This is a genomic window from Bacillus sp. RHFS10 (assembly GCF_016757475.1).
Taxonomy (GTDB): Bacteria; Bacillota; Bacilli; order Bacillales; family Bacillaceae; genus Bacillus; species Bacillus subtilis_G.
The window spans coordinates 1-56136 of the sequence record NZ_JAESPO010000003.1; the positions used below are offsets into that span (position 1 = coordinate 1).

The window sequence follows — 56136 nt, forward strand, 5'->3', positions numbered from 1 at the left end:
CGCCGCCAGCGTTCGTCCTGAGCCAGGATCAAACTCTCCATGAAGTAATGGAGCGCAGATTAAGTTCGTCACATCCTGTGACAACATCTGCATGACCTGCATCGTGCAGGCCCCTGACTACGCACATTGCTGTACGATTTATAAAAAATGAATTAACAGGTACGTTTTGTCTTGTTTAGTTTTCAAAGATCATTCTCACTTCTTGTTGAAGCGACTTTATTAATATAACATTTCGACTTTCTTTTGTCAAATGTTTTTTATTTTATTTCTCCGCCGCTGTGAGCTTGTTTTTTCAGAAGCGCATCAGCGACGTTTAATAATATACCATGGTCAAGAATCAGAGTCAACACCTTTTTTAAAAGAATATCCTCGGTGATAGACAGCCTGTCCTTTCGTTTCTATCTGGCAGACGTTAATAAGTCCCTTGTCAGTCAGGTAATCCAGTATAACGCCAAGGTCTTGGGTAAAGTGCTTTAAGTCAGGATGCTGAAGAAGCTCACCGAATTGCCAAATGTCTCTTTCTTTCATCACCTCGAAAAGATGTGCCGAACCGATTTCAGATTTAGAATGGATGAGGAAATCATTTGCTAAGAATAATAATTCGAGTCTTTTTTCCAAGCTCTCGTGACTTTCAATCAGCTCGGAATATAATTTGTATACTTGAGGCTCCATCTGGCGCACTTGGCTCCATACCGTGGTTTCCGGATGGAATCCTCTGTCGATTACTTCTATACGCGCTAAATGATGCAGCGCATGAACAACCGCGTTGTAGGCATCTAAAAATTGATTGGCTTCAAAAAAAGCTTTTCCTTCAACATATCTTCTGATTAATTTGCCGTATTCAAGTCCGATCTTCAGTTTGCGTTCGGCAAACGGAAATGTATTCAGCCTGTCAATCAGCTCGGCAATGTATTCATTGCGGTCAAACATGACTTTGCCATTTACAATCCAATCTATGATTCTTCTATTTGTCCCGAGCAAAATCCATTCTTGAATCTGAGAATCTGTTACCACATGCAAAGAAGCTGTTTTTTGATCAAATTCATAATGCTTTATAAAAACAGGCTCGTCAGCCTCCTTTACAATCACAAGCAAAGCGGCATCAAAGTTATCTGTTAAGGAAGATGTTTTGTTTCTTCTCTCGATCATAATGACAGCCAATGTGTTGGGATGACTTGCTCTTTCTTGGTAAATTGGACGGAGAAGATTATCCATCACTATTCCTCCAATACAAATGTTCAATTTTTTTATTTTCTATTTGATTCAATTCTATGGTTAAAACGAAATTCCTTTATTCTAAACACATTGAACTATTATAAACAATTTCACAGTAAGTCTCCATATGTAAATTCCAGTTCAACCGAAAACATGAAGAAAATCCCATTGGGTTTATGCTATAGTTAAAGTCAGAGGGGGATGGACATGGCGAAATACTCCAGCAAAATTAATAAAATCAGAACATTTGCGTTAAGTTTGGTTTTCGTTGGGTTTGTCATTATGTACATCGGGATCTTTTTCAAGGAGTCCGTTTTGCTTTCTAGTTTGTTTATGATACTAGGGCTTTTATCCATCGGGCTCAGCACGGTTGTTTACTTTTGGATCGGTATGCTTTCGACCAAAGCGGTCCGCGTCATATGTCCGGGCTGTGAAAAAGAGACAAAGGTTTTGGGAAGAGTAGATATGTGCATGCATTGCAGAGAGCCGCTGACTTTAGATAGGGGCTTAGAAGGAAAAGAATTTGATGAGGCTTATAATAAAAAGAAAATGTCCAAATAAAATAAGCTGACCGTACGAAACGGTCAGCTTATTTTTAATGGTTTTCTTTTTTTGAACACTCTTGGCAGACGCCGTAAATTTCTAAACGGTGGTGACTTACTTTAAAGCCCGTGACATGTGCAGCAAGCTGCTCCACTTCGTCAAGGCCCGGGTAGTGGAAGTCCACAATTTTGCCGCAGTTTTCACAGATCGCGTGATAGTGATCGGATGTGACAAAATCGAATCTGCTGGAAGCATCACCGTATGTGAGCTCTTTTACCAAACCGGATTCCCGGAACACACGCAAATTGTTATATACCGTCGCTACGCTCATGTTAGGAAACTTCCCTTCCAGAGCTTTATATATATCGTCCGCTGTTGGATGAGCCATAGAGTTAACGAGATATTCCAGAATCGCATGACGTTGAGGAGTAATGCGAACTCCGGTTTCCTTCAACGTTTCTAAGGCTTCTTTTAGTTCATGTGCAGCCATCCGTCATGCACCTCTCTTCTAAAAAAAATTCTTACATTGTAATGTTTATAATTAGTGTAACTCTTTTTACGATAATTTGTCAATTGATATCAGGGTGAAAGTAACCAAATCAGTTTACTTTTCCGACATATCCTTGAGTGTCTGAAGCGCTTCGGCTACATGGTCTTTTACTTTTACCTTTCTCCATTCTTTAACGAGCCGACCTTCCTTATCAATCAAAAAAGTAGAGCGCTCAATTCCCATATATTCTTTTCCAAAGTTTTTCTTCAGCTTCCAAACATCAAATGCTTCCGCCAGCTTATGTTCGTCATCAACAAGAAGCAGAAATGGAAGGTTATGCTTCTCTTTAAATTTTCCGTGTTTTTCCTGGCTGTCCGGGCTGACGCCGATAATAACAGCATCAAGTTCAGCGAAGCTTTCATGGCTGTCCCGAAAATCGCATGCTTCAGTTGTGCATCCCGGTGTCATGTCTTTTGGATAAAAGTAAAGCACGATATACTTCCCTTTATAATCCGATAATGTTACTGTTTCCCCATGATCGCCCTTTAACTCAAGATCAGGCGCTTTTTGTCCGATTTCTATAGTCATTGCTTTACCTCCGAATGTTTTTTATTAAGCGTATCCAATTCTTGTCCAGATTACAACCATCGTCCTCTCCATCTTAAGCCCGAATCCGTTGTTCTTATTGGGAAGCATGCTACAATAGAAAGGACGCATGGAGATATAGGAGGTTTTTATTTTTGCATACAAAATCAATTGAACTTCACAACGAGGCATTAACGCACATTGTCGGCGGAGTAAACAGCCCGTCTAGATCATATAAAGCGGTCGGCGGCGGTTCTCCCGTCGCAATGGAGAAAGCAAACGGCGCTTATTTTTGGGATGTTGACGGCAATAAGTACATCGATTATTTAGCGGCGTACGGTCCGATCATCACAGGGCATGCCCACCCGCATATTACAGAAGCGATTAAAAAAGCGGCAGAGAACGGTGTATTATATGGAACACCGACAAAACATGAGGTTACATTTGCAAAAATGCTCAAAGAAGCCATTCCCGCTATGGACAAAGTAAGATTTGTCAATTCAGGAACAGAGGCTGTGATGACAACCATCCGCGTGGCTCGCGCATATACAGGCCGGACAAAAATCATTAAATTTGCAGGCTGTTATCACGGGCATTCGGATCTTGTTCTTGTCGCAGCCGGCTCTGGCCCGTCTACTCTCGGCACGCCAGACTCAGCCGGCGTACCGAAAAGCATCGCAAACGAAGTAATCACAGTTCCATTTAATGATATCGCAAGCTATAAAGCAGCCCTTGATAAATGGGGCAGTGAAATCGCGGCGGTTCTCGTTGAGCCGATTGTCGGCAACTTTGGAATTGTTGAGCCGAAAGAGGGCTTCTTGGAAAAAGTAAATGAATTGACACACGATGCGGGCGCTCTCGTTATTTACGATGAAGTCATTACGGCTTTCCGCTTTATGTATGGCGGCGCGCAGGATCTCTTACAGGTGAAACCGGATTTAACCGCACTCGGAAAAATTATCGGCGGCGGACTTCCAATTGGCGCCTATGGGGGTAAAAAAGAAATTATGGAGCAGGTAGCTCCGCTCGGACCGGCTTATCAGGCTGGAACAATGGCCGGTAATCCCGCTTCCATCCTATCAGGCATCGCTTGTTTGGAAGTGCTCAAAGAGGAAGGCGTGTATGAAAAGCTTGATCATCTTGGCGGTATGCTGGAGGAAGGCATTTTACAGCACGCAGAAACACATGGCATCACGATTACTGTCAACCGGTTAAAGGGTGCACTCACGGTTTATTTCTCTGAGGAGAAAATCGAAAATTACGAGCAGGCTGAACGCAGTGACGGTGAAACATTCGCTACGTTTTTCAAGCTGATGCTGGAACGCGGAATTAATTTAGCACCATCTAAATATGAAGCCTGGTTTATTACAACAGCACACACAGAGCAGGATATTAAAGACACGCTTGCAGCTGTCGAGGATGCTTTTAAACATCTTAAAAACTAGGATCACACCCCTTGGACAGGAGCATAAAGCTCCTGTTTTTTCATTCATTCCCACAGCGTGTAAGATTTTGGTCTTTTTCTTGAAAAAATAGCTTGAATATTTGTATTGATCCCTGTATATTACTTAATTGTTTAGCAAATAAACTGACCGGGAATTTTAAGGATAGCCCATTTGCTTTGTCACATAATTTATTATAGAAAGGAATGCACGCACAAACCAATGAAACTTGGTGCCCGCATTTTCAAAACCGGGATTGCGATTACACTGGCTCTTTATTTGGCTTCGTGGATCGGGCTTCCCGCGCCGATTTTCGCTGGGATTGCAGCGATATTTGCGATTCAGCCGTCGATTTACCGCTCTTTTCTTATTATTATTGATCAGGTTCAGGCCAATATTATCGGAGCTGTTATCGCCACAGTGTTCGGCCTTATTTTTGGACCCAGCCCGATTATGATCGGGTTGACAGCAGTTATTGTCATTACAATTATGCTGAAGCTTAAAATTGAACATACCATTTCAATTGCACTTGTAACAGTTATCGCGATTTTAGAATCCGCCGGTGACGACTTTTTAATGTTCGCGCTGATCAGAACAAGCACAGTCATCTTGGGGGTGCTGTCTTCTTTTATCGTCAACCTTGTGTTTTTGCCTCCTAAGTACGAAACAAAGCTGATTCACAATACCGTTGAAAATACAGAAGAAATTATGAAATGGATCAGGCTGAGCATGCGGCAGTCAACAGAGCATTCGATTTTGAAAGAGGATATTGAAAAGCTGAAAGAAAAAATGATCAAGCTTGATCAGACTTATCTTCTATATAAAGAAGAAAGAAGTTACTTTAAGAAAACGACTTATGTGAAATCAAGAAAGCTTGTCCTGTTCAGACAGGCAATTATTACTGGAAACAGGGCGCTTGATACATTGAAGAAGCTGCATCGTCTTGAAAACGACATCTATCATATGCCGGAAGAGTTTCAAGAAACACTGACTGAAGAACTTGATTACCTGCTTTACTGGCATGAACGGATTTTGATGCGGTTTGTCGGAAAAATCAAGCCGCATGATGACGCAGATGAAGAAGGCATTCAATATAAACAGCTTTTAACAAAGTCATTTTTAAAAAATCAGCAGAACACAGATGATGAGCTAATCGATTACAATATGCTCAGTATTATGGCAAGCGCCGTAGAATATCGTGATCAGCTTGAACATTTAGAAACTCTGATTACAAGTTTTCAAACGTATCATCCGAAAGACTGCGAAATAGAGACAGAAGAGTAACCCGGTTGAACAGCCGGGTTTTTAATATACAAAAAAATCTTATATCCTTCGTTGAAAGGATATAAGATTGATGTTCAACTCAAATTTTGAATGGTAAATAAGTGCTTGTACTGACTGTCATAGTCCATGAGTTCATGATGGTTTCCTGTTTCGGTGATTGTGCCGTTTTCCATAACCACAATCTTATCCGCATGTGTGATGGTTGATAAGCGGTGGGCGACAACAAAGGTTGTTCTGTCCTTTGCCAGTTTATCCATCGCTTCTTGAATGTAATGCTCACTTTCCAGATCAAGAGCTGATGTCGCTTCATCTAAAATGAGGAGCGGCGGATTTTTCAGAAATACCCGCGCGATTGAGATCCGCTGCTTTTGTCCGCCTGACAGCTTCACGCCTCTTTCTCCCACCCGGGTCTCATACCCTTCTGGAAAACTCATAATAAATTCATGGGCATTGGCAGCTTTGGCGGCTTCGATAATCTCTTCCAGCGTGGCATCAGGTTGGCCGATTGCGATGTTTTCCCGAATCGTTTCGCTGAATAAAAAGGTATCCTGAAGCACCATACCAACCTGGTTGCGAAGGCTTCTCGCTTCATAATCGCGAATATCTGACCCGTCAATCAGCAGTCTGCCGCTTGTCACATCATAAAATCTCGGGATTAGGCTGACGAGTGTTGATTTACCTCCTCCGCTCATGCCGACAAGGGCTACGGTTTCTCCTCTATGTACTTTTAAAGAGACATCATGGAGAATGTTTTCTTTTTCCTTTTCATATTGAAAAGAAACGTTTTGAAATTCCACTTCTCCGCGAATCCGACCGGCCTTAATGGCATTTGGCTTGTCAGTGAGTTCATACGGCTCGTCAATAAATTCAAACACCCTGTCCATTGATGCGATTGACTGCGTTAATGTTGTAGAGGAATTAATCAGCCTTCTAACTGGGTTGTACATTCTGTCAATATATCCGACAAACGCGACCATTGTGCCGACTGTCAGCGGCCCATTAATGACAAAATAGCCGGCGCAAGCAATTACGATGAGCGGTGCCAAATCTGTAATGGTATTAACGACTGCAAAGGTTTTGGCATTCCAATTCGTGTGGCTGATGGCTTTATTTAAGAAATGGCTGTTTTTCTCATTAAAATTAGCTTGTTCATGATCTTCTATCGCAAAACTTCTGATGACCGGCATGCCTTGAATGCGCTCGTGCAAATGCCCCTGCACTTGAGCTAGCGCCTGCGAGCGCTCCCTTGTCAGCTTTCTTAAACGGCCGTAAAAATACTTCACTGATATGCCGTATAATGGGAATAATACGATAGAGATCAGCGTTAATTTAATGTCCAGTGTCAGCATGATAGAGATCACAATCAAAATCGTCAGCATATCAAGCCATATATTCATCAGACCTGTGATGACAAAATCCTTTGTTTGTTCCACATCATTGATCACCCGGGAAATGACTTCCCCTGTTCTTGTATTCGCATAAAAACGAAGGCTCAGTTTCTGTATATGGTCAAATAGCTTGGCTCTTATATCGTAGAGCACCTTGCTGGCTGTCCACTGGGCAAAATATTGCCTATAGTATTCAACAGGCGGGCGCAAAATTAAAAATAAGGCGAACATAATCGCCATAATGGTCAACAATGACGTTGTTTTGTCACTTGCTGTGCCGCCTCCTTGAATAATATCGTCAACTACGTACTTCAAAAGCAATGGGAGAGCAAGCGGAATGGAGAATTTTACGATTCCAATTAACACTGTAACGAAAATTTGCTTCTTATAAGGCTTGACGAACTGCATGTAGCGTTTCATAACCCCCACGTTGATTCCCCCTCTCTTTATCATGATGTGTGTGAGCCCATGTGAAAAACCTGTTGTACCCCCCAACAGGTTTTTACATAACCATTATTTTGTATAGCGCAAATACCGTTCATACCACATATCGACAAACTCGGGAGCAAACGGTCCCTGACGCTGGTGAATCCAATGGAGCAGCGTGTTTAGGTAGTCTCTTAAAATACTGTCGATTTCTTTTGGATAATTCATGGCTTTCCGATGATCATCATATTCGTCTTCATCGAGAATATTGTAGGTCATGTCAGGAAAAACCTTAACATCTAAGTCATAATCAATATATTTAATTGCTTCGCCATCGTAGGCAAATGGAGAACTGATATTACAATAGTAATGAACTCCGTCTTCCCTCAGCATCCCGATGACATTAAACCATTGTCTTGCGTGAAAATAACAGATTGCGGGCTCTCTGGTTATCCATGTCCGGCCGTCTGATTCGGTAACCATCGTCCGGTCATTGGCTCCAATGACACACATTTCTGTACTTTTTAAGATTGTCGTCTCATTCCAAATTCTATGAATCAGCCCGTTATGCTTATAGCTGTGAATTTGAATGGTTTCTCCTTCCTTGGGATAGCCCATATTTCTCCCCTACTTTCTATAAAGCCCTACAGTTAGTATGTCCAAATTTTGCTTACCGACAACGTCTTTTACCTATTATAACGTTACAAATTGAAAAATGAAAATAAAAGAGCCATTCCGGCCGGGGAATGGCACATTCCTGCTCTACACAAAGGAAGACGGCTTTTCTGAGCTGCGATATGAACGAATCACCTGCTCTGTCTGTTTTTGAAACATATCCTTTATATCGGCAAGAAGTTTCCGTTTTACCGCAATTTCATTCTGAATACCGCGCAGCCTTGCATCTCTTTCCAAATGCCGGAGTTCTGCTTCAATTTGTTTGCAGCGGTCGAGCTCTGATTGGAGCTCGAGAAGCTTGTCCATCGTTTTCATCTGTTCACTTACCAGCTTTTCAAATTCCGTCATCGGTTCCTCCTTCAGCCTGGTGAAAGTCTAAACGTTTCCTCCTTTCATTATTTCGATCTTATGAAAGCAAACCCTTTGACTCATTATGTAGACCTTGCACAAGTTTTGTCGTTTTACAAACAGAAAAAAGCACTTTCACCCGAAGATGAAGTGCTTTTTTCTGTTTCAGTGATTAGCTGTTTTGTTGTTTGTTTTGTTCAGCAGATTGGTTTTGTTGTCTTACCTGCTGTACGTTTGTTTCGCTAGCGAATTCAGTGCCGAATTGACCTTGTTGGCCAGCAGCTGATTGCTGGTTTTGTTTTCTAACTTGCTGAGCGTTTGTTTCGCTAGCAAATTCAGTGCCGAATTGGCCTTGACCAGCAGCTGATTGTTGGTTTTGTTTTTTGACTTGTTGTGCGTTTGTTTTGCTGAATTTTTGGTTTGCCATTGTTATCACCTCCACGGTCATTAGAATGTGCAGGTGACGGTATGGCTATTCCTCTTTTTTAAAATTTTTAAACGAGCAGCGAGCGTCCGCCATCGATGATAATGGTCTGTCCGCGAATCATGTCAGCCTTAGATGACACTAAAAATTCGACAGTATCAACCATGTCTTTAATCTCAACCATGCGTCCTGCCGGCGTGTTTTGACGCGCATCCTCGAGCAGGTCTTCTCTATTCGGGAAGTGTTTGAGCGCGTCTGTGTCAATCGCTCCGCCCGATACGGCATTGACGATAATTTGTTTTGGAGAAAGCTCAACCGCGAGATAACGGGTTAACGCTTCTAATGCCGCTTTAGATACCCCAACTGTCGTGTAGTTTTCCAGGTAGCGGATAGAACCTAGTGAACTGATGCTGACGATATGCCCGCCTCCGTTCTTTTCCATTAGCTTGGCCGCTTCCTGAGCGCAGAAAAGCAATGCCTTCGCATTAATGTTCATCGTCCAATCCCAGTGTGTTTCTTCTAATTCCATGACAGGTCTCAGGACGCCTGAAGCGGCATTATTAACAAAAACATCAAGTCTGCCGAACGTTTCTTCAATTTGCTGAAACATTTCTTTGATTTTTGCCTGCTGTCCTACGTTTGCTTTTACGACAAGCACTTTGACACCAAGCTTTTCGATTTCTTCCGCTGTTTCCAAAGCGGCTTTTTTGCTGCGTGCATAGTTAATGACGATGTTATAACCGTTCTCAGCGAGCCTGATCGCTACCGCTTTTCCGACACCTCGGCTGCTTCCTGTTACGAGTGCGCATTTATTTTGTTCCATTTTTTCCTCATCTCCTTGTAGCGTATAGTTTTTTTTTTTCCACAAACAATAATGGCAAGAACGTAAAGGGGGATCTTCTGTTATGTATGTCGGACGTGATATGAGCGAATTAAACATGGTTTCCAAAAAAGATTGGAAGAACAGTGAACTCGCCTATTTTCATCATGCCTTTCAGCAAATTATGCCTTATTTAAACGAAGAAGGCCAATCAAAATACCGGGAATTAGCGCAAGAAATTGAAGCGCGAGGCGGGATGAAACGAAATGAAGCGGACTACACCCACGGCACGCGCGTCACTTACGATTAAGAACGTTTACGGAGCAGCCTTGTATTCGGCTGCTTCCACTGCCATCTTCCAGATTTTTTGATGTGACACCGGGAACGCAAATTGTTCAAGCTCTTCTTTCGTTACTTTTTTCAGCTCTGCGGTATCCGACACTTGTTTTACTTTACCGAAAAACACAGAAATATTCCATACCAGGTGGGTGAAAACGTGCTCGACTACACCTTGCAGATCACTGATCTCAGCTTGTATCCCACATTCGTTTTCTAAAAATGCAGTGAGCTGTTCACGCTCGGTTTTGATTCCTTTCTGTGTTTCAAGATTAGGGAATTCCCACAGGTTGGCGAGCAAACCTTTTGACGGGCGTTTGTGTATATACACTTGTCCGTCTTCATCAGTCAGAACGATCGCGGCCATTGATTTGACCCCTGGCTTTTTCTTTTTGCTTTTTACGGGAAGCTCCCGTTCAGTGCCTTCTTCAAATGCTGAGCAATGCTGCTGAACCGGGCATAGCAGGCATGAAGGTGATTTCGGCGTACAGATCAAGGCTCCCAGCTCCATCAGCCCTTGATTAAAATCAGATGGTTTTTCTTTTGAAATAAATGCACGAACTGCATCTTCAAAGATCGTCCTTGTTTTTGGTTTGGCTATGTCATCCCAAATGGAAAGAATTCTGGACATGACACGCATCACATTTCCGTCAACCGCAGGGACGGGTTTATTGTAGGCGATGCTGAGCACAGCTCCCTTTGTATAAGGGCCGACGCCTTTTAAGCCGCCAAAATCTTTCTCGTCTGGAGGAACAATGCCCCCGTATTCCTGTTTCACTTCTTTTACCGCGCTTTGCAGATTTCGGACTCGCGAATAATAGCCGAGCCCCTCCCATGCTTTCAGCACTTTTTCTTCATCAGCATCAGCGAGCGCTTCCACTGTCGGGAATTGTTCCACAAACCGCAGAAAATAAGGAATCACTGTATCTACTCTTGTTTGCTGCAGCATCACTTCAGATACCCACACTTTATATGGATCTTGATCCTCTCTCCACGGCAGAATGCGCTGCTCTCGTTCGAACCATGAGATTAAATCATCGCGAAATTGCTGTATGTCTTTTTGTTTTAATTTGTCTTCAAGTACGTTCATATGTGTTTCTCCCCAGTCTTTCGCGCCCCGCTTTTCTTTAGACTGTTTTTTGTTGTACACTAAGGGCACAGTACGATAATATGTTACATTAAATAGAAGTAAAGAAAAAGCGGAAACATATGAGAACGATTAAATCGGTTGAAAAATTGGGTATATGAAAATGGGGAATATCTTATAAAGTCAATGTGCAGGACAATCCTGCAAGGAGGTCACCTATGGATACGGGCACACATGTCGTCATGGGCATCGCACTTGGCGGTATTGCGACGCTTGACCCTGTTGTCGGATCAGATCCGGCAATGGCTCACGCTGTTATGATCGCAACGCTTGCGGGCTCTCAGGCTCCGGATATTGATACTGTGTTAAAGCTTAAAAATAATGCTGTTTATATAAGAAATCACAGAGGATTTACCCATTCAATTCCCGCTGTTTTGTTTTGGTCTGTGATCATCCCGGTCATTCTGTATTTATTTTATCCGCAGGGCGATTTTCTGCATCTGTGGCTGTGGACGCTGCTGGCAGTCGTTCTGCATGTTTTTGTTGATATTTTTAACGCATACGGAACACAAGCCATACGTCCGTTTTCGAAAAAGTGGGTTGCACTCGGGCTGATTAATACGTTTGATCCTTTTATTTTTATCAGCCATCTGGCGGCTATTGCGATATGGTACGCGGGCGGCAGTCCCGGCATCACGTTTCTCAGCTTATATATCATATTGGCAGGTTATTATATGGTGCGCCTGATCATGCAGCTGAGAATTAAACGGAAGCTTCATGAGATGATTCATGATGAAATCGAAAGCATCATTATTTCTCCGACGATGAAATTCAGGCAATGGCGGATCGCAGTTACGACAGCCCATGCTTTCTATGTGGGAAGAAGCATGGAAGGGCATGTCGTAATTCTGGATACGTTTAATCGGGTGCCTGTTCCTGAAACCGAAGTGATGCATGCCGCAAAGCAGGATGATAACATTGCGGCGTTTCTGTCATTTTCTCCTGTTTACCGATGGGAAGTGGATACGTTTAAAGATCATTATGAGGTGAGATTTATTGACCTGCGTTACCGAAGCAAAGGCCATTATCCGTTTGTGGCCATCGTTCATATCGGCCATGATCTCAAGATTCGCTCATCCTATACGGGATGGATATTCAGCGAAGAAAAGCTCCAGAAAAAATTAAAGCTCGGCTCTATTTAGAGCCGGGCTTTTTTCGTCTTATATATAAAACAGCAAGCAGCAGACTGACGAGAGATATGAGCGCCGATCGTTTAAAGTATGGCGGATAGTAGGCAAGCTCAATGTGATTGTCTCCCTTTTGCGCCTTAAAGCCTATGAAAGCATAGTCCGCTTTTTCGATCGTCTGTGGTTTCCCGTTAATTTTCAGCTCCCAGCCTTTTTCATAAGGGATGGGAAGCATGATGTACTTGTCTTTTGACAGATGATAGGCAAACTTCAGTTTGTTTTTATCCCATTTCAGATTGTCTGCTTCTTCTGTTTTATTTTTCCGCACAGCGCTTTTCAGTATTTGATAATTTTCTTCATATAGCGCTATGTTTCTCAGTTCATATGATCCTTTCGGAAGCTTGATCGAGATATGGCCTGATTTAGGCACTCTGACCGTGATCTCATTTACTCCGGTTTTATAAATCGATTGGTTCGATTTCCTTGTTGTGGCATAATCATTGACTCTTAACGTAAATCCTTTGTCTTTTGCTTTGCTTTTTAAATAAAAGCTGACATAGTAGTCTCCCGGAGAGGATGGCGCCTCTTGCGGGGTTATGATCAGTTCTCCTCCGTTTTCTCCAGACACAGTGAGCAGTCCGTTTTGATACTGGGCATGCTTTGCGGTGATGTCCGACTTGTGAATTAGATTGGCCAGTTTTGGTGCCTGCTCCGTTTTCTCCGCTGGATCTGCTACTACAATTCCTTGCAGCATCGCCTGTTCTTTCGCAAGAGCGGGCAATTTGTCCAGCTCGGTTTCGCTGTATATGGCATCGGCTGTTTTGACAAAAGGAAGCATGTATTGATTTTCATAAACCGCATAATGCTCTGATTCCAAGTGCTTTTTGAAGCCGTACGGGACATTGGCTTCGTTTGTTTTTTCCGTCATGTAATATTTTCCGTAAAGCAGGCTGTATAAATTCGCCCTGTCTCCCAATGACGCATAACGGCTGACGCTTTCCCTCCCCATATCGATGCTCAAATCATTCCAATAAAAGGTCAGCAGATCTTTGTTTAAAATGCTGGAATAGGCGCTGAAGCCATTAAACCCGTAAATGATTGGCGTGTTATTACGGACCCCGTTCATCCAGTCGATTCTCATGAGCGGATCATCGTCTTCCTTCTGTAAACGCTTGATGAGCTCAGAAGATTCTTCCCCTCTGTACTCCTCACCCGTGAGATATGCTCTTGTCACTCTGTCCAGACCGCCGCCTTCTGAGAGTGCGTATTTTTGATAGGTGTTGGCGACGAGCAGCGAGGAAAGAATGACCACACCGTACACAGCTACCGTTGCCTGTTTTTTCGCAATGGCTGAAGTAAACAAGGCAGCGATTGTCAGGAATAATAGTAATAGAATCCATTCATTCGCAGGCTTCCATATATCAATCTTATCCCTTTGGATATGATATAAGTACAAAAGCAGGACAACGGACGCAGCCGGGAGCAGTTCTTTCCATTTCAGTTCCGACAGCTGTGTCAGGCCCGCCGCAGCGGCTCCCGCGATGGTAAAGGCCAGAACATATTCAAACCGGTTTTGCGGGGCGGAAAAGCCGTTAAATGCGCTTGCCGCATACGGGCTGAAATGAAACAGAATAAACAGCAGGCTCAATCCGGCAAAGAGACGAAACACGCGGTTTTTGTAAAAAGAAACAATAAATAAAAACAGCAGAAAGGCAGCCGGCAAAATGATGATCCGGCTTGTAAATAAGATATTATCATCGAAATTAAGCCACTCTATGTTCTGGCTGTACGGAGGGCGCAGGTTGTTTAAATACCCGTATACCACCGGCATAAACGCCGCCGCACTAATACCAAAAGAAATCAGGCCTGAAACGACAAACATTCTGCATTGAATCCATCTTTTCTCTTCATGCTTTTCCAGCCGGATGAGCCATCTGAACAGCACGTAAATTCCGATGAATATCAAGTTTATGTATGCAAAGTAAAAATTGTTGATTAACGTCAGCGAAGACGCAATGATAAACCATGCCGGACGCCGTTCCCTAATGACTTTTTCCGCTCCGAGCACTAACAGCGGAAGCCAGATCATTGTATCGGTAAAAAATTCCCAATACGCTTCGTGTCGGAAATAAATGATTGAGGTACCATATAATACGGCCCCCGTAAACGACGCCGCTCTGTGTATGAGAAGATAGTGAAAAACAGAAGCGGCCGTAAAGATGATCAGGCTCAGTTTAAAAATACTGATAAAAACAGCTGATTCCGCCCAAAAAAGCGTATCCGCTTCTCCGATCAGCTGGACGGCTTGAAGCAGCCAAACGACGGCGGACGCCGCAAGAAAAAGAAAGGAAGCAGAAAAATAATAGCCAAGCTGACTGAACGTACCGCCGCCGAGTCCGAATGAATAATTGTAGAAAAAATTCCCATGTGTATATTGTTCAAATAATATTTTTTTAAATACGATCATTTGCGCAAGCCCGTCACCAGGACCCGTCATATATCTGCCGTCCGTCCATTCTTTCACAAAAAAAGCGTGTGCCAGAACGGAAACCAGCAGACTGGCCGCATAGATCATGACATATTTTCTTTTCATATGAATTCTCCAGTCTTGCTTTTGAGATGGTAAACAGGCAAAAAAAAGCACTGCTCGGTGATTTCAGTGCATTTTTGTCAGGCGCCGCATGCTTTTCAGTTCGTTCGTTTCAGGCATGTCTTTGTTCGGGATATTCGCTTCTTTAATCAAATAATGCGGGCGTTTTTTTGTTTCATAATAGATTCGCCCGATATATTCGCCTATGATTCCGAGGCTTAACAGCTGTACTCCGCCGAGAAATAACACTGCTGAGATAATCGTGAAATATCCGGGCACAGAAATGCCGTTCGTCAAAATTTTAAAAAATGTGGCAATGATATAAATGATGGAAAGCAGTAAGATGAAAATGCCGGTATAAAAGCATATTCTCAACGGCTTATGATTAAATGAAACGATGCCGTCCATTCCGTAGTTAAACAGACTGCTGAACGACCATTTTGATGTGCCGTTTTTTCTTTCAACATTTTCATAAAACACGATTTTCTGATCGAAGCCGATCCAGCAAAACAGACCTTTTGAAAAGCGGTTGCCCTCGCTCAGCTTCAAAAGAGCGTCCACAGCTTGGCGGCTTAACAGCCGAAAGTCTCCGACACCGTCACGCAAATCAACCTCCACCGCTTTATTGATGAACTTGTAATACAGAGATGACAGGAATGAGCGGACAGGGCTGTCGCCTTTTCTGTTCCTTTGGGCAATGACTTGATCATAGCCTTCTTCGTAGCCTTTGATAAACTCCTTCAACAAATAGGTCGGATGTTGCAGGTCTGCGTCCATGACAATTACCGCTTCGCCTTGAACATGCTCAAAGCCCGCCAGAATCGCAGCTTCTTTTCCAAAGTTCCGTGAAAAAGATATGTATTTAACACGGCTGGATACGGCTGTTAAATCTTTGATCTGCTGAAGCGTGTCATCGACACTTCCGTCGTTTATGAAGAAAATTTCGTAGTCATAATGAACGCTCTTGAATTCCTTTTTCAAGGATTCATGAATGAGTTTGACATTATACCCTTCATTGTAAGACGGGATAATAATCGAGATTAAACCTTGTTTCATTAAGGCACCTTCTTTTTATATTCTTTTTAAGCACTGCCTTAGGGGAGTTTTACACAAATCTTCAGTAAGGCTATTCCTTTTTTAAAAGTCGTTTAAACCTGTTTTTTGTTACATTTTATGGTGACATTCATGATTTTTAATGTTATTTTGTCATGTTTAAAACAGACTATGAAAAAAACGCACAGAAAAAGTCTGCCATTACGACAGACAATTGGGAGGCATTCTGACTTATGTTTTTTTAAGATATTCGAGAATAAGCTGATTGACGATGGCTGGTTTTTCGTGGTTAATCCAATGGGAAGCTTCATCAACAAATATGAGATGCCCATTCTGGCAATGCCTTGCCGTTTCTTTCGCAAGCTTTCTGCTTAAAAAGCGGTCTTCCATTCCCCAGATCATCCGGTAAGGTGCTGTTTCGCAAGTTGCTTTCTCTGATAGGCTTCCTTTTCTGAGGGCTCTGTACCAGTTCAGCATAGCCGTCAGCGCGCCAGGCTGTTTCCACGCTTCTTTGTACCTGCTGACATCCTCGGACGAAAAAAGCTCAGGACGTGTCGATAATCCAATCGCTTGATCTAATGTTTTATAATCATTTTCCTTTAGTGATGCCTCAGGTATGTCAGGCAGCTGGAAGAAGGCGATGTATGAGCTTTTCAGCCACTGTGGAGGATAAACCGGCGTTATACTTTTCATGATATGTGGGTGCGGGATGTTAATGGCGATCAGCTTTTCAAGATATTCGGCGCGTGTTGAAGCCAGATGCCATGCGACAGCACCTCCCCAGTCATGCCCGATAACAATTGCTTTTTCATCTGTGAATTGGGTGATAAGCCCGATGATATCATCTCTTAATGTATCAATCCGATATGATTCAATTCCCCCCGGTTTATCACTAAGATTGTAGCCTCGCTGATCAGGAGCAATGACTCGGTAACCCGCATCGGCGAGCGGTTTGATTTGGTTTTTCCAGCCGTACCAAAACTCAGGAAATCCATGGAGCAGGACAATTAACGGGCCGTCCTCCGGCCCTGCGGCTGCAACGTGGAGCGTGATTCCATTTGTTTTGACAAACTGGCATTTAACTCCGTCCACTTCTATCTCCTCCTTGACTGTGCGTCATGTTTTTCAGCCTTTTCTCCGTTAGCATCATTGTGATGACACAGGCCGTTACCAGAAGGCTAAGCTGAAGAATGATCAAGTTCGACTTCAGCAGCACACCCATTCCCGCAATCAACAAGCCTGACAGGATCATCAATGATGCACTGTAACGGTTCGCTTCATTCCATAATTTTTCATCTGACATTGAGCGTCTCGTTCTATATCCGTACACACTGTTGATGGATTTGGGAGGAAACAGCTTGGTCAGAATACCTGCTATGACCATAAGGCCTCCGCCTACTAAACCAACCATATCATCATCTCCTTTCTCATTGTTACGTACAGAAAGAAGAAATGTTTCATACTCAGCAAAAAGACAAGCCTCGGCCTGCCTTTTTTATCGTAGGTGTAAGTCCTTTGTCTGAACATAGCCCATGACTCCGCCGTAATCAACAAATGCCCAGGTGAAGTCAAATCCGCCGTTTTCACTGAATCCCCATCCGAGTAATGTTACCTCTGTTCCAGATGAGAGCTGTTTGGCTTTTCCGTTTTCGGGTGTCGGTGCATAAAAGGCTGTCTGTTTTGCCGTTTTCGCTTGGCTTGCGGTTTTCATTAAGAAGTGTGTTGAAATATATGCTTTTTTTCCTTTGAAGTGAATTTGAGCCCAATCGGCATTTGCGAAACCATTGACTGTAACTTTTTGTTCTGATGATAAAGTGCCAAGAATTTTGCCTTTATGATTTGGCTCAGTCCGGACATTCAGCTTTCCTGCTTTTATGATGTAAGAATCGGATGATGGCATGCTGACAGATATGTTGTGAAGGGGCACAGCTTTTGCTGCGGGCACGGAGTGAAGTGCTGTAAAACCCAGTCCTGCTGCAGCTGTTAAAGCGAGCATTACTTGTTTCTTTTTCATACAAAGCTCCTCCTCGCAATTTGACCAAGATATAGGTGGTATTCCCTGATTGACAGGCGGGTGAAACACATATTGTTTATTTTTTTATCCTGTTAAGGTAATTTTAAGGAATGTAAGGTGTACATTACGTAATAATTCCTGTATCGTTATTTTTGTAAAGTAGACGTTACATATGGAGAGGACCTATCAAGATGAAGCATGGGGTGCGCAATTGCGTAAAAGAATACAGAAAAGACAAAGGGTGGACACAGGACCAGCTTGCAGAACAAATCCAAGTCACAAGACAGACAATTATCGCGATTGAAAAACAAAGATATGAACCTTCAATTGGTACTGCAATTAAATTATCTACCGTGCTGAACTGCTCATTAGATCAATTATTCTGGATAGAAGGAGAAAGGTAATATGAACATGACGTATCGTACCGGATTATTTTTTCAAGCACTGCTTCCTATTTTATTATATGTCCTTTATTGGCATTCACCATCAAGGTTGACACTCTTATTAGCATTTATTGGAACTTCAAGAGTTCTCTATTCTGCCCTGCGTATCCATAAAAATAAACTATGGAGAAAAGTACATTTGCAAAATGACCAGCGAACTCGATCAAATTCTCATTTTGCCGGTTACATATCTCATTGGGTAATGATTGTTGTTTTACTTCTAGGGGTTATATTGATTCATCAGTCTATGCTTCCTCTATCATATCTGCAGCTGATTACTTATACTGCTCTTCTTGGTTTTTTAATTAGAATGGTGGTCAAAGATGTACTGAATACAAATGTATAAAAAAACCTGCCGGATGATAACGGCAGGTTTTTTAATGCAAAAGGCCTCTGCTTTGGTTTAAGTAATCATTCACGTTGTCACGGGAGCTTTGGAAGAGGTGGAGCTGGCCGCCATAGTTTTCGATCCATTGTGTAACGATTTTTTCGGTCATTTTTTCACCCTGATAGGCGTGTCCGGCTTTTGCATAGGTTGCTTCGAAGTCGCTCCATAACAACTCCACCCATGTTTTTGCCTGTATATAGCTGATCATCTCGTTCTTTTCCAGAAGCAGATTTGTCAGTTTCTCAATGTACGTATTCATGTGTGCAGTCTCCTTTCTTCAGGAAAAAAATGACGCTTTAAAACGTGCTGTTCTCCATATACTAACCTTACGTCTTCATCTGGAAAGACGCAACTTTTTGATCTCGAACCTAGGGGGAAATGACATGGTCCGGAATAAAGAAAAAGGATTTCCTTACGAAAACGAAAACAAATTTCAGGGTGAACCGAGAGCAAAGGACGACTATGCTTCAAAGCGTGCTGACGGTTCAATCAATCAGCATCCTCAAGAAAAAATGAGAGCCTCCGGCAAACGGTAAAGAAGAACAGCTGCATGCGCTGCAGCTGTTTTTCACCCTTTATTGACCTGATACTCATAGACGTTCTTCTTTTCTGATAAGTGGGCAAGGGTTGAAAGCACGAGTCCGCATGCGGTCATAAGCGCTCCGCCCGCAAATAGCCAGGAATAAGAACCTGTTCCGCTCAAAATCATCCCGCCGATCCACGCACCGAGCGCATTAGCAAGGTTAAACGCCGACACGCTGACAGCGGCGGCAATCGTTGTGCCGCTCTCAGAAGAGGAAATGACCTTCGTTTGCAGCAGAGGTGGTGTGCCGAATGCGCAAGCCCCAAATAAGAATGTTGCAACAATGGCTGCGGCCGAGTAAATGGCGATGTAAGGAAATACAGTCAGGACACCGATCAACCCGATCATCACACCGATCATCGTCCGAGTGAGCAGAGGAAGCGGCACTTTTCCCGCAAAGAAATTCCCCGCAACGCCTCCCAATCCGTACGCAAAGAGAGCGCCTGTAATGCCGACTGTGCTGAATCCCGCTGAATGTCTCAAAATGGGTTCGATAAAGGTGTAGGCGATAAAGACGCCGGAATAGCCTAAAATCGTAATCGCGAAGGAATACCGCACTTGTTTGTTTTTAAATACCCCCCACTCATTCATAAGCGTGGGGATCACTTTTGGTTTTCTGTTCGGAACGGCAGCCATGAGGCCCAAGAATCCGATGCCCCCAAGTGCGGTAATGATAGAAAATACCGCTCTCCAATTCAGGACATCTCCGAGATAAGAGCCGAAGGGAACACCAAGCATCAGAGCCACTGTCAGTCCGCCGTTCATTGAGGCTGCGGCTGCGGCACGCTTTTCCGGCGGAACCATTTCACTGGCAAATACCATGGCGATCGCAAAGAAAGCGCCGTGAATGGACGCGGATAAAATTCTTGAGACGGCCAATACCGCAAAATTAGGTGCCAGCGCGCTCATCAGGTTTGAAAGGATAAAAATCGCCATCAGCCCAAGCAGCACAGGCTTTCTCGGGAGCTTGACGGAAATGATGGTGACGAGCGGGCCTGTCAGACAGACGCTTGCCGCGTAGGCCGTGACAAGAAGCCCCGCGGATGAAACCTGTATATGAAAGTCATTGGCAATCGACGTCAAAATCCCCATCACAGCGTATTCTGTGTATCCGATTGAAAAGGTACAAATCATAAGAACAAAAATAATAAATTTCACTGATGGTTTTTTGATACTCAACGTCGATCGCCTCCTTCGATTTTAAAAAACAACGAGTTTCATCTTAAAAGATTTATGGAGTGAATTCAATGATTTTTTCTTTAAGATTCAGTGTAAATGTGCTGCAAATAAAAAGAGGCTGATATTCAGCCTCTCTGTTACACTTGCTTCTTTTCTTGCAATACTGAGATTGGCAGCGCTTCTTCTCGCTGAGGAGACGAGGTTCTGTATCCCCATGCGAAAACGCCATTTAAATAACTGATGGTAAACTCGTCCTCAGTGTCTTCCACACGATACGTTTTTCCCGGTGAGAAATCTTCCGGAGTCAGCAAATATGCCTTTGCCATCGTAATTTTCCGTTCGAGCACTGCCAGTTCGTTGATGATCCCATGCTGTTCCGCTTTTCTTGCTTTTTCAGAAAGTGATGCGATTTCGGTATTGAGTTCGTGCGGTGTCATTTGACTGTATCGTTTCTCCATTTTTCAGCTACTCCTCTTCTTGCAGAAATTTCTCGATTAAATCGAGTGAGAATCCTTTGCGGAATAAAAATTGTTTGACCTTCATGGCGCTTTCATATGAGCCGTCAAAGCGGTATTTTCTAAACGCTTTTTCGGCGTGAAGGCGCAGCGCTTCTTTCTCTGTGTCTTCATCATTTTCATATTCAATCTGCTCTAGCGCAGCGCTGATGACATCAAATGAGAAGCCCTTGCGCTGAAGCTGCATCTGAGCGCGCTGTTTGAGTTCTTTCGTCGAAAGTTTTTTATCTTTTTTGAGAAGCTTTTCAACATGCTTCACTGCTTCTCTCGTCTGATCTTCAAAGGAAAAGGAACTTAATGCCTCCTTAATTGTATCGTCGTCGATCCCCTTCGCTCTCAGCTCTCTGAACAAAACATCAGGGCCTTTTCCGTTCGTTTTTTTGTGGGTGCTGACATAGGCCGCGGCAAATTCCTGGTCGTTTAGGTACTTATAGTCGTTGAGCTTATGGATGACTTCCGCAATTGCAGGCGCTGAGGTTTCTTTTTTCTTTAAGTGGTCCTCGACCTCTTTCGTTGACCTCATTCGGTAGGATAAAAAGTCAAGCGCACGGTTGAAGCCTTTTTTTACTTCATCACCGTATTGAATCTCAATGATATCAAGGTCATCAAGCTCTTTTCCCTTTTTGAGCTCAAATTTCACGAGCACGTCCGCGTCCACACTGAAGGCGTATTTTTCATCCAGAAAAATATTGAAGCGTTCCGTATTCTTTTTTTGCGTTGATATTTTTGTAATAAATGGCATCTTAATCTCCCTTCTCAGGCCTGAAACGCGTTTTCTTTGATTAAAATGAGGTAAAGTATAGTTATTAGAACGATGAGGAGAGATGTTTATGAATATCGCAATGACAGGCGGAACCGGTTTTCTCGGCCAGCATCTGACAGGCGTTCTTACCCGCCAGGGACACCATGTTTATATTTTATCAAGAAACGCAAGGGAAACTGAACAAAAAAATATGACATATGTTCAATGGCTGACGGAAGGAGCCGCGCCGGAGCAGGAACTTCCTCATATTGATGTCTGGGTTAATCTTGCGGGAAAATCGATTTTTGGCCGCTGGACAGAAAAAACGAAGCAGCAAATCCTCTCCAGCCGTATCAATGCGACACGTGAAGTGCAGCGGCTTATTCATAAACAGAAGGAAAAACCGAAGACGCTGATTCAGGCCAGTGCCGTGGGCATATACGGCACAAGTCTTGAGAAAACCTTCACAGAGGATTCCGCAACGTCAGATGAGGATTTTCTCAGCCATACTGCACATTTGTGGGAAAAGGAAGGACAGAAAATTGAGGCGATGGGCATCCGAACGGTTTATGCGAGATTTGGCGTGATGCTTGGGGAAAAAGGCGCTCTCCCGCTTATGGTTCTTCCCTATAAGCTTCTGGCCGGCGGAACGATCGGGACGGGCAGACAGTGGCTGTCATGGATTCATGTCGAGGACGCGGCCCAGATGATCCGATATGCGATGGAAAACAGCGACATTTCAGGACCCATGAATGTCACCGCGCCAAACCCTGTGGAAATGAAGCAATTCGGAAAAACGATTGCGCGGGTGAAGCACAGCCCGCACTGGCTCCCCGTCCCGGAATTCTTTTTATCAAAGGCATTGGGTGAAATGAGTCTTCTGATTGTGAAAGGACAGCGCGCCCTGCCTAAAAAAGCGATGACCTCCGGATTTCGTTTTGCATATTCGGATCTTGAATTCGCGCTCTCACAGTTGATTACGAACCGAAAGGCTGTATAAAAACGGAAGGAAGCGTAAACCTTAAGAATAACATGGTTGAAGGAGGTCCTTTTATGGAAAAGAAGAGGGAGAAGCATCAGCAAGGCGCCAATCTGAAGAAAATGCAGGAAGTTCTTTATTCAGGCGAATTTAAAAAAGCGGAAAAAGCTGCTAAGCGCAAGTAGGAATACATAGCCCCTTTATGCCAGATACTATGTTTGTTTGATATCACTTTTTAGGGGGAATTTGATATGGGCAGAAATCATATTCACAAAAACCGTGATAAAAACAAACAAAAACTTCCTCAAGTTCCCGACGCATTAAAAAGGGAAACTGACGGTGTTTACGAAGAATATTCAAGCGAGCTTGCTGATGCGAATGACCGCGAAGCGCAAGAGCGTGCGAAAGCAGCAGACAACAGAGCGAAAAAGAAAACTCGTTAACGAAAAACCCCTTGTCTCCGTTTGAGACAGGGGGTTTTTTACATGTCGGTGAACCGTTCACGGATCGGCGTGCGCTTTTTCACTTCCGGCGCTTCGTCAGGATAGCCCGTTTGTATGATAGCGGCGAATCGTTCATGATCCTGTAAACCAAAGGCCTGATGCACCTCTTTGTCGTAAAGGATTTTTCCGCTTTTCCAAACCATGCCGATTCCTTTTTCCCAGGCAAGAAGCTGAAGATTTTGAATCAATGAGCTGGTTGCCGCAAAATCATCGTCTCGCGCTCTTTCGTTTTCATCTTCTTGAAACACGACGAGCAGAAATCCCGGTACGCGTCCAAGTGTGTTTTTGAAATTTTGAAGCTTTTCCTCTGTTATATCCGGCTTGGATTTCTTAGAGAATGCTGCAAATGTGTTGATCAGATTTGCTTTTCCCGTCTCACTAGAAACGTAAATAAATCTCCATGGCTCTGTCACTCTGTGATTTGGCGCATATTTCGCCGTTTCAAGCATGTCAAGAATATCTGCTGAAGGTACTGGCTCTTGTTTAAATTTTCGAATCGATCTTCTGCTGCGTATGATGTCCCGCAGGGCTGAATGTTGATGTATCTGTTCGGTTTGAGGCATACCGTCTCACCTTCCTAAGCAATTGAAAATGATTATCATTCATAATGATAACGGATAGTGCATCTTTTTGTAAACCATCATCCGTATTAGATTTTTAGAATACGGGTTTCTGAGTAAACAGCCGTTCCTGTCATATTCACTTTCACACGGCCGCCGTCTTCGTTCATTTCGATTTCCACTTTCCCGTCTTTTCCTATTTCCTGCCCTTGTTCAATGATAAATTCTCGCTGCCCGGCATTGCCGTACTGTTTCATATAAGCCCCCATCACGCCGGATGCCGTGCCCGTCACGGGATCTTCTATCGTTCCCGAATACGGGGATGAAAAGTGGCGTCCGTGCAGGTCGCTGTCGGGATGAATGGTTTCAAAGGTAAACGGGTGGACTGAAGCGTTTGGCAGATCAACTAATACTTCCGGAAATTGTTTGTTATCAGGCACCATTTTTTTGGAGGCCTCTAATGATTTAAGCGGAACGATGGCTGTCCATATGCCAGTGCTGCCAAACACAATCGGAAGGTCTTCATGCAAATCTTCTTCAGAGATTCCTAGCGCGCCCGCAAGTTTTTCCCGATTGCCTGTAAATGGTTTGAATTGCGGAGATGCCTGTTCAAGTGTGATATGAATGCGGCCTTCTTTTTCAGAAGTCTTCACAGGCAGGATACCGGCTTTTGTCTGGATACTGTATGTTTTACCGCTCTCCAGCATTCCTTTTTCACATAGTGCGTAAAGAGAAGCAACTGTTACATGGCCGCACAAGTTCATTTCGTGTCCAGGGGTAAAGTAACGGAGTTCAAGATCAGCCGGCTCGCTTTTCCGGATAAAGGAGGTTTCTGAATATCCGGCACGCTCAGCTATGATCTGCATCTCTTCGTCAGTGTAATGGTCTCCCTCCAATACAACGCCTGCGGGGTTTCCTTTGCCGGGACTGCTTGTAAATGCTTCATATTTTAATACCTCTATTTCTTTCACTTGTCTGCCGCCCTTTCTTTATCAATGTCTCTGTCAGTATACCAAAAATGATTATGAATTTTCAGTCATTATCAAAAAAACCCATTTTCTTTTGAAAATGGGTGTAGCCATCAAGTGTTTCTCGTTTTATAGAGCAAATAAATAAAATAAGGGGCGCCGATAGCGGCTGTAAAAACGCCGGCTGGCACTTCCACCGGAGCAAATAAGGTTCTGCCGACGATGTCAGCTGTTAGGACGAGCAACGCCCCTATGAGTGCCGACGCCGGGAGGAGCGCACCATAAGACGAGCCGACGAGGCGTCTTGCAATATGGGGCGCCATCAGCCCGACAAAACCGATTGTGCCGGCAACCGAAACCGCACAACCCGTAAGAGCCGTGCTCAAAAGAAGCAAGAAAAAACGATTGCGCTGCACGGCGCTTCCCGCACCCGCCGCAATATCTTCGCCCAGCACCTGTATATTCATATTTTTCAGCGCGATAAAACAAATAAAAATGAGAATGACAGATAAGATAATTGCTATTTTTACATGCTGCCAGTTTGATCCATAAACTGATCCAGTGATATACACATTGGCTTGTGATGCTCGGTAAATTGGGCCTTTGATCATCAGCAGGGTGGTCAGCGCCTGTGCCGACATTGAAAATCCGATCCCGATAAGCACCAGCCGAAATGTGGAGGCGCCATTTTTGTATGCCAGTAAATAGACGATGAGCCCAACAGCTGAGGCACCGATAAATGCAGCCGCCGGAAGCCATGACAGACTGATCGTAAGTGAACTGCTGCGGTCTGTAAAAAACATCATCACAAGCACGACTGCTACCGCCGCTCCCCCCGTTATTCCGATAATATCCGGAGATGCGAGAGGGTTTCTGACGAGCCCCTGCAATATCGCGCCTGCCGCCGCCAAGCAAACGCCGGCGCATAAAGCGGTCAAAATTCTTGGCAGGCGGAATGACATGATCATCAGTTCATCCAGCTTGGAGCCTGCACCAAAAAATGTTTTTGCCACATCCCAGGGAGGAATAAACCTTTGTCCGAGACCAGCGCTAATGATCAGTACAGCCGCTGTTAATCCCAGTAAAACGAAAAAGACGATCCATGCTTTCTTTTCAGCCGCGGTAACGCCAAAACGAAGTTTCATAGTTTTGCCCCCCTTCTTGCGATGTATACAAACACAGGCATACCGATGATGGCTGTCATGACCCCGACAGGAACTTCCTGAGGCATAATGATATATCGGGCCCCGATATCCGCGGCAACAAGCATAACCGCACCCAAAACAGCGGAAAACGGCAGAATCCAGCGATAATCATTGCCGACGATAAACCGCGCAAAATGCGGAATAATGATGCCGATAAAGGAAATCGGCCCGGCAATGGCCACAGCAGATCCGGCAAGCAAGACAACACAAAGCGCCATCACAAATTTCAGCAGGCCCGTTTTTTGGCCGAGTCCTTTTGCCACATCTTCTCCCATAACGAGGAGATTCATTTTCTGGCCAAGAAAGAAGCTGATCATAAGCGCTGCGGCTGCATATGGAAGCATTGTCATCAGCAGATCCAGACTCCTGCCCTGCACAGAGCCGGTCAGCCAAAAAAGCACCTGAGCGAGCTCGAGTTCATTGACAGAAAGCAAGCCTTGTGTCAGAGAAGAAAACATGGCCGCCATGGCAGCCCCCGCCAGCGTCAATTTGATTGGCGTCAGCCCTTCCCTTCCAAGCGAGCCTGCGGCATAGACGATCGCAGCGGTAAATGTTGCACCGAGAAAAGAGCTCCATACTAGCGCCTGAGGTGATTGAATATGCAGAAAAAACGATCCGGCAACAATAAAAAAACCGGCACCGGCGTTAACTCCGAAAATCCCCGGTGACGCGAGCGGATTTTTTGTGAGCGCCTGCATGAGAACGCCTGCGGCTGCAAGCGAGGCGCCGACAACTGTGGCAACCACTGCACGCGGGAGCCTGACGTCTTTGATGATGACATGTTCATTTGTACCGTTGAAAGAAGTAAACGCCTGATAGACCTGTCCCCATGACGTACCTGTATAGCCGTAAACAACGCTTGCACAGACAGCCGCCAATAAAGTCAAAATCAGACATACTAACACAATCCATTTTGAAGATGCCTTTTTGCAGATCATGATCTAATTCTCCTAGTTTTTTACTATGTCATGTTTGTTTTTGAGAATAATCCTCAATTAGGGATTGACACTCTCAACACTGCTTATTATGATCTAAATGATAATGAATTTCAATATTGGGAGGAAAAAGATGAAAAAGCGCATCAGCACGCTATTCGTATTTTTAATGGCCCTTATGGTGCTTTCTGCCTGTAATAGTTCAGAAAGTTCAAGCGACAGCGAGGGGACAAGCAGCAAAACCAGAACGGTTAAACATGCAATGGGGACATCAGACAACATTCCCGCCAATCCAAAACGGATTGTTGTTTTAACAAATGAAGGAACAGAGGCGCTCTTAGCGCTTGGCATTAAGCCTGTCGGAGCCGTAAAGTCATGGAAGGGCGACCCGTGGTATGACTATCTGAAAGATGACATGAAAGGTGTTAAAAACGTCGGTCTTGAAACGGAACCGAATGTGGAAGCGATCGCAGAATTAAAGCCTGATTTGATTATTGGCAACAAAGTGCGCCAGGAAAAAATTTATGATCAGTTAAATGCGATTGCGCCGACCGTTTTCGCCGAATCTTTGGCTGGGAACTGGAAGGAAAACCTGACTCTATATGCCAACGCGTTGAATAAGGCGGACAAAGGCAAGGAAGTCATTGCCGATTTTGATAAACGCGCTGCCGATTTAAAAGAAAAGCTTGGCGATCAGACAAATAAAACCGTTTCTGTCGTACGCTTTTTATCCGGCGAGTCAAGAATCTATTATACCGATTCATTCTCGGGGATTATTTTAGACCAGCTTGGCTTTAAACGCCCTGAAAAACAGGTGGAGCTGTTTAAGAAACAGAAAGATCAATTTACGTTCTCAACAGACAGTAAAGAGTCCATTCCTGAAATGGATGCCGATGTGCTGTTTTATTTCACGTATAAAGCCGATAACGCAAAAGAAAATGAAAAATGGGCCAGCCAGTGGACGAGCAGTTCACTATGGAAAAACCTGAAGGCCGTGAAGTCAGGTAACGCCCATGAAGTCGATGACGTCGTATGGACAACCGCAGGCGGAATTAAAGCGGCAAACTATCTGCTTGATGATATTGAAACCTATTTCTTAAAGGCGAAATAAAAAAGGACTCCGTCTGGTTAGACGGAGTCTTTTTTGCTTTTACCGATCAGCCGCGTAACGAGGAACATGGTGACAGAAAGAGATCTGTTTTTCCGGTACGCCAAGTATTTGCCGCGCCACTCCGGTTTATATTTTTCTTTAAAGGCCCTGAGCCCGCTGAAACTGTACATGTATCTGACATTATTAAAAATGACAGCGGCAAATCTTTCTGACCAGAAGGATGTAAAGGCGGTGCCGACATTGGCCAAGGGCGCCATTCCCATGTTAAACGACGTGCAGCCTTCCTCCTTCGCCCATAAAAACATGCGGATGAACAATGCGTCCATAATGCCGTTCGGGGCGTCATCGCGGTAGCGCATCAGATCGACTGAGATTTCCCCTTCCTGATACATCGGCATGACATTTGCGAAGGCAACGATCTCTCCTTCTGCATTTTTCATGTAGGCGATCGGCGCTTTCTGTAAATATGAAGGATCAAAAAATCCGAGCGAGAACCCCTTCTCCTTTTTCGAGCCGAGCCATTCATCCGAGATTTGTTTCAGTTCCTCCAAAAACGCATCAGAAAATGGGGGATGATCGATATGGAAGGTATATCCCTCCCGCTCAAAGCGGTTATTGATTGCCCGAAGACCGGCTTTTTTCTTCCCGGTCAAGGTAAATGTATTTAAATCCACATAGGCTTCCTCGCCCAGTTTAAAGAAGTTATAGCCGAAATCGTGATACAGCGCCATGTCCTCTCGTTCAATTTGATAGAACAGAACACTGAATCCTTTCTGATGCGCTTCGTTCAGAAATTCTTCCAGCACGAGCGGGAACGATTCTCTTCGGCCTGACGGATCGCCGAGCACGACCAGCCTTCTGGCGATTTTCCCAAACAGAAGCAGTGCATTCCCATCACTTGAAAAATAAAACCGCTTATCTCCAAGATAGCCGAGGTGGCTCAGCGCGTTCCCGCCATTTTGATTTAAAAATAAAGCAAGGCGATCGGGATCAGCTTTTTCCCCGATTGGTTTTGTCTTTTTATGATACACCACTGTAAATAAAAAGAAGAACAGCGGCACAATGATGATCGCCATGATAGTTGCATAGGTAATATGCGAGTCGCTGTGGACGAAATATTCGTGGCGCATCACCTTCTTCATATGTTCCCAAATGAAACCTGCAATGACGTTATAGTTAAAGAGCGCCACAGTGAAAAGCGCTGCAGCGAAAATCATTTGTCCGAGCGTATAGGATGCCTGTTCTCGAACAAATTGTTTTTTCAATAGCACAAGCAATACAATAATCACCGGCAGTACGAATATCGCACTGATGTTGAGTCCTTTTAAGAAGCTGAACACAAAACCGCCGACAAGCGCTGTAATCGCCATCGTATAGGAGCGTTTTGTCCGTTTATAAAGCTCGATAGGCAAAATCAGCAATATAAGCGCTGAGCTTAAGGACAGGCCGTTGAACAGCAAAAGGGCCGGGCGCGGAATGTGCGGAATAACCGTCAGCCTGTCAATCGGCAAAGATACTGAAGCCAGGACAATCAGCCCGGCAACAAACACAATAAGGGAAAGCGAGCCCTGCAAAATTCTTAGTAATATCGCCCGCTGGACGACAAGCAAAACGTTTGTCGTCTCAATTGCCGGTGCGATGCGCGGATTCGTTTCGAGCCGTCTCATTGTATTTTCGGTCAGGTTGCCGGCAGCAAAGAACAATCCCAGACCGAATGGGATAAATGAATAGACGATCCTGTACAAGAGAATAGATGTCACAATGGCCTCCTGATGATAGCCAAGCTGCTCCATCCCGAGCAAAAACAAAAGGTCAAATGAGCCGAAGCCGCCCGGCACGAGACTAATCATCCCTCCGATCGCCGCAATGACGAATACCCCGAACACATACCGGATATCAGCATGAATACCCATGGCGAACAAAGACAGATAGATGACGCCTCCAGCCATTAGCCATTCGGCAACGGAAGCGCCGATATAAGCGAAAATCGGATTTTTCACTTTGTCCGCATTTTCTTCGTCTCCGGTTTTACGGCCTTTTAATTTAGAAACCGCTAGTGATAGCGGCAATAACAGCGCGAAACCGATAATGACCGCCCACAGCCAAGGCTTTTCATGAATCACTTCATCCACTGGCAGCACTCGTGCGGCGACGAAAATGCTGAAAACAGATAACCCGAGAAGCATTGAGGATGTAAGCCAGGCGATTCCTTTTACGAGCGCCTTATGGTCTTTCGTATGCTCTTTATAAAACATCATTCTTAACCCGACTCCGGCTAAACCGCCGAACCCGAGCACATTATTAAATGAATTGGCGATCCAGGAAACCCTGAATACCTTTCCGTTTGTGATCGAAAGGCGCAGTGAGTATTTCAAGACATAATCATACAGCGACATGGCCGCAACAGCCAGCAAGCCGACCAATACAAGGATAAATAAGTCCGTACGTTCCAGGCCGTTGATGACCATGAGCGTGCGTTTGAATGACAGATTTGTCAGTTCTTTTTTTGATTGATAAATAACAAATAGTAAAACCGCAATAGGAAAAACAATTTTTAAAACGGATAAAGCATTCTTTTTAATCAGCAATGGTCTCTCCAATCATATTCTAGTTCAATCTGCTTCCCTAATAATCTCCCACTCATTATACACTACTGTTATTTTTCGGACAAAGTCCCGCATGCGGTTTCTGCTCACTTTCTTTCGAGAGTGAAAATCGAGTAATATGGTAAGAGGAGCGAATGATGAGGAAGTGATGAAATGGAATATAATTTACATGATACAACGGTATTAAACGAAAACATTCTTTCATCTGAGGAACGGGAAATATGGGTGCTTTATATGAAAGTCTTAACCTCTGCCGGGCTCGGTGACGTGTCCGAGTGGATGAAGCTGGATATGAGCATGCCGCAAATGAAAGTGCTGATGCTATTAAACAACCATGGAACACTGAAAGTAAGCGACATTGCTGAAAAAATGGGGGCTTCCCTGTCCAATACAACAGGGCTGCTTGACCGCCTTGAGAAATCAGGGTTTGTCAAACGCTCACATTCTGAAGAGGATCGCCGCTCAGTAGTTGTTCAGTTGACTGAGAATGCAAAAAATATTTTTCGTGGTCTTTATGAAAAGGGCCACCTGAAATTAAAGCGTTCACTGGAATTGCTGTCTCCTGAAGAAAAGCGGGCTGTTTCCGAAGGGCTTTCTATCCTTTCAAAAGCATTAGAGAAAGTGAAAAAAGAATAAATCTTTAAGTCTGTCCTCCGCAAACCGCGGAAGCAGGCTTTTTTTATTTGACATTTAGTTCATTATGAATGAATAATATATTCAAAGTGAACAAAAAGGGGTTGATGAATATGTCTGAAGCATCGGTAGAGCAGAAAAGCCAAAAGTGGGCGATCAGCCTGTTTACCATCGGTGTGTTTATGGCTGCGCTGGATAACGGAATTATTTCGGCGGCTTTAACAACGATAAACGAGTCGTTTGCCGTTTCTCCTTCCTGGGGGTCGTGGGGCATTACCCTTTATACGCTCGGCCTTAGCGTCAGTGTGCCAATCGTCGGAAAGCTTTCCGACCGCTACGGCAGAAAGAAACTCTTTCTCATTGAGGTTTGCCTGTTCGGACTTGGTTCTTTGCTTGTTGCTTTGAGCCAAAGCTTCCCGCTTTTTCTGATCTCACGGCTGATTCAGGCGCTTGGGGGCGGCGGGATTTTCATTATCGGCAGCTCACACATTCTCGCTACCCTTCCAAAGGAAAAACAGGGGAAGGCGCTTGGGCTGCTTGGCGCGATGAACGGGATGGCCGCTGTGCTCGGGCCGAATATCGGAAGCTTTCTGCTTGACTGGACCGGATCTTGGCATTGGCTGTTTTTGATTAATCTGCCGATTGCCGTGTTATTGGTTGTTTTCGGTGCATGTTTTATTGCGGAAACAAAAGCGCCTGAAGCTAAACGCCTTGATACGGCGGGAATCCTCCTTCTATCCCTGTCGATTTTAGCTGTGATGTACGGCATGACGAATCTTGACGGAGCAAATCTCTTAAACAGCTTGGGAGATCTAGAGGTTTATGGATGTATTGGTTTTGGCATTCTTTGTTTTGCAGGGCTTATCTTGTTTGAAAGGCGGGTTGAAATGCGCGGGGGCGATCCGATTTTGGCGTATTCTCTGCTGCGGAACCACATGTTTCAGCGCACGCTTATTATCGGTTTGTTATCTGGCGGACTCTTGGCGGCGGTCATTTTTATCCCGTCATATGTTGAGCAGTATTTGGGTGTCCCTGCTGCAAAAGCAGGCTATTGGATGACACCGCTTGCGTTAGCTTCAGGAATCGGCGCTTGGCTTGGCGGAGCGCTCACCGACAAAAAAGGTCCGGTGAAAATCGTTATTCTTTCAGGAATCATTTCATGTGCGGGATTTGCTTTATTTCCGCTTTGGGTGACGGAGAAATGGGAGTTTGTAATCGCTAGTGTGGCGGCAGGCATCGGTTTTGGCTTTCTGTTAGGCGCCCCGCTGAACGTCCTTGTATCAGAGGCGGCGAAAACGAATAAAGGCACAGCGCTTGGCACGCTTTCATTGGTCAGGCAAATCGGACTGACATTGGCGCCTACTCTTTATGCAGGTTTTATCACAGCCGGTTTTGACCAAATCGGTGATGAAATCAAAAACCGCTTATCGGATAGCAGACAATCAGAAACGGCGATGCAAGCGATTCCGAAAATCGACAGTTCTGATGTTTCTGCTTTACAAGCACAAATCGAACGCATTCCCGTGCCTGAAGTCAAAACCGCGATAAGCGATGCCATTCACGCGAGTGTCGCCAGCGGCTATGATCATTTATATGCAGCGGCGGCTGTGATTTCACTGCTGGTGATTGCCGCTATGACTCTTCCGGCTTTCCGCCGGCAAAAGCGTTAAGACCACCCCATCCGTTTGGAAAGCTCCGTAATATGGGCGATATGATGATGTGAGTGCCAGACATACAGCCCCAGTGCGTTCTCCAGGGTCATGATCTCTTTTGTGTCGGGGTGATAAAAACCACACTGAAATTGATGATCCGTCAGGGTGCGGAGAAGAGCCGCCCATCGCCCGTGAAGCGCCTGCAAAAGTGCGAGTGAACCGCTCGGATCAGCTGTTTTCGGGTCCTTTAGCTCCGACCACGCTTTTTCATCATATGGACGGATGGCCGGTGTCTCTTCCGTCAAGCTCAGCTTAAATCGAATATAGCTGTTCATATGACTATCAGCCAGATGGTGAACAACTTGCCGAACGGTCCATCCCCCGTCCCGGTACGATGTGTCAAGCTGGCTGTCCGTCATGCCTTCAACGGCTTGTTTCAGCTTTGCCGGCACTTCTTCAAGGGCTTGAATCCATTCTGCTTTTTGCTCCTTCGATACAGATTTCCTCGGCCTATATTCTCCAATTGGATAGCTTAGTTTGGCTATTGTCATGTACGTTCTCCCTTCTGATTCATCTTCTCCTTTATTTTACAAGAAAAAGATTGTATCTTGCGATTATTTCTCATACAATAAAAACGACAATAGTGTCATTTTTATTAAACAGGAGGATGAATCATGGAAAAACCGTTGTTTCGCAATCAAAAAGGGCTGATGACACTGTTAGCCTCGCAAACCATTTCTTCACTTGGAGACTGGCTTCACATTTTGGCCGTGCTAACGTTAGCCGCTTTTCAGCTTCACGCTTCACCGTTAGATATGTCATTTTTGATGATGTCCTTCGCTTTGCCTGTCATTGTACTCGGTCCGGTATCGGGTTTGCTTGCCGACCGCTTTGACAGAAAAACGATCATGTTTCTATCGGAAATCGGCCGTGCCCTCACCGTTATCAGCTGCGTTTATGTCAGTGAGCTTTGGCATCTTTACATATTGCTAAGCCTCCAGAGCTGTTTTTCTTCACTTTTTTCACCTGCTAAAAACGGGAAGCTTAAGGAATTGACTCCAGAAGCGCACATTCAGCAGGCCGTTTCCGTCAGCAGCATCATTGATAACAGCTCTAAAATTTTCGGTCCTGCCCTTGGCGGCATGCTGATCGGCACAGTCTCTATTCATTCTGTTTTCTATATCAACGCCGGCGCCTTTCTTCTATCCGCTGTTATTTTGTTTTTTCTCCCCAAAGATGCTTTTTTACCAAAAGCCCATACACCTCAAGAAAAAACATCGGCACTTGCTTCTATAAAAGAAGGCCTTCAGTTTATGAAACGGGTGCCGCTTCTTTTAACAGGCTTGCTCACCGCTTGTATTGTTCTCTTTGTTTTGCAGATTGGTGATTCGCAGGCGATCATTCTCATCCGCTCCTTTTCCGGCGCTCCTCCCGAGCTTGCAGGCTGGTGCATGGCCGTAAGCGGAGCCGGAATGCTCCTTACAGCGGCAATTGCCGGCAGGCGGCGAATCACTTCTTATTTACTTTATTTCTCAGCTGGAACCTTTCTGCTTGGAATAGCGGCTGGGGGTGTGCCATTTCTCAGCGGCATGGGAATAGCCGGCATCGCTCTTTTTATTTTCGCTTTTTTCATCATGGGAGCGGCTTTCGGTCTTGTCCATATTCCATTTCAAATTCTCGTGCAGACAACAGTGCCTGTCGATTACAGCGGCAGAGTGTTTGGCGCCATTCAGAGCGCGACGACCCTCGCCTCCATCCTCGGCATGGCGGGCGGGGGTGTACTGGCGGAATGGATCGGTGTATCACTTGCATTTCTTGTCTGCGGCTGCTTGCTGATCATGGTTGGGTTGATTACACTTGTAGGTAAGAAAATTGCAGAAAGCAGGCGATATCTTGTCACCGAAAGTAACAAAGGAGCACAAGGATAAACGGCAGGCCGAGATTTTAGAGGCTGCCAAAACCGTTTTTAAACGAAAAGGATTCGAATTAACGACAATGAAAGACGTTGTGGAAGAGTCAGGTTTTAGCCGAGGCGGTGTCTATCTTTATTTTTCAAGCACTGAGGAGATGTTTCGCCGCATCATTGAAGCCGGGCTTGATGAAGGGCTCCGAAAGCTTGATAAATCAGCTGAGCACCAAAGCGTTTGGGCCGCCATTTCCAGCTACTTGGATGAACTGGCTGATGGCCTGCTTGATGCAGCGGATACATTGGCGCCGGTGCAATTTGAATATTTGGTAACAGCTTGGCGCAATGAAGAGCGGCGGCAGTATTTGGAGAAACGGTATGATCTTTTTGTAGAAAGGTTTTCAAAGCTATTGCAAAAAGGAATTGATCAGGGGGAATTTCAGCCTCTGCAGCCGCTGGCGACGATTGCGAAGTTTTTCCTCAATATGAATGACGGCATCATCCAGAACGCGCTTTATTTCGATGAGGAAAAGGCTGATGTATCTGGACTTGCTGAATCTGCAAAATTATATTTCAAAACGGTACTGCAAGTGGATGAGAAATAAAAAACACGGCAGGAGAGAGGCTCCTGCCGTGTTTTTCACCCTGCGTGATCACCCACTTCTACTGTTACTTTTTTCTGTTTTGGCTGATAGACCTTCCCCACAAATAAATAACCGTATTTGAATTTATTCAATGCCCATGAGGTCAGGATCGGACCGGCTGTGCACACGGCAAACAACAGAAGAACAGCAGGTACGGCAGGAATTCCTGGCATGTTTGTAAACAAAACATAGCCTATGATCATAAAATAGGCATGCAGCAGATAAATCGAAAAGGAATAGTTGCTGATAAACATCACGATTTTCGGCACATGCTTCATGTTAGAAAACAAGTGAAAGCACAGGAAAATCACGCTTGTCGAATACAGCATAATATCAGGCCGTTTCGAACTGATCATGCCGGTTTCTCCGCCATAAGAAACAGTGACAACCAGCGCAGCAGAAGCTAGCGCGGCGCCGTATATCACCCAGCGGTATTGGTTCAGCAGCGCTAAAAAACGCTTGTACTCTTTTCCGCAATAGTAGGCCAGACAAAAGTAGAAAAGCCAGCCTGTGAACGGAACCCAGAAGAATGGAAACGCCCCTCCCTCTTCAGAAGCAGGAGCCGGGCTGGCTGCTGAGAAATAGCTTAAATAAGCGGCTGTCACCACAAATGAGATGGACAGCACCCATTTCGGCGATGCTTTTTTCAAATACTCATGAAAAATTATATGCAGAATGTAAAACTGAAAGATAACGAGAATAAAGTATCCGATAAAGTTTCCTAACAATACGTTCGCCAGGTATTTTTGCACAAACGCGAGAAAGGTCACCTCTCCTCCCATCGCACTGGTCATCAACAGTGCATCAATAGACGCGATAAATAAAAAAGGAACGAAAATCACTTTTCCCCGTTTCTTTAAAAAACCGTCCGGAACCCCATCAGGATAAGAACGGGCCAGCAAAAATTCAGAGATGAAAATGAAAGCAGGCGTGCTGAACATCAGGAGTGTGCGAAAAGAATCTACGGTGTGAGAAATATTAGCGAGAGCTTCTGCCTGAAGCATCAGGACCATTGAAATGATATGGAGCAGGACAACACATAAGCACGAAATGCAACGGATCATAAAAATTTCTTTAATTTGCATAACAGCGCTCCTTTATTACAAATTTTTAGAAATCGTTGGTTGTACCTTAACACACCTGCTCTAATTGAAAAAGTGGCTGATGTCTTATCTTTCTCTATGCATGAAAGACTAGCAGCCATATATATCCCTGATTTTTTGATAGGCGCTCTCCAGCCATTTGTTCTGTACATCCAGAGTGCTATGTTTAACGTGTGAAAACAAAGTCCTATTCACATGTTCGAACCCGCAAAATTGCAAAATGCCTTTCTTAACGGTAACCCGATCCGCATTACGTCTTATCCGATTCATATACGGGCGCATCAGCCGTCTTTTCATAACCTTTAGGAAGCGTCCTCGGTTTCTTGTTCATGCTTCAAAACCATAGTCACATACGATAGAATGTTTCAAATACATATTTCTATAGTATAGAAGTGAGTGATTACTCACTTTACAATCTCCTCCATTCATGATAATTTATAGATGAGTGATTACTCACTTTTAAAAATAAGGAGGTCAGATTAATATGGACATCATAGAATTGCGGGATGTCAGCAAACGATTCAGCACCAAAACAGTTTTAGAGCCTCTCACCTTTTCTGTGAAACAGGGCGAAATCTTTGGATTGCTGGGCCCCTCCGGATCAGGAAAAACGACGCTGATTAAAATGATGATCGGGATGCTGAAGCCATCAACAGGTAAAGTTGCTGTGTGCGAAACGCCGATGCCGAATTTGAACGTGTTTCACCGTATCGGTTATATGGGCCAGTCTGACGCGCTTTATGAAGATTTGACCGCAAAGGAAAATCTTTCATTTTTTGCCGGACTGTTTGGAATGAGGGGAAAACGAAAGCGCGAGCGGATGAATCAGGTTCTTCACTTGGTTGACTTGACTGAACATGCCGACAAGAAAGTGAATGCTTTTTCTGGAGGGATGAAAAGAAGGCTGTCCCTTGCGATAACACTCGTTCACGAGCCGGACGTTTTCGCTCTTGATGAACCGACTGTCGGGATTGACCCCGTTTTGCGCCGGGCGATCTGGGAGGAACTCGGCCGCCTGAAAGAAAACGGAGCCGCCATTGTTGTGACGACACATGTTATGGACGAGGCTGAAAAATGCGACCGGCTTGGGCTGATCAGGGATGGTAGGATGATTGACAGCGGTTCGCCTAACGAACTGATGAACAAATACGAAGCAGCATCTATTGAAGATGTTTTTCTTCTTTCAGGAGGAAACCCAACATGAGAGTAGCTGTACTTGCTGTAAAAATCATTCTGCAATTTTACCGGGATAAACGAACACTTCTTTTGATGCTGCTGGCTCCGCTTTTGGTCTTGACTTTGGTTCACCTCATCCTTGATCATAAGGAGGACTCATTTCATGTCGGAGGGTATCATCTGCCGGACGAAATGACACAGCAGCTGGAGACAAAAGACATCAAAGTGACGCAATTTTCATACGCCGATGCAAAACAGCATATAGATGATGACCAGATGGACGCGTTTATTTCATTCACGGATCAGCATATGAAAGTAACACTTGATGGCAGCCAATCTAAGAATGAACAATTGCTTCAGATCATCACAGCTGAAGGCAATCAGCAAAAACAGCCGGCAGAGATCTCTTATGCGTACGGCAAAGAGGATTTGAGCACGTTTGATTATACCGGTCCGACATTGATCGGCTTATTTATTTTCTTCTTTGTCTTTTTAATCGCTGGTATTTCTTTTTTAAGAGAACGGACGAACGGCACGCTTGACCGGATTCTCTCAACGCCTCTGCGCCGCTGGGAAATTGTGGCCGGCTATGGATTAGGGTTTGGATTGTTTACAACCCTCCAATCTTTGTTGATCACTTGGTATGCTGTTCAAATCCTCGGATTGTACCAGGATGGATCGTTCTGGCTTGTTTTGCTCGTAACGGTCATGCTTTCTTTGACAGCACTAACACTTGGCACATTTTTATCCGCGTTTGCCAATAACGAACTTCAGCTGATTCAATTTGTTCCGCTCGTCATCGTGCCGCAGGTGTTTTTCTCAGGCCTATTCCCGATGGACAGTCTGGCAAGCTGGCTACAGTCATTGCAGCTGGTGATGCCCCTGTACTACGGGGCCGACGCCTTACAGCTGATTATGATGAAAGGTCAAGGCGTCTCACATATTACGTCTGATTTGCTTATACTGGCGGGCTTCACCATTTTATTCGCATTATTAAACATTCTCATTTTGAAAAAATATCGAAGACTGTAAAAGAGGTGTTCTCTGATTGACAAATCGAAGTGAAAAAATCGCTATTATCGGCGGAACGGGTAAAGCCGGCCGCTTTATTGCCGGTCAGGCTCTTGAAAAAGGCTATCAAGTCCGCATGCTCGTCCGGCACCCGGAGCGGCATCCCCATCTTGATGAAAGAATAGAAGTCATTCGCGGAGATGCCCAGCATCCCCAAAGCATCCGCACGCTGCTGGAAGGATGCAGCGCCGTCATCAATACGTTTGGACAGCCTGAGAGAGCTGTCCCGTTATACAGTACAGTGACAGAACTCATCCTTACTGTCATGGAAGAATACAACATAGACAGATATATCGGTGTGACCGGCGCTTCGTTAGATATCGAAGGCGACCGAAAATCATTGGTTTATAGAATAGGCGCGCTTCTCTTTCGCCTCCTCTATCCGCAAATGATCGCCGACAAAAAGAAAGAGCTTCATATAGTAATAGACAGCGGATTGGACTGGACGCTTGTCCGCCTTCCTTTTGTAACAGAAGCTCAGGCTCAAGGCGCTGTAAAAGTTGATTTCCTCAATTCACCCGGAATGAGGATTACCAATTCAGATATTGCTGCCTTTTTGGTTCAGCAGATTGAGGGTCATTCCTTTTCACAAAAAACACCGTTTATCTCAAATTAACAGCGGGATTGGTTGTGTTCCCTGTCCGCCTTTTCTATAATAAAGGGAACAGGCTTTCAGAAGGAGTACGAACAATGGATGCGAAATCTCTTGAAGAATTATTGTATATAGAAGGCGAACAAATGAAAATGAGCGAAAAACAGCGGCTCATTCTGAATGCGGCTATTGAAATGTTTGCCGAAAAAGGTTTTGCCTCAACATCCACAAGCGAAATAGCAAAAAAAGCCGGCGTTGCTGAAGGGACGATTTTCAGGCATTATAAGACGAAAAAGGATTTGCTGCTGTCAATTGTAATGCCGACGGTAACAAAGGTCGTTGCTCCCGCTTTTGCCAAAAACTTCAGCAAAGAAGTGTTTGAGCAGGATTACCCGTCTTATGAGGTGTTCATTCGGGAAATGCTGAACAACCGCTTTGAATTTGTTAAAAAGCACTTCCCCGTGTTGAAGATTTTTATTCAGGAAGCCTTCTATCAGGAAGAATTCAGAAATGTGTATAAGCAGGTCTTCAATGAACACGTATACGATAAGTTCAAGCACATTATCGAGCATTTCCAAAGCACCGGCGAACTGCGGGACCTTCCGGCGGATACCATCATCCGCACGACGATCTCTTCTATCATCGGACTTATCATTACTCGATTTTTGCTGATGGGAGAAGAAATGGATGAAGAGCTTGAAAAAGAGCGGACGATTCAATTTATTTTGTATGGAGTTAAACAAAAAAGATGAGCGCTGGCTCATCTTTTTTATGAAACAGCCATAGACACGGAGGATAGCATGAGAGTATTAAAATACGCCATATTAGGGCTTTTGCGAAAAGGCGAATTGAGCGGCTATGATATTACGAGTTATTTTAAAGAGGAGCTCGGCCAATTTTGGAGCGCCAAGCACAGCCAGATTTATCCTGAGCTCAAAAAGCTGACGGATGAAGGGTTTATCACGTTCCGCACAACGATTCAAGGCACGAAGCTGGAGAAAAAGATGTACACCCTGACAGACAGCGGAAAGCAGGAGCTGCATGAGTGGCTGATCCGCCATCAGCCGATACCGGAGACGGTGAAGGATGAATTTATGCTGAAGGCTTATTTCATTTCTTCCCTGTCGCGGCAGGAGGCTTCTGATTTGTTCACAGACCAGCTGCGAAAACGCAAAGCCAAGCTGTCTGATTTGCAGGAAAGCTATAAAAATCTTATAGTTTCAGCGGAGCCGATGTCGTTTACTTCACCGGACTTCGGCCACTATCTCGTGCTGACGAAAGCGCTGGAGCGGGAGAAAAATTACGTTTCTTGGCTGGAATCGATTTTAGCGATGATAGATGAGGATTAGCGGGAGCAGCCTTCAGGCTGCTCCCATACTTTATGCGGGGGGACGAACGATGAATGTGACATTGCGTGAATTAACAGGGGAACTGATCCGGGTGGTGCCGATGGACAAAAGCCATATTCAAGGTTTATATGAAGCTGCAAATGATGAAACCATCTGGGCTCATTTACCGAAAACGATTACAACACTGCATGATATGGAGGATTTTATAGAGGAAGCGCTGCAAATGAAAGCGTCCGGAGCAGAATTTCCATTCGTGATGATTCATCGTGAAACTGGCAAAATCGTCGGCACGACGCGATTTCTGTATATGTCATCCGCTTCAAGGAGCCTTGAGATCGGCTGGACATGGCTGCACCCTTCAGTGTGGGGCACCTCGGTCAACACAGAATGCAAGTATTTGCTGTTACAGTATTGCTTTGAACAGCTCAAAACGATTCGGGTGCAGTTTAAAACAGATGAGCGGAATGTCAGATCGCAAAAGGCGATTGAACGGCTGGGAGCAGTCAAAGAAGGCATATTGCGAAACCAAATGATTAGAAAAGACGGAACATTCCGTAATTCGGTGTTTTACAGCATTATCGACAGTGACTGGCCGTCCGTGAAACAACATTTGGAACAGAGACTGAAGCTTACAGAAAAAGCAAAATGATCCTAAAAAAACATCTGCCCCGAAGGCAGATGTTTTTTAGGATCGGAGCGCTTTCAGCCCCGCTGCGAAGGTAACCGCCGCAAAAGCAAGCAAGATGCCGCAGATCCCGAGAATATCTGTGACGTGCGCACCGTTAGCGATAATCTCAGTCAGCCCGCTCATCGCCCACTTTTGCGGAAGAAATTCAGCAACGGACTGCATCAATTTCGGCTCAATGTCTATCGGCCAATACATTCCGCTTACCATACACGTTGCGATGACGAACAAGTTGCCGAACGCAAGCTGCTGTTCCGGCGTTCTGACATTGGCCGCAATGGCCAACCCGATGCCGACAACGGTCAGCAGGAAAAGCGACACTAACACAATCACCGCAGCCGGATTGCCCCAGCTGATGCCAAACAGCCAATGGGTAGCGAGAAGCAAGATGCCGAATTGAATCCAGCCAATGACGAAGAAGGACAGCACATACCCCGCACCGATTTCCGCCCGGCTGACAGAGGCTGTAAGCAATCTGGACCAGACGCCGTTTTTTCTTGCTTCTAAAATGGTTCCCGCCGCCCCCATCATGGTCAGCATGACAAACAAAATAGAAAAGCCGGCTGCTCTGGAGGCTGTGTCACTTCCGCCCGCACCTTCTTTTTTATCGCTGAGCGTCTTTCGTTTGACGGCTGGTGCCGCATCTTCATGATCTTTGGCGATAACTGTCTTATACGCTGCCTTCCAGTTCTCCCCCGCTGCCTGAGCTGCCGTTTTCGCCGCGGTAACCTGAATATTGAGTTTTGCCAATGTGCTTTCCGCATATTGTTTGGCCATCGGCGCTTCCGACAGTTCTGGGCCGTGGCGGAAGATCAGCTCAGGATGTTTTCCTTTTTCCAGCTGTGCTTGGAACGAGCGGGAAATGGTGATAATCCCGGCAACTTTCTTCTGTTTCAGCTTTTCTGACGCTTTGTTTTCAGACATGTTATCGAATGTATACATATCATCGTGTGCCTTCAGCTGCCGAATATAATGCTGCGAAAGAATCGTGTCGTCCTGATCAACGATCGCAAGGCGCAGCTTGTCGTCACTGCCGCCGAGCATCCCTCCAAATACAAAGGTCAGCAAAAGCGGGGCAGCGAACATCATCAAATAGTTCTGCCGCTTCTTGAAAATAAGAGAAAGCTCTATGCCGCAAATGGCTAAGATTTTTTTCACTTGGTGTACCTCCTTATCTTGTATGAAGCCGTCTGATGCCAAGCACGAGTGAACAAAGGCCGATCGCCGCAAAAAGAAGCACAGGCTTTTGAAGGTCAGCCCAGCCTCCTCCTTCCATTAAAGAAAGAAAGCCGTCAAGCGCCCATCGATTCGGCACCGCTTTGGATACAGACTGCAAGAAGTCCGGAAATTGGTACAGCGGCAGCATGGACCCGCCAAGAACCGCAAGCAATTGAATGCCGAATCCGCCTATCGCATCGGCCGATTTCATGTCGCTAATGCAGGACGCAAGCAGCATTGAAATGCCGGATACAGCCGCAGCGTATGAAAGCCCGAGCACACTCACAAACAGCAGGTTGCCGCCCCAATCCACACCAAATACATTGATCGTGACAATCAGAAATATAAAAAATTGTATGATGGCAAACAGATAGGTTCCGAGCCATTTTCCGAAGAGGATGGCGTATGTTTGCGCAGGCGTCATTAGCATTCTGGCAAACGTTTCTGTATCCTTTTCTTGTAAAAACGATTTCGCCCCGACTGTCATATGAAACAGCATAAACATGCAAAGCATGGCCGCCGAATAGTATTGAAAACTGGTAACAGCCTTGCTGCCGACTGATTGTTCCTTAATAGTAATCTGGTCACCCGTTTCTTTTTCAAGCGTCTTGACCAGCTTTTCGGCAAGCTGTGAATGTTCAAGTTTTCCTTGTTTGACAGCTGCTGTTTCACTGACGTAGTCCATTGAGGCTGACGCGGCTTCTTTTACCGCTTTAAATTGGTCTATGAAAGATGCGGCGGCTGTTTCGATGATGGAGCTTTTTAATGTTTGATCAGGATCAGCATAAACAAAAGCCGCAGTTTTGCCGGCTTCCCAATCGTTCGGGATGACGATGCCGACATCAATTTTCTTTTCTTCAAGCAGTTTCTTCATCTCGTCTTCGCTGCCGGCTTGTTTGACCTTTATCGACTTCATTTTTTTGAGCACATCTGTTTTAAACATGTTCGCTGCATCTGACTGGTCTGATTGGACATAGCCGACTTTGATGTCTTCAATCTGATTGCCTCCGTCAACAACCGATCCGAGCGCCGCCCCTAAAATACAGGTCAAGATCAGCGGCATTAAGATCAGCATCATAAACCCTTTTCTGTCCGTGATTCTGATTTTGAGATCTTTCCATGCGATCCACATGCTTTTTTTCATAGCCGTTCCTCCTAATCCCGCAACGTGCGGCCGGTCAGATTCAGAAACAGGCGCTCCAGATTTGGTTCCTGCACTTGAAGAGACAGCAGGTTGATATGATGGGCAGCGGCCTCCGCAAGCAGACCGGTGACGACTTTCTCATGGCGGGCCGCAGAAATGTCAATTTTGAGTCCTGACTCATGTACGGTCACATCATTCACATGGGCCAGAGAACGGATCGCAAAAAGAAATGCTTCATCGAGCCCGCTGACAGTGAGCTGAATGATGGTATCGCCTCCAAGGCGGGTGCATAAATCGCTTTTTGTGCCGATCGCAATCATTTCTCCCTGATCAATAATGCCGATCCGGTCGCATAAATACTCGACCTCTTCCATGTAATGACTCGTATAGATCACCGTCATGCCCGTTTCATTGAGCTGTTTCACCGTTTCTAAAATATGATTTCTCGATTGAGGATCGATGCCGACAGTCGGTTCATCCATGATCAGCAGCTCAGGCTTGTGCATTAAGGCGGCACCGATGTTGATTCTCCGTTTCATTCCGCCTGAGAATGTTTCAATTTTATCTTTGGCCCGCTCAGTCAGGCCGACATAATCAAGGACCTCTGCCGACCTTTTTTTAGCCTCGCCGTGCGTTAGTCCGTACATTTTCCCCCAAAACATAAGATTCTCATGGGCCGTCAGCGTCGGATATAAAGCAATTTCCTGCGGCACAACGCCGATTTTTTGTTTCGCTTTGGTGGTTTCTTTGCCAATTATATAGCCGCCCACTGTGATATTCCCGCTATCATGCGGCACGAGGCCGGAAATCATCGAGATGGTTGTGGACTTCCCCGCACCGTTCGGCCCGAGCAGCCCGAACGACTCCCCTTTTTGGAGGGAAAAAGAGATGCCTTTTACGATTGTTTTTTTTCCATATGCCTTTTTGATGTTTTCTGCTTGCAGCACGTCGTTTCACTCCTTTTTTATACCCATTGTCATTGTAGAAAAAAGAAAGGCGTAGGGCATGTAGCGGCAGATAGAATGTAAGGCATGAAAAAAAGGCCTATTGCAGGCCTTTTCAGAGAAACGTGATGCTGAATGTCATATGTCAAAAGTCAGATACACCATATCTGACCGAATAGATGGCGGCTTGGGTTCTGTCTCTGACAGACAGTTTGCTGATAATGTTCGACACGTGGTTTTTCACTGTGCCTTCTGTAATGTACAGCTTTTCGGCAATTTCTTTGTTATTCAGTCCGTACCCCAGCTCAGCCAGAACTTCCAATTCGCGCTCGGTCAGTTCGTGCAGCTCCTTAGGTTTATCTGTCTCGTTTATTCCTTTCAGATGTTTTTCACGCTTCCATTCATTCAGCATCTGGGCAGTCAGTTCCGGGGGAAGCACCATTCCGCCAGATTGAACGGTCATCACCGCTTTTACAATCGTATCGGCTGACATGTCCTTCAGCAGGTACCCGCTCGCTCCTTCTTCTAGCGCTTCTGCAATCAGCTCTGAATCCTTGAAGGTTGTCAGCATCAAAACCTTTACGCCGGGCAGCGAGCTTGTAATCAGTTTTGTCCCTTCAACTCCGTTGGACACCGGCATTCGGATGTCCATTAACACAATATCCGGCTCAAATTCTTTCGCCTTTTCGAAGGCTTCCTGCCCGTTTCGCGCTGTTGCGATCACCTCAAGCTCTTCTCTAAGCTGAAGCAGCGATGCCAGGCCTTCTCTGACGATATCCTGATCGTCGGTAATGATGATCTTAATCATGATAAACTCTCCTTTTGCTGCGCGGGCCCGAAACTCCATTTTTTATTGGCAAGTGAAAATTCCGCGATTACAGTAAATCCTTGATCCCGTTCGCTCTCAAAGCGGATCATTCCGCCATGCTCCGCTGTCCGTTTTTTCATATTCAAAAGGCCAAAGCCGAGTACCGCCTCGGGATTTCCTTTTCCGTCATCCTTAATGACAAGGCTGATGCTGTCTGTGGTGCAGGCAAGCTGGATCGAACAGGCTGTGGCGCCGCCATGCCGTTTGGCATTGGTCAGAGCTTCCTGCACCGTCCTGACCAGAGTCGGATGAAGAGACAGCGGGATCGTCGCCGGATCGCCGCTGACCTCAAATTCGGTTGTGACGCCCGCATTTTTGTAAAAGTCTTCTGTCAGCTGTTTTAGTGAATCGATGACCGAAGGAGCATTTTCCGTTTGCAGAGTGCGCACTGATAAGCGGACATCATCAAGCGCTTCACGGGCAAGCGTTTCACATACCCCGACCGTCTCCTCAGCTTTTTGGCCGTCTCTTTTTTGCCATTCACGCAGAAGCTGCAGCTGGACGAGCAGAGCCGTCATTTTATGCCCCACTGTATCATGGATTTCCCTTGCCATTCTGTTCCGCTCGTAAATGGCAGTCAGCTCTTCAACCTGCTTCGCATATAAATGCAGCTCCTGGTGCGCGGCAGACAGCGCCAGATGGGATTCCGTCAATTCCTGATACTGCTGTTTTGCCGTTTCCTGCGCATCCAAAAGCTTGCGGATTAATTTGCCGACGACTCCGCAGAATACGACGAATGTCATGCTCGACAAATGATCGATGACAGATTCATTGCCGAACATCAAATATGTACGGATGAGGACGATCAAAAACAAAATAGAGCATAGACATAAGACAGACCAAGCGATTCTTTTATGAAACCCGCACAGAAAAAAGGCGACTGCAACCGGACAGAGCATGATAATGAATAAACCTGTGCCGGGAAAGATAAATCCGAACGAAAAGCCGACCGCGATATCAATTAAACAAAACCAAACGGCATTTGTCTCTGGCTTCTGTAAAAAATGATTGGCTGCATACACGGCAGCACCTGCTGCTATAAATGCATATTCAAACCAGTTATTCTCTTTCACAATGGACAGATACATCAAACAGCTCACCATCAGGGTGAACATTCTCGTCAAAAACAGAGCCTTCACGTTCATCACTCCCGTTACCCAATTCCCTTCTTATCATACCTGCCTCAAGGTATTTTTGACAGGAGTTTCTGGAAATCAAAAAATCCCCCTGCCGTTTTTTCGGCAAGGAGATTACAGTTAACTAACAAACATAATTTGGACGCCGGAAACAGGATCTTTCACACGGAAGCTGTTTTCCGTTTCTTCGATCGAATATCCGGCATGTTTGACTCGGTCTGCCACTCGATCCAGTTCCTCTTGATGAGGCAAGACAACAGTGTAATCGTCTAATCCACTGGCATTTGTCGGTTTAGGCGGCGCGTTTCTTCCCGCCCAAATGTTTAAGCCGATATGATGGTGGTAGCCTCCTGCTGAAACGAAGAGGGCGGACATGCCAGCATAGTTTCCGACAATATCAAAGCCCAGCACATCTGTATAAAACGCTTTTGCTTCGTTCAAATCACTGACATGCAAATGAATGTGTCCGATGATGGTATCGTCCGGAAGCGCTGTTTTCCGCTCATCTCCGGCTTCTTCCAATAGACCTTCGATGTCAACAGCGGCTGTCCTCATGACGTAGTTTCCTTCACGATCACGCTGCCACGTGCTGCGGGGGCGGTCAGCGTACATTTCAATGCCGTTCCCATCAGGATCAGACAGGTAGAGTGCTTCGCTGACTGCATGATCCCCTTGTCCGATCGCAATGCTATATTCAATCAGCCGGGCAAGCGCGATACCAAGTTCTTTTCTGTTCGGAAGAAGAATTGCAAAGTGATATAGGCCCGTCACAGACCGTTCAGGCAAGACGACGGCGCTCGGATTTTCTTCAAGAATAAGCAGTACGCGTTTTCCATCAGCCGTTAATTCAGCTTGCCGATCCGTCTTTTGTAAGACTTGAAAGCCGATGACGTTACAGTAGAACTGAAGAGAACGCTCGAGACTGCGGATTGTGAGTTTGACATAGCCAATATTTGTATCATCATGAATGCTGGTCATGCTGAATGCCTCTTTTCTTATGCTGCTACGTTTTCGCTCTTTTTTCCTTTAAACACAAATGGATCCAGTGCCAAGAAACGGCTTCCTGAAAGCGCCAGGTGGATGGATGTCAAAAGCAGAAGGTAATCAAATTCTGCATTGCCCATGAAAGGCGCTTTCAGCTTGACTGTGATGATGGCTCCGATCAGCGTGAGCGCAAACAGAACACCGACAATACGTGTAGCCAATCCGAAGAAGACGAGCACGCCGCCAACGAGTTCAATTGCTGCGATGACATACGCCATAAAGCTTGGAAGGCCTATGCTGCCGAAAAATTGGATGGTGCCCTCCATTCCCTGAAACTTTGATAAACCGTGAACAAAAAAGATAATACCTGTCATAACTCTTAAAAGTAATGTGCCAATTTCAAATGATTTATTCATTTTATCCTCCTTGATAAATGTTATCAGTTACTTAATGTAAGTTAGTATATATACATAACTTATTTACGTCAAGTAATTTCGTTACATTTTACAAAAATGAAATAAAAGAACTATAAAACTGTAACAAAAAAGACCTTTGTGCAGGACAAAGGTCTATTTCTCAAATTGGCTTTCATATAAGTCACTGTAAAATCCTTTTTGCCGAAGCAGCTCGCTATGGCTGCCTTTTTCAATCATTTCGCCGTCTTTTAGCACCACAATCTGATCCGCTCTTTGAATGGTATTCAGCCTGTGGGCAATGATGACGCTTGTTCTCCCCTCCATTAAACGGGCGAGCGCTTCTTGAATGTTGACTTCTGTTACGGTATCAATGTTGCTTGTCGCTTCATCCAATATGAGAAGAACCGGGTCGGCAAGCACCGCCCTCGCTATAGAAATCAATTGTTTTTGTCCTTGGCTGATGCCTGATCCGTTTTGCGTCAACACGGTTTCGTATCCTTTTGGCAGCCTTTCAATAAAGCTATGGGCGTTCGCTGTTTTTGCAGCGGCTTCGACTTCCTGATCAGAAGCATCGAGCCTGCCGTAGCGAATATTTTCTCTGATCGTTCCCTGAAACAAGAACGAATCCTGAAGCACAAACCCCATGTTTTTCCTAAGGCTTGCTCTAGTAAGGGTTTTAATATCTGTACGGTCGATTAAAATCCTTCCCTCATTAGGTTCGTAAAAACGGGCGAGCAGGTTCGTGACGGTTGTTTTCCCCGCTCCCGTCGGGCCGACAAACGCGATGGACTGTCCGGCAGGCACGGTAAACTGTAAATGCTGCAGTGTCTGCTGCCCTTCATCGTAACCGAAGGACACATCCCGGAATTCAATACTGCCTGTTTGGAACGGCTGATGAACGGCGTTCTTTTCATCCTCGCGCTCTTCTTTTTCATCAAGCACGTCAAACACCCGTTCAGCACCGGCAATGGCGGACAGCATTGTATTAAACTGGTTAGCCAGATCGTTTAAAGGGCGTGTGAATTGCCTTGAATACTCGGCAAAGACGACGATGGAGCCGATCGAGATCCAGCCTTTCAGCGCGAACAGACCGCCGATTGCCGCAATCATCGTAAAGCTTAGGTTATTCAAAGAGTTCATGACTTTCGGGATAAACCCGGAAATCGTCTGTGCCCAGAAGCCCGACGTCTTGAGTGCGGCGTTTTTTTCGAGAAATTCGGCTGTGATTTGCTTTTCACGCGAATAGGCTTTGATGACCTTTGCGCCGGAAACGGATTCCTCAATATATCCATTCAGCTCACCAAGGTTTTTCTGCTGTTCTTTAAACAGCTTTCCCGTCCGGTTGGTGATCCATTTCAGGCTCACAGCCATCACCGGAATGATGGTCAGGGTAATCACTGTAAGGAGCGGGCTCAAGTACAGCATGACCGCAACCGTCCCGACAAAGGTGATGACGCTTGACAATATTTGAATGACTGACGTGTTTAAGGTCGAGCTGACATTTTCGATGTCATTTGTCACCCGGCTCATCAGCTCGCCGTGCCGCTGTTTATCAAAAAACGGAATCGGCAGCTCATGCAGATGGGTAAACAACTCGCTTCTCATTCTGAAAACAGTGCCTTGGGAAATCGTAATCATCCAATAGTTTTGAAACCAGAGTGACAGGGACTGAATTACATAAATGACAAGCAGAAGAAGCAAAACGGGAACCAGTCCGCTTACCGTTCGCCCGACAATGAAATGGTCGATGGCCTTTCCGATCACAAAGGGGCCGAGGAGCCCGAATATCGCGCTGATGACAACCATCAGCATGACAAGGATGAGCAGTCCTTTTCGTTCAGCCAAGTAAAACCAGATTCGCTTCAGTGTGCCTTTTGCATCCTTTGCTTTCGTCCGCTTTTTCGCGCTTTCTTTTTTGTCGATTGGCAGTTTAGGATATTGGAAAGGCTTGCGGATGTCTTTTAGCACGACTCACTCCCCTCCCTTCCGAATTGCGACTCGTAAATGCGCTTGTATAACTGAGATTCAGAAAGCAGCTCACTGTGCGTGCCTTTTTCAATCAGTTCGCCATCCTCAAGCAGCAAAATCTCATCAGCTTTCATCGCCGTGGTCATTTTTTGCGTAATGATCAAAGTTGTGCACTCATAGGTGCTGATCGCCTCAAGCAGCTTTGCCTCCGTTTGCAGGTCGAGTGCGCTTGTGCTGTCATCTAAAAGAAGGATGGCCGGCTTTCGGATCAGCGCCCGCGCAATGGAAATCCGCTGCTTCTGGCCGCCGGACAGGTTGACGCCTCTTTGTCCCAATACAGTGTCATATCCATTCGGGAGCTTCATAATCGTTTCATGAATCTGCGCATGTTTGGCCGCTTCCATTATTTCATCAAGTGAAGCATTTTCTTTGCCCCAAGCGATATTTTCTTTGATTGTGCCGGAAAACAGGAGCACTTCCTGCGGTACATATCCAATTTGCTTGCGAAGCCCCTCGGCCGGAACATCACGAATCGGCTTTTCATCTATGTAAATGCTGCCTGAATCCGGCTGATAAAGCCGCGGAATGAGCTGAAAGAGCGTGGATTTGCCCGCTCCCGTCGCACCGAGAATCGCGATTGTTTCCCTTGGATTTACGGAAAATGAAACATCTCGCAGCGCTTCTCTGTCCATGTCAGGATAACGGAAGGATACATGCTGAAACACAATCCGTCCCGACAAACGATCAGTTATGATCCCTTCCTCTCCTTCGTCGCCCTCCGTTTCAAGCACCTCGCCGATTCTATCTCCAGAAGCTTTAGCCCGGGTGAAAATCATAATCAAAAATGGAAACATCGAAAGCGCGCCCGTAATTCGTGTTGCGTAGTTAATAATCGCGACAACATCACCGACCTGAGTGCTTCCGCTCGTGATACTGTGGGCCCCTGCCCACAAAATCAAAAGAATGCAGAGGTTCATCAGCAGCATCAGCACAGGCATCGTGAATTCCACAAGCTGAAATGCTGAAACTGTTTTTTCCATCAGCCTTGTGTTGGCTTTGATAAATCTTTTGACCTCGTGGCTGCCGCGAAGCAGCGCTTTGATCAGCTTGATTGCGGTTAAGTTTTCCTGCATGACGGTGTTCACCTGATCCAGCCGTTTCTGCACTGAGCGGAACAGCGCCCCGCCTTTCTTTAATACCCATAGCAAAAACAAGATCAAGATCGGAATGGTCACAAGCAGAAAAAAGCCGAGCTTCACATTAACGGCCAGCGACAGCACAATGCCGCCTGCAATCATTAACGGAGCCCGCAGCATAAACCGCAAACTCATAAAAATCATATTTTGAACCTGTGTGACATCGTTTGTCAGCCTTGTGATATAAGAAGAGGACGAAAACTGTCCAAATGTCGAATAGGAGAAGGACTGGATTTTTTGAAAAAGCCCTTTTCTCGTATCATAGGAAAAGCTTTGGCTGACATGGGCGGCATAAAAGGAATTCAGCATTCCCGCCGCAAATGATAACACGGTCAGTCCAATCATGACCGCGCCCCATGTCCACACATGCCGGAGATCTTGCTTCAATATCCCATCGTCGATGATTTTTGCGATCAATAGAGGCTGCACCAGTTCAACCGCAAGCTCCGTCAGCATGAGAACCAGGGCAATTCCCACCAGGAATGAATGTGGTTTTAAAAATGATAAAGCCTTTTGCATGTAAAAGCCTCCAAACCCCTTTTTACTCGATTGTCTCTTTCTTTACTTTACTATGATGGTCTTTTTGACGGCAAACGAAAACCCTCCCGAAAAGGAGGGCTGGCTTTATTGATTCAATATTTTTTCCACACGCTCCCGCATCTGCGGAACGCTCAATCCGATAATCACCTGAAACGCCTTTCCATTCCTGACGACCCCGTGTGCGCCAAGCGCGCGGAATACGCTGTCGGATTCAACCTTTGTTTCATCCTTGACACTGACTCTGAGGCGGGTGGCGCAGTTTGTGACTTCTGTGATGTTGTCTTTTCCGCCCAGCGCTTCAACATACAGAAAAGCGGTGTCATCTGCCGTTTCAGCAGCGGCGGCCGTTTCGTCCCTCTTGTTTTTTCTGTCTTTGTATTCTTGTTTCGAATACAGCTTTGTTTCCTGCTGGTCATCCTTTTCCCGTCCTGGTGTGGCGATATTGAATTTGAGGATTAAAAATCGGAAGACGAAAAAATAAATAGCTGTAAAAGAGAGCCCGATCAAAATTTGATACACATACGTCATACCGTGGCTGCCAAAGAGCGGAATCCAGTTCAAGGTAGCCGCTTCGATCAGCCCGCCTCCCATGTTTCCGACGACACCAGCCAAATACATGACGGTCGACATTGATGCCGCAAGCACGGCGTGAACCGCAAATAAGAAAGGAGAAATGAATAAGAAAGTGAACTCAATCGGCTCTGTAATACCGGCGACAATCGCCGTCAGCGTAACAGGAATCAGCAGTCCTGCGACGAGTTTTTTCTTTTCCTTGCTGGCTGTGGCATAAAACGCTAGGGCGATCCCCGGAATGCCGAAGATTTTCGAGTTGCCGTGGAGCGCGAAGCCGCCTTGCGGGAAAAGCTCCTTCAGCGATTTGGCACTTTGCGAATATTCACCGAGATGCTGTGCCCAATATGTGACGATCCCGCCTTCCGCTACAGCAGGCCCGTAAATAAACGGCGTGTAAATAAAGTGATGAAGCCCGGTCGGAATCAAAATCCGTTCCAAAAACGTATAAATCCAAACGCCCACCGCCCCCGAAGCAACCAGGAAGCTTTGAAGCGAGCCGATTCCCGTCTGAACCATCGGCCAAATATAAGACACGGCCAAGGCAATCGGGATCATAATGAAGAAGGAAATCATCACAATATACGTTGAGCCTTGAAAGATGCCGAGAAAATCGGGCAGTTTTTTATCGAAATAACGATTATGCAAATAGACGACAATCGAAGAAATAAAGATGGCCCCGATAATGTTGGTATCAAGCGTTTTGATGCCCGCGATCATCGTTAACCCACTCGTTCCGCCGGCCTCTTGGTTCATGTCGACGCCAAATGCGCCTCCCCATACCGTCAAGATTGAGCTCACAAAGTAATTGAATGTCAAGTAAACCGTAAGCGCTTCCAAACAAGCGCGAGCCTGAGCTTTCTTCGCCAAAGCAACCGGGATTCCGATGGCGAATAAGAGCGGCATTTGATTAAATACTGTCCAGCCGCCCTGCTCAATGATATACCAGCACTGATACCACAACCCGTCTGGATCGGCGAGCGGACCCATGAGGGTTTGATTTTTAAATAGCGTACTAACTCCGACGATGATGCCGGCGAACGCGAATAAAAGAACAGGCACAAACATCGCGCTTCCAAAGCGCTGAATTTTTTGCATCATACCAGAAACCCCCTGTTACTCAATGTCATTTTTTTCTGCCTCTTTGTAATCAACATATGCGCGGAACAATGCTTCGCCAACGATAAAAAAAGGTGTAAAAGCGACAATTTCCGTTTTATCGCTTAATGTCACAGGTTTGCTTGTCGCATAAAGATTGTGCGGAGTCAGCTGGGCGAGGACATTGTTTTTTAAATTCGTAATGGAAATAAAGGGAATCCCCTTTGCAGAAAGCATTCTTGCCTGAGGAATCAGCTCCGGTGTTTCTCCGGAAAGAGAAATGATGATAAACAGATCGTTTACTTTAAAATCGTCCCGCATCAGATTAAATTCATTTCTGTCTTCAATCATAATGAGATACCGATGGCGCGGAATAAACATTCTTTGCAGATCACGAGCGCAGATCTTTTGCGCATTTCCTGATCCGTACACGAAAATGCGGTCTGCTTCATCAATCAGCTGGCACATGTCCGTCATGTCCTTTGTCCTCAAGAACTTCAGATTTGATTCAATATCGTCAAGCAGCTTTTGAAAACTCATATTCTCGCCTTCTTCCGGCTGATCTTCCCACTTTAAAAAGACGCGAAATTCACTGTAGCCGCTGAAACCGAGCTTTTGGGCAAGCCGCAAAATCGAGGAACGCGATACGCTGCAGGCTTTGGCCATTGCGTCGATTCCAAGGTGATAGCACGTGTGCTTGTGATTCAATATATATTTTAAAATATGAAAATCGTTGTCATTTAATTTGTTATAGTGCTGATTAATCAATTCTTCGAGCTGCATATCAGATTCCCCCATTTTCTTTCTATTATATACAATTACAGATTCGAAAATGGGGGAATTTCAGTTATGAAATGCGGGTTGGGCTTTGATCAAGCTGTGGCCAATAGTCTTTGTTGGCCTCTATTAAATCCTCGAGAATGAGCCTTGCCACACGCGTGTTCGGCACTGTTTTTGACAGAATCAGCGCTTGCCAGAGCTTTTGGAACGATTTCTCTGCCCACGCTTCAACCGTCAGTTTTTCAACCGATACCTGTTGCTCCATCAGCCCCTTTTGGAATTGCGGAATGGTGCCGACTGTGATCGGTTCAGGCCCATTAGAGCCGACGATACATGGCACCTCGACCATCGCAGTCGGGTCAAAGTTCGCAATCGCGCCGTTGTTTTCAACGATCAACAGCATTCTTTCACCTGTGTTGTAGGCAATTGCCCGGGCCAGATCAACGATATATGATGCGTGATCATCTATTTTGATTTCGCTGTTTTCCGAGGACTGCTCGCGTGTGATCATGTCACATTGACTGAAAATGAAGGCTTCGCGCCCTTCCATCACTTCGTTTGCCCGCGTATGATTCGGATTTGATTTTTTCACCATATCATCCGGGAACAAATAATATTGCAAATACGTATTCGGCAGTGTGTCAGGATCTGCGGCCTGTACGTCACGCGCTTTGGCGAACGTATCATTCCAGCTCGCCTCTACAGCTTCAGCATCCGTCTTCGGAATATACCCGTATTGAGATACATGCTCCTTCAGCTTCGGCATTAAATCGTTGCCCTCTTGATCATGAATCGATGTCCACCAGCCGAAATGATTTAAACCGTAATAGCGGACCTTCATGTCTTTTCTTGAGGACAGGCCGAGAATGTGCGCCATCCGGTCTTCGATTCCGACCGGCATATCACAGATATTAAGAATTTTCGAATTCGGTCTGAGGCGTCTCGTAGCTTCGGCTACAATCGCCGCCGGGTTGGAGTAATTAAGCATCCATGCATCAGGCGAGTATGTTTCCATGTAATCTACTATTTCAAGCACGCCGCCGATCGAACGCATGCCGTATGCGATACCGCCCGGCCCGCACGTCTCCTGGCCGACAACTCCGTACTTCAGCGGAATTTGCTCATCGAGCGCACGCATCGCGTATTTCCCTACCCTAATGTGCGCCATGACAAAATCGACATCTGTAAAAGCTTCTTCCGGGTCAGTCGTCGCTGTAAATTCAATGTCCGGCGCTTTTTCTCTAATAAAAACATCACAGGCGCCCGCAATGCGATCCTGTCTTTCCTTATCATTATCATACAGCTTGAGCTTTCTGATCGGAAACTCCTCCAAATGATCTAAGAGCATCAGAACGATCCCTGGAGTGAAAGTGCTTCCTCCGCCCGCTATTACGATTGAGAATGATTTTTTCTTCATATGACGACCTCCTTGATAACGTTTACATTTTTATTTATACCATGGGAGAGCCCGTCCCGTAACACGTTTGGGCCACTTAGATCATTTAATCAACTTTAGTGTTTTTTCTCATAGAGCGGGAAATTTCTCATTTACCTTGCGTCTGAGAGATTTGGTTTTTTTACCTTTTTTGTAATCTTAAAGTCTCACCAACTGTGAAATTTAAGTGAATATACACCCTTCCAGTTCTTATGAAAAGGTTCTTTTGTACGATTCGGATACATGCCGAATTATTTATAATCATTTATAGAAAACATCCATTTGTGCGTGATTTTAGGAAAGGCAGGGGACAAAAGTTGGACTCATATAAAGTCATTGAGCTGGCAAACAAGTACAGTGCGGCCGCGGAAGAGGTCAGAAGCTCCAAAATGCTCCTTGAATCC

60 protein-coding genes (1 of these 60 only partly in view) are annotated in these 56136 nt (G+C 45.3%); 23 read left to right on the top strand and 37 right to left on the bottom strand.

Annotation, left to right across the window (positions count from 1 at the left end; all coding sequences use genetic code 11):
- Nucleotides 1-330 precede the first annotated feature (330 nt).
- Complete coding sequence (locus tag JMN17_RS12570; protein ID WP_087992632.1) at nucleotides 331-1215, bottom strand: nucleotidyltransferase-like protein; 885 nt, start codon at nucleotides 1213-1215, stop codon at nucleotides 331-333.
- Nucleotides 1216-1422: 207 nt separating this feature from the next.
- Here JMN17_RS12570 and JMN17_RS12575 point away from each other — a divergent pair, with 207 nt between their 5' ends.
- The gene (locus JMN17_RS12575) at nucleotides 1423-1776 is read left to right on the top strand and encodes a YgzB family protein (RefSeq protein ID WP_087992631.1); all 354 of its coding nucleotides are present in this window, start codon (nucleotides 1423-1425) and stop codon (nucleotides 1774-1776) included.
- Nucleotides 1777-1810: 34 nt separating this feature from the next.
- On the opposite strand, the gene perR is transcribed toward JMN17_RS12575, so the two are convergent.
- Nucleotides 1811-2248, bottom strand: coding sequence for a peroxide-responsive transcriptional repressor PerR (perR, locus tag JMN17_RS12580; RefSeq protein ID WP_003223285.1), 438 nt, complete (start codon nucleotides 2246-2248; stop codon nucleotides 1811-1813).
- Between the two features lie 114 nt (nucleotides 2249-2362).
- Entirely contained in the window at nucleotides 2363-2836 is a 474-nt protein-coding gene (gene bcp, locus JMN17_RS12585) for a thioredoxin-dependent thiol peroxidase (protein WP_003223280.1), read from the bottom strand.
- 152 nt (nucleotides 2837-2988) lie between these two features.
- Between bcp and JMN17_RS12590 the strand changes: the two genes are divergently transcribed.
- Both JMN17_RS12590 and JMN17_RS12595 read left to right on the top strand, forming a co-directional pair.
- Nucleotides 2989-4278 (top strand): glutamate-1-semialdehyde 2,1-aminomutase, encoded by a 1290-nt coding sequence (locus JMN17_RS12590; protein WP_087992630.1) that lies wholly within the window; start codon nucleotides 2989-2991, stop codon nucleotides 4276-4278.
- Between the two features lie 219 nt (nucleotides 4279-4497).
- Nucleotides 4498-5559, top strand: a complete 1062-nt coding sequence (locus tag JMN17_RS12595; RefSeq protein ID WP_087992629.1) for an aromatic acid exporter family protein — start codon at nucleotides 4498-4500, stop codon at nucleotides 5557-5559.
- A 74-nt stretch (nucleotides 5560-5633) separates the two neighbouring features.
- Here the strand turns inward: JMN17_RS12595 and JMN17_RS12600 are convergent, their stop codons facing one another.
- The 5 genes from JMN17_RS12600 to fabL all read right to left on the bottom strand — a co-directional run bounded on the left by JMN17_RS12600 (nucleotide 5634) and on the right by fabL (nucleotide 9643).
- Nucleotides 5634-7376 (bottom strand): ABC transporter ATP-binding protein, encoded by a 1743-nt coding sequence (locus JMN17_RS12600; RefSeq protein ID WP_202328247.1) that lies wholly within the window; start codon nucleotides 7374-7376, stop codon nucleotides 5634-5636.
- A gap of 84 nt (nucleotides 7377-7460) precedes the next feature.
- On the bottom strand, nucleotides 7461-7991 hold the full coding sequence (gene ntdP, locus JMN17_RS12605) for a nucleoside tri-diphosphate phosphatase (protein ID WP_003223272.1): 531 nt from the start codon (nucleotides 7989-7991) through the stop codon (nucleotides 7461-7463).
- 144 nt (nucleotides 7992-8135) lie between these two features.
- Nucleotides 8136-8396, bottom strand: a complete 261-nt coding sequence (locus JMN17_RS12610) for a YgaB family protein (protein WP_202328248.1) — start codon at nucleotides 8394-8396, stop codon at nucleotides 8136-8138.
- Nucleotides 8397-8568: 172 nt separating this feature from the next.
- Nucleotides 8569-8823, bottom strand: coding sequence for a gamma-type small acid-soluble spore protein (locus JMN17_RS12615; RefSeq protein ID WP_202328249.1), 255 nt, complete (start codon nucleotides 8821-8823; stop codon nucleotides 8569-8571).
- 67 nt (nucleotides 8824-8890) lie between these two features.
- Nucleotides 8891-9643 carry an enoyl-[acyl-carrier-protein] reductase FabL gene (fabL, locus tag JMN17_RS12620; protein WP_202328250.1) on the bottom strand — a complete coding sequence of 251 codons (753 nt, stop codon included), beginning with the start codon at nucleotides 9641-9643 and terminating at the stop codon, nucleotides 8891-8893.
- Nucleotides 9644-9725: 82 nt separating this feature from the next.
- On the opposite strand from fabL, the gene JMN17_RS12625 reads away from it, so the two are divergent.
- Complete coding sequence (locus JMN17_RS12625; RefSeq protein ID WP_148963672.1) at nucleotides 9726-9950, top strand: hypothetical protein; 225 nt, start codon at nucleotides 9726-9728, stop codon at nucleotides 9948-9950.
- A 6-nt stretch (nucleotides 9951-9956) separates the two neighbouring features.
- Here the strand turns inward: JMN17_RS12625 and mutY are convergent, their stop codons facing one another.
- Nucleotides 9957-11066, bottom strand: coding sequence for an A/G-specific adenine glycosylase (gene mutY, locus JMN17_RS12630; RefSeq protein WP_202328251.1), 1110 nt, complete (start codon nucleotides 11064-11066; stop codon nucleotides 9957-9959).
- 215 nt (nucleotides 11067-11281) lie between these two features.
- Here mutY and JMN17_RS12635 point away from each other — a divergent pair, with 215 nt between their 5' ends.
- Nucleotides 11282-12265: a metal-dependent hydrolase gene (locus JMN17_RS12635; RefSeq protein WP_087992622.1), complete on the top strand. Its 984-nt coding sequence runs from the start codon at nucleotides 11282-11284 to the stop codon at nucleotides 12263-12265.
- Here the strand turns inward: JMN17_RS12635 and JMN17_RS12640 are convergent.
- The 5 genes from JMN17_RS12640 to JMN17_RS12660 all read right to left on the bottom strand — a co-directional run bounded on the left by JMN17_RS12640 (nucleotide 12258) and on the right by JMN17_RS12660 (nucleotide 17907).
- Nucleotides 12258-14843 (bottom strand): YfhO family protein, encoded by a 2586-nt coding sequence (locus tag JMN17_RS12640; RefSeq protein ID WP_202328252.1) that lies wholly within the window; start codon nucleotides 14841-14843, stop codon nucleotides 12258-12260. The genes JMN17_RS12635 and JMN17_RS12640 overlap by 8 nt on opposite strands.
- A 63-nt stretch (nucleotides 14844-14906) precedes the next feature.
- The gene (locus JMN17_RS12645; protein ID WP_202328253.1) at nucleotides 14907-15896 is read right to left on the bottom strand and encodes a glycosyltransferase family 2 protein; all 990 of its coding nucleotides are present in this window, start codon (nucleotides 15894-15896) and stop codon (nucleotides 14907-14909) included.
- Nucleotides 15897-16124: 228 nt separating this feature from the next.
- Nucleotides 16125-16985 (bottom strand): alpha/beta fold hydrolase, encoded by an 861-nt coding sequence (locus JMN17_RS12650; RefSeq protein WP_202328254.1) that lies wholly within the window; start codon nucleotides 16983-16985, stop codon nucleotides 16125-16127.
- Nucleotides 16972-17304, bottom strand: a complete 333-nt coding sequence (locus tag JMN17_RS12655) for an SdpI family protein (protein WP_202328255.1) — start codon at nucleotides 17302-17304, stop codon at nucleotides 16972-16974. The genes JMN17_RS12650 and JMN17_RS12655 overlap by 14 nt, the downstream gene beginning before the upstream one ends.
- An 84-nt stretch (nucleotides 17305-17388) precedes the next feature.
- Nucleotides 17389-17907, bottom strand: coding sequence for an SH3 domain-containing protein (locus JMN17_RS12660; protein WP_202328256.1), 519 nt, complete (start codon nucleotides 17905-17907; stop codon nucleotides 17389-17391).
- A gap of 191 nt (nucleotides 17908-18098) precedes the next feature.
- Between JMN17_RS12660 and JMN17_RS12665 the strand changes: the two genes are divergently transcribed.
- Together JMN17_RS12665 and JMN17_RS12670 are read left to right on the top strand one after the other, a co-directional pair.
- A complete protein-coding gene (locus JMN17_RS12665; RefSeq protein WP_087992617.1) occupies nucleotides 18099-18311 on the top strand; it encodes a helix-turn-helix transcriptional regulator in 213 nt (70 codons plus the stop codon).
- A gap of 1 nt (nucleotide 18312) precedes the next feature.
- Nucleotides 18313-18696, top strand: a complete 384-nt coding sequence (locus tag JMN17_RS12670; RefSeq protein ID WP_087992616.1) for a hypothetical protein — start codon at nucleotides 18313-18315, stop codon at nucleotides 18694-18696.
- A 31-nt stretch (nucleotides 18697-18727) separates the two neighbouring features.
- Here the strand turns inward: JMN17_RS12670 and JMN17_RS12675 are convergent, their stop codons facing one another.
- Nucleotides 18728-18997, bottom strand: a complete 270-nt coding sequence (locus tag JMN17_RS12675) for a YfhJ family protein (protein WP_010330866.1) — start codon at nucleotides 18995-18997, stop codon at nucleotides 18728-18730.
- Nucleotides 18998-19121: 124 nt separating this feature from the next.
- On the opposite strand from JMN17_RS12675, the gene JMN17_RS12680 reads away from it, so the two are divergent.
- The gene (locus JMN17_RS12680) at nucleotides 19122-19274 is read left to right on the top strand and encodes a small, acid-soluble spore protein K (protein ID WP_010330867.1); all 153 of its coding nucleotides are present in this window, start codon (nucleotides 19122-19124) and stop codon (nucleotides 19272-19274) included.
- A 32-nt stretch (nucleotides 19275-19306) separates the two neighbouring features.
- On the opposite strand, the gene JMN17_RS12685 is transcribed toward JMN17_RS12680, so the two are convergent.
- The 3 genes from JMN17_RS12685 to recX form a co-directional block, all read right to left on the bottom strand.
- The gene (locus tag JMN17_RS12685; protein WP_202328257.1) at nucleotides 19307-20500 is read right to left on the bottom strand and encodes an MFS transporter; all 1194 of its coding nucleotides are present in this window, start codon (nucleotides 20498-20500) and stop codon (nucleotides 19307-19309) included.
- A 137-nt stretch (nucleotides 20501-20637) separates the two neighbouring features.
- Complete coding sequence (locus JMN17_RS12690; RefSeq protein WP_087992613.1) at nucleotides 20638-20958, bottom strand: YfhH family protein; 321 nt, start codon at nucleotides 20956-20958, stop codon at nucleotides 20638-20640.
- A gap of 7 nt (nucleotides 20959-20965) precedes the next feature.
- Complete coding sequence (recX, locus tag JMN17_RS12695) at nucleotides 20966-21757, bottom strand: recombination regulator RecX (RefSeq protein ID WP_087992612.1); 792 nt, start codon at nucleotides 21755-21757, stop codon at nucleotides 20966-20968.
- A gap of 88 nt (nucleotides 21758-21845) precedes the next feature.
- On the opposite strand from recX, the gene JMN17_RS12700 reads away from it, so the two are divergent.
- The 3 genes from JMN17_RS12700 (at nucleotide 21846) to JMN17_RS12710 (ending at nucleotide 23179) form a co-directional block, all read left to right on the top strand.
- The gene (locus JMN17_RS12700; protein WP_087992611.1) at nucleotides 21846-22757 is read left to right on the top strand and encodes a TIGR01777 family oxidoreductase; all 912 of its coding nucleotides are present in this window, start codon (nucleotides 21846-21848) and stop codon (nucleotides 22755-22757) included.
- A gap of 53 nt (nucleotides 22758-22810) precedes the next feature.
- The gene (locus JMN17_RS12705) at nucleotides 22811-22921 is read left to right on the top strand and encodes a YfhE family protein (protein ID WP_003223230.1); all 111 of its coding nucleotides are present in this window, start codon (nucleotides 22811-22813) and stop codon (nucleotides 22919-22921) included.
- A 66-nt stretch (nucleotides 22922-22987) separates the two neighbouring features.
- A complete protein-coding gene (locus JMN17_RS12710; RefSeq protein WP_087992610.1) occupies nucleotides 22988-23179 on the top strand; it encodes a YfhD family protein in 192 nt (63 codons plus the stop codon).
- A 38-nt stretch (nucleotides 23180-23217) separates the two neighbouring features.
- Here JMN17_RS12710 and JMN17_RS12715 read toward each other — a convergent pair whose 3' ends face one another.
- The 4 genes from JMN17_RS12715 to JMN17_RS12730 form a co-directional block, all read right to left on the bottom strand.
- The gene (locus JMN17_RS12715) at nucleotides 23218-23802 is read right to left on the bottom strand and encodes a nitroreductase family protein (RefSeq protein ID WP_087992609.1); all 585 of its coding nucleotides are present in this window, start codon (nucleotides 23800-23802) and stop codon (nucleotides 23218-23220) included.
- 86 nt (nucleotides 23803-23888) lie between these two features.
- Nucleotides 23889-24770, bottom strand: coding sequence for a PhzF family phenazine biosynthesis isomerase (locus JMN17_RS12720; RefSeq protein WP_202328258.1), 882 nt, complete (start codon nucleotides 24768-24770; stop codon nucleotides 23889-23891).
- 110 nt (nucleotides 24771-24880) lie between these two features.
- On the bottom strand, nucleotides 24881-25912 hold the full coding sequence (locus tag JMN17_RS12725; protein WP_202328259.1) for a FecCD family ABC transporter permease: 1032 nt from the start codon (nucleotides 25910-25912) through the stop codon (nucleotides 24881-24883).
- Nucleotides 25909-26910 (bottom strand): FecCD family ABC transporter permease, encoded by a 1002-nt coding sequence (locus JMN17_RS12730; RefSeq protein ID WP_202328260.1) that lies wholly within the window; start codon nucleotides 26908-26910, stop codon nucleotides 25909-25911. Before JMN17_RS12730 ends, JMN17_RS12725 begins: the two co-directional genes overlap by 4 nt.
- 130 nt (nucleotides 26911-27040) lie before the next feature.
- On the opposite strand from JMN17_RS12730, the gene JMN17_RS12735 reads away from it, so the two are divergent.
- On the top strand, nucleotides 27041-28018 hold the full coding sequence (locus tag JMN17_RS12735; RefSeq protein WP_202328261.1) for an ABC transporter substrate-binding protein: 978 nt from the start codon (nucleotides 27041-27043) through the stop codon (nucleotides 28016-28018).
- A gap of 17 nt (nucleotides 28019-28035) precedes the next feature.
- On the opposite strand, the gene mprF is transcribed toward JMN17_RS12735, so the two are convergent.
- Nucleotides 28036-30606, bottom strand: coding sequence for a bifunctional lysylphosphatidylglycerol flippase/synthetase MprF (mprF, locus tag JMN17_RS12740; protein WP_087992604.1), 2571 nt, complete (start codon nucleotides 30604-30606; stop codon nucleotides 28036-28038).
- 171 nt (nucleotides 30607-30777) lie between these two features.
- On the opposite strand from mprF, the gene JMN17_RS12745 reads away from it, so the two are divergent.
- Both JMN17_RS12745 and JMN17_RS12750 read left to right on the top strand, forming a co-directional pair.
- Nucleotides 30778-31260: a MarR family transcriptional regulator gene (locus JMN17_RS12745; RefSeq protein ID WP_087992603.1), complete on the top strand. Its 483-nt coding sequence runs from the start codon at nucleotides 30778-30780 to the stop codon at nucleotides 31258-31260.
- A gap of 110 nt (nucleotides 31261-31370) precedes the next feature.
- On the top strand, nucleotides 31371-32927 hold the full coding sequence (locus JMN17_RS12750; RefSeq protein WP_202328262.1) for an MFS transporter: 1557 nt from the start codon (nucleotides 31371-31373) through the stop codon (nucleotides 32925-32927).
- Here JMN17_RS12750 and bstA read toward each other — a convergent pair.
- Nucleotides 32924-33460, bottom strand: coding sequence for a bacillithiol transferase BstA (bstA, locus tag JMN17_RS12755; RefSeq protein WP_202328263.1), 537 nt, complete (start codon nucleotides 33458-33460; stop codon nucleotides 32924-32926). The genes JMN17_RS12750 and bstA overlap by 4 nt on opposite strands.
- 123 nt (nucleotides 33461-33583) lie before the next feature.
- Between bstA and JMN17_RS12760 the strand changes: the two genes are divergently transcribed.
- Both JMN17_RS12760 and JMN17_RS12765 read left to right on the top strand, forming a co-directional pair.
- Nucleotides 33584-34837, top strand: a complete 1254-nt coding sequence (locus tag JMN17_RS12760; RefSeq protein ID WP_202328264.1) for an MFS transporter — start codon at nucleotides 33584-33586, stop codon at nucleotides 34835-34837.
- Complete coding sequence (locus tag JMN17_RS12765) at nucleotides 34803-35420, top strand: TetR family transcriptional regulator (RefSeq protein WP_087992600.1); 618 nt, start codon at nucleotides 34803-34805, stop codon at nucleotides 35418-35420. Before JMN17_RS12760 ends, JMN17_RS12765 begins: the two co-directional genes overlap by 35 nt.
- A gap of 35 nt (nucleotides 35421-35455) precedes the next feature.
- On the opposite strand, the gene JMN17_RS12770 is transcribed toward JMN17_RS12765, so the two are convergent.
- Complete coding sequence (locus JMN17_RS12770) at nucleotides 35456-36544, bottom strand: acyltransferase family protein (protein WP_202328265.1); 1089 nt, start codon at nucleotides 36542-36544, stop codon at nucleotides 35456-35458.
- Nucleotides 36545-37046: 502 nt separating this feature from the next.
- Between JMN17_RS12770 and JMN17_RS12775 the strand changes: the two genes are divergently transcribed.
- From JMN17_RS12775 to JMN17_RS12800, 6 genes are all read left to right on the top strand, one after another.
- Nucleotides 37047-37766: an ABC transporter ATP-binding protein gene (locus JMN17_RS12775; protein WP_202328266.1), complete on the top strand. Its 720-nt coding sequence runs from the start codon at nucleotides 37047-37049 to the stop codon at nucleotides 37764-37766.
- Nucleotides 37763-38770, top strand: a complete 1008-nt coding sequence (locus tag JMN17_RS12780; protein ID WP_202328267.1) for an ABC transporter permease — start codon at nucleotides 37763-37765, stop codon at nucleotides 38768-38770. The genes JMN17_RS12775 and JMN17_RS12780 overlap by 4 nt, the downstream gene beginning before the upstream one ends.
- A gap of 16 nt (nucleotides 38771-38786) precedes the next feature.
- Nucleotides 38787-39425 (top strand): NAD(P)-dependent oxidoreductase, encoded by a 639-nt coding sequence (locus JMN17_RS12785; protein WP_087992596.1) that lies wholly within the window; start codon nucleotides 38787-38789, stop codon nucleotides 39423-39425.
- A gap of 74 nt (nucleotides 39426-39499) precedes the next feature.
- Nucleotides 39500-40153, top strand: coding sequence for a TetR/AcrR family transcriptional regulator (locus JMN17_RS12790; protein ID WP_087992595.1), 654 nt, complete (start codon nucleotides 39500-39502; stop codon nucleotides 40151-40153).
- Between the two features lie 48 nt (nucleotides 40154-40201).
- On the top strand, nucleotides 40202-40750 hold the full coding sequence (locus tag JMN17_RS12795; RefSeq protein WP_202328268.1) for a PadR family transcriptional regulator: 549 nt from the start codon (nucleotides 40202-40204) through the stop codon (nucleotides 40748-40750).
- 49 nt (nucleotides 40751-40799) lie between these two features.
- Entirely contained in the window at nucleotides 40800-41399 is a 600-nt protein-coding gene (locus tag JMN17_RS12800) for a GNAT family N-acetyltransferase (protein ID WP_202328269.1), read from the top strand.
- A gap of 36 nt (nucleotides 41400-41435) precedes the next feature.
- Here JMN17_RS12800 and JMN17_RS12805 read toward each other — a convergent pair whose 3' ends face one another.
- The 12 genes from JMN17_RS12805 to glvA form a co-directional block, all read right to left on the bottom strand.
- Nucleotides 41436-42593: an ABC transporter permease gene (locus JMN17_RS12805; RefSeq protein ID WP_202328270.1), complete on the bottom strand. Its 1158-nt coding sequence runs from the start codon at nucleotides 42591-42593 to the stop codon at nucleotides 41436-41438.
- A 13-nt stretch (nucleotides 42594-42606) separates the two neighbouring features.
- Entirely contained in the window at nucleotides 42607-43797 is a 1191-nt protein-coding gene (locus tag JMN17_RS12810; protein ID WP_202328271.1) for an ABC transporter permease, read from the bottom strand.
- An 11-nt stretch (nucleotides 43798-43808) separates the two neighbouring features.
- Entirely contained in the window at nucleotides 43809-44744 is a 936-nt protein-coding gene (lnrL, locus tag JMN17_RS12815; protein WP_202328272.1) for a linearmycin resistance ATP-binding protein LnrL, read from the bottom strand.
- Nucleotides 44745-44886: 142 nt separating this feature from the next.
- Nucleotides 44887-45549: a response regulator transcription factor gene (locus JMN17_RS12820; RefSeq protein WP_202328273.1), complete on the bottom strand. Its 663-nt coding sequence runs from the start codon at nucleotides 45547-45549 to the stop codon at nucleotides 44887-44889.
- Nucleotides 45546-46748, bottom strand: coding sequence for a sensor histidine kinase (locus tag JMN17_RS12825; RefSeq protein WP_202328274.1), 1203 nt, complete (start codon nucleotides 46746-46748; stop codon nucleotides 45546-45548). The genes JMN17_RS12820 and JMN17_RS12825 overlap by 4 nt, the downstream gene beginning before the upstream one ends.
- A gap of 117 nt (nucleotides 46749-46865) precedes the next feature.
- Nucleotides 46866-47723, bottom strand: a complete 858-nt coding sequence (locus JMN17_RS12830; RefSeq protein WP_087992587.1) for a VOC family protein — start codon at nucleotides 47721-47723, stop codon at nucleotides 46866-46868.
- 17 nt (nucleotides 47724-47740) lie between these two features.
- Nucleotides 47741-48145, bottom strand: a complete 405-nt coding sequence (gene catD / locus JMN17_RS12835) for a DoxX family oxidoreductase CatD (protein ID WP_148963640.1) — start codon at nucleotides 48143-48145, stop codon at nucleotides 47741-47743.
- Between the two features lie 153 nt (nucleotides 48146-48298).
- Nucleotides 48299-50113, bottom strand: coding sequence for an ABC transporter ATP-binding protein (locus JMN17_RS12840; protein ID WP_087992586.1), 1815 nt, complete (start codon nucleotides 50111-50113; stop codon nucleotides 48299-48301).
- Entirely contained in the window at nucleotides 50107-51828 is a 1722-nt protein-coding gene (locus JMN17_RS12845) for an ABC transporter ATP-binding protein (RefSeq protein WP_202328275.1), read from the bottom strand. The genes JMN17_RS12840 and JMN17_RS12845 overlap by 7 nt, the downstream gene beginning before the upstream one ends.
- Nucleotides 51829-51933: 105 nt before the next feature.
- Nucleotides 51934-53520, bottom strand: coding sequence for a PTS maltose transporter subunit IIBC (gene malP / locus JMN17_RS12850; RefSeq protein ID WP_087992584.1), 1587 nt, complete (start codon nucleotides 53518-53520; stop codon nucleotides 51934-51936).
- A gap of 15 nt (nucleotides 53521-53535) precedes the next feature.
- Complete coding sequence (glvR, locus tag JMN17_RS12855) at nucleotides 53536-54300, bottom strand: MurR/RpiR family transcriptional regulator GlvR (protein WP_202328276.1); 765 nt, start codon at nucleotides 54298-54300, stop codon at nucleotides 53536-53538.
- A gap of 64 nt (nucleotides 54301-54364) precedes the next feature.
- A complete protein-coding gene (gene glvA, locus JMN17_RS12860) occupies nucleotides 54365-55714 on the bottom strand; it encodes a maltose-6'-phosphate glucosidase (protein ID WP_202328277.1) in 1350 nt (449 codons plus the stop codon).
- A gap of 335 nt (nucleotides 55715-56049) precedes the next feature.
- On the opposite strand from glvA, the gene JMN17_RS12865 reads away from it, so the two are divergent.
- A protein-coding gene (locus JMN17_RS12865) for a WXG100 family type VII secretion target (RefSeq protein ID WP_087992581.1) crosses the window boundary here: on the top strand, nucleotides 56050-56136 show its start. 228 nt of this gene lie beyond the right edge of the window; only the first 87 of its 315 coding nucleotides appear in the window; it begins with the start codon at nucleotides 56050-56052; the stop codon falls past the right edge of the window.

What these genes read in the sequence shown, in the direction of transcription:
- JMN17_RS12570 (WP_087992632.1), bottom strand. Translation starts at nt 1,215, where the DNA reads ATGGATAATCTTCTCCGTCCAATTTACCAAGAAAGAGCAAGTCATCCC.
- JMN17_RS12575 (WP_087992631.1), top strand. Translation starts at nt 1,423, where the DNA reads ATGGCGAAATACTCCAGCAAAATTAATAAAATCAGAACATTTGCGTTA.
- perR (WP_003223285.1), bottom strand. Translation starts at nt 2,248, where the DNA reads ATGGCTGCACATGAACTAAAAGAAGCCTTAGAAACGTTGAAGGAAACC.
- bcp (WP_003223280.1), bottom strand. Translation starts at nt 2,836, where the DNA reads ATGACTATAGAAATCGGACAAAAAGCGCCTGATCTTGAGTTAAAGGGC.
- JMN17_RS12595 (WP_087992629.1), top strand. Translation starts at nt 4,498, where the DNA reads ATGAAACTTGGTGCCCGCATTTTCAAAACCGGGATTGCGATTACACTG.
- ntdP (WP_003223272.1), bottom strand. Translation starts at nt 7,991, where the DNA reads ATGGGCTATCCCAAGGAAGGAGAAACCATTCAAATTCACAGCTATAAG.
- JMN17_RS12610 (WP_202328248.1), bottom strand. Translation starts at nt 8,396, where the DNA reads ATGACGGAATTTGAAAAGCTGGTAAGTGAACAGATGAAAACGATGGAC.
- JMN17_RS12615 (WP_202328249.1), bottom strand. Translation starts at nt 8,823, where the DNA reads ATGGCAAACCAAAAATTCAGCAAAACAAACGCACAACAAGTCAAAAAA.
- fabL (WP_202328250.1), bottom strand. Translation starts at nt 9,643, where the DNA reads ATGGAACAAAATAAATGCGCACTCGTAACAGGAAGCAGCCGAGGTGTC.
- JMN17_RS12625 (WP_148963672.1), top strand. Translation starts at nt 9,726, where the DNA reads ATGTATGTCGGACGTGATATGAGCGAATTAAACATGGTTTCCAAAAAA.
- mutY (WP_202328251.1), bottom strand. Translation starts at nt 11,066, where the DNA reads ATGAACGTACTTGAAGACAAATTAAAACAAAAAGACATACAGCAATTT.
- JMN17_RS12635 (WP_087992622.1), top strand. Translation starts at nt 11,282, where the DNA reads ATGGATACGGGCACACATGTCGTCATGGGCATCGCACTTGGCGGTATT.
- JMN17_RS12640 (WP_202328252.1), bottom strand. Translation starts at nt 14,843, where the DNA reads ATGAAAAGAAAATATGTCATGATCTATGCGGCCAGTCTGCTGGTTTCC.
- JMN17_RS12645 (WP_202328253.1), bottom strand. Translation starts at nt 15,896, where the DNA reads ATGAAACAAGGTTTAATCTCGATTATTATCCCGTCTTACAATGAAGGG.
- JMN17_RS12655 (WP_202328255.1), bottom strand. Translation starts at nt 17,304, where the DNA reads ATGGTTGGTTTAGTAGGCGGAGGCCTTATGGTCATAGCAGGTATTCTG.
- JMN17_RS12660 (WP_202328256.1), bottom strand. Translation starts at nt 17,907, where the DNA reads ATGAAAAAGAAACAAGTAATGCTCGCTTTAACAGCTGCAGCAGGACTG.
- JMN17_RS12665 (WP_087992617.1), top strand. Translation starts at nt 18,099, where the DNA reads ATGAAGCATGGGGTGCGCAATTGCGTAAAAGAATACAGAAAAGACAAA.
- JMN17_RS12670 (WP_087992616.1), top strand. Translation starts at nt 18,313, where the DNA reads ATGAACATGACGTATCGTACCGGATTATTTTTTCAAGCACTGCTTCCT.
- JMN17_RS12675 (WP_010330866.1), bottom strand. Translation starts at nt 18,997, where the DNA reads ATGAATACGTACATTGAGAAACTGACAAATCTGCTTCTGGAAAAGAAC.
- JMN17_RS12680 (WP_010330867.1), top strand. Translation starts at nt 19,122, where the DNA reads ATGGTCCGGAATAAAGAAAAAGGATTTCCTTACGAAAACGAAAACAAA.
- JMN17_RS12690 (WP_087992613.1), bottom strand. Translation starts at nt 20,958, where the DNA reads ATGGAGAAACGATACAGTCAAATGACACCGCACGAACTCAATACCGAA.
- recX (WP_087992612.1), bottom strand. Translation starts at nt 21,757, where the DNA reads ATGCCATTTATTACAAAAATATCAACGCAAAAAAAGAATACGGAACGC.
- JMN17_RS12700 (WP_087992611.1), top strand. Translation starts at nt 21,846, where the DNA reads ATGAATATCGCAATGACAGGCGGAACCGGTTTTCTCGGCCAGCATCTG.
- JMN17_RS12705 (WP_003223230.1), top strand. Translation starts at nt 22,811, where the DNA reads ATGGAAAAGAAGAGGGAGAAGCATCAGCAAGGCGCCAATCTGAAGAAA.
- JMN17_RS12710 (WP_087992610.1), top strand. Translation starts at nt 22,988, where the DNA reads ATGGGCAGAAATCATATTCACAAAAACCGTGATAAAAACAAACAAAAA.
- JMN17_RS12715 (WP_087992609.1), bottom strand. Translation starts at nt 23,802, where the DNA reads ATGCCTCAAACCGAACAGATACATCAACATTCAGCCCTGCGGGACATC.
- JMN17_RS12725 (WP_202328259.1), bottom strand. Translation starts at nt 25,912, where the DNA reads ATGAAACTTCGTTTTGGCGTTACCGCGGCTGAAAAGAAAGCATGGATC.
- JMN17_RS12730 (WP_202328260.1), bottom strand. Translation starts at nt 26,910, where the DNA reads ATGATCTGCAAAAAGGCATCTTCAAAATGGATTGTGTTAGTATGTCTG.
- JMN17_RS12735 (WP_202328261.1), top strand. Translation starts at nt 27,041, where the DNA reads ATGAAAAAGCGCATCAGCACGCTATTCGTATTTTTAATGGCCCTTATG.
- JMN17_RS12745 (WP_087992603.1), top strand. Translation starts at nt 30,778, where the DNA reads ATGGAATATAATTTACATGATACAACGGTATTAAACGAAAACATTCTT.
- JMN17_RS12750 (WP_202328262.1), top strand. Translation starts at nt 31,371, where the DNA reads ATGTCTGAAGCATCGGTAGAGCAGAAAAGCCAAAAGTGGGCGATCAGC.
- bstA (WP_202328263.1), bottom strand. Translation starts at nt 33,460, where the DNA reads ATGACAATAGCCAAACTAAGCTATCCAATTGGAGAATATAGGCCGAGG.
- JMN17_RS12760 (WP_202328264.1), top strand. Translation starts at nt 33,584, where the DNA reads ATGGAAAAACCGTTGTTTCGCAATCAAAAAGGGCTGATGACACTGTTA.
- JMN17_RS12770 (WP_202328265.1), bottom strand. Translation starts at nt 36,544, where the DNA reads ATGCAAATTAAAGAAATTTTTATGATCCGTTGCATTTCGTGCTTATGT.
- JMN17_RS12775 (WP_202328266.1), top strand. Translation starts at nt 37,047, where the DNA reads ATGGACATCATAGAATTGCGGGATGTCAGCAAACGATTCAGCACCAAA.
- JMN17_RS12780 (WP_202328267.1), top strand. Translation starts at nt 37,763, where the DNA reads ATGAGAGTAGCTGTACTTGCTGTAAAAATCATTCTGCAATTTTACCGG.
- JMN17_RS12790 (WP_087992595.1), top strand. Translation starts at nt 39,500, where the DNA reads ATGGATGCGAAATCTCTTGAAGAATTATTGTATATAGAAGGCGAACAA.
- JMN17_RS12795 (WP_202328268.1), top strand. Translation starts at nt 40,202, where the DNA reads ATGAGAGTATTAAAATACGCCATATTAGGGCTTTTGCGAAAAGGCGAA.
- JMN17_RS12800 (WP_202328269.1), top strand. Translation starts at nt 40,800, where the DNA reads ATGAATGTGACATTGCGTGAATTAACAGGGGAACTGATCCGGGTGGTG.
- JMN17_RS12810 (WP_202328271.1), bottom strand. Translation starts at nt 43,797, where the DNA reads ATGAAAAAAAGCATGTGGATCGCATGGAAAGATCTCAAAATCAGAATC.
- JMN17_RS12820 (WP_202328273.1), bottom strand. Translation starts at nt 45,549, where the DNA reads ATGATTAAGATCATCATTACCGACGATCAGGATATCGTCAGAGAAGGC.
- JMN17_RS12830 (WP_087992587.1), bottom strand. Translation starts at nt 47,723, where the DNA reads ATGACCAGCATTCATGATGATACAAATATTGGCTATGTCAAACTCACA.
- catD (WP_148963640.1), bottom strand. Translation starts at nt 48,145, where the DNA reads ATGAATAAATCATTTGAAATTGGCACATTACTTTTAAGAGTTATGACA.
- JMN17_RS12845 (WP_202328275.1), bottom strand. Translation starts at nt 51,828, where the DNA reads ATGCAAAAGGCTTTATCATTTTTAAAACCACATTCATTCCTGGTGGGA.
- malP (WP_087992584.1), bottom strand. Translation starts at nt 53,520, where the DNA reads ATGATGCAAAAAATTCAGCGCTTTGGAAGCGCGATGTTTGTGCCTGTT.
- glvR (WP_202328276.1), bottom strand. Translation starts at nt 54,300, where the DNA reads ATGCAGCTCGAAGAATTGATTAATCAGCACTATAACAAATTAAATGAC.
- glvA (WP_202328277.1), bottom strand. Translation starts at nt 55,714, where the DNA reads ATGAAGAAAAAATCATTCTCAATCGTAATAGCGGGCGGAGGAAGCACT.